At 53.3% G+C, this 57,310-nt stretch carries 63 protein-coding genes (2 of these 63 cut by a window edge); 58 read left to right on the top strand and 5 right to left on the bottom strand.

Going from position 1 to position 57,310, the window contains the following annotated elements; genetic code table 11:
• From EVJ21_RS02105 to EVJ21_RS02095, 3 genes are all read left to right on the top strand, one after another.
• Positions 1–463: the 3' portion of an ABC transporter permease gene (locus EVJ21_RS02105; RefSeq protein WP_131465249.1), read on the top strand. The gene continues 602 nt to the left of window position 1, outside the view; 463 of the gene's 1,065 nt are visible here — the last part of the coding sequence; its start codon lies off the left edge, out of view; its stop codon occupies positions 461–463.
• A complete protein-coding gene (locus tag EVJ21_RS02100) occupies positions 460–1,419 on the top strand; it encodes an ABC transporter permease (protein ID WP_071399634.1) in 960 nt (319 codons plus the stop codon). The genes EVJ21_RS02105 and EVJ21_RS02100 overlap by 4 nt, the downstream gene beginning before the upstream one ends.
• A gap of 83 nt (positions 1,420–1,502) precedes the next feature.
• Positions 1,503–2,312, top strand: a complete 810-nt coding sequence (locus tag EVJ21_RS02095) for a thermonuclease family protein (protein WP_131489827.1) — start codon at positions 1,503–1,505, stop codon at positions 2,310–2,312.
• A gap of 38 nt (positions 2,313–2,350) precedes the next feature.
• Here the strand turns inward: EVJ21_RS02095 and EVJ21_RS02090 are convergent, their stop codons facing one another.
• Positions 2,351–2,599, bottom strand: coding sequence for a ferredoxin (locus tag EVJ21_RS02090; RefSeq protein WP_016510114.1), 249 nt, complete (start codon positions 2,597–2,599; stop codon positions 2,351–2,353).
• 144 nt (positions 2,600–2,743) lie between these two features.
• On the opposite strand from EVJ21_RS02090, the gene EVJ21_RS02085 reads away from it, so the two are divergent.
• The 7 genes from EVJ21_RS02085 to EVJ21_RS02055 all read left to right on the top strand — a co-directional run bounded on the left by EVJ21_RS02085 (position 2,744) and on the right by EVJ21_RS02055 (position 9,522).
• Entirely contained in the window at positions 2,744–3,766 is a 1,023-nt protein-coding gene (locus EVJ21_RS02085; RefSeq protein ID WP_236633390.1) for a YpbB family protein, read from the top strand.
• Entirely contained in the window at positions 3,750–5,177 is a 1,428-nt protein-coding gene (locus EVJ21_RS02080; RefSeq protein WP_131440210.1) for a RecQ family ATP-dependent DNA helicase, read from the top strand. Before EVJ21_RS02085 ends, EVJ21_RS02080 begins: the two co-directional genes overlap by 17 nt.
• Before the next feature lie 41 nt (positions 5,178–5,218).
• Positions 5,219–5,422, top strand: coding sequence for a hypothetical protein (locus EVJ21_RS02075; protein ID WP_070327448.1), 204 nt, complete (start codon positions 5,219–5,221; stop codon positions 5,420–5,422).
• Positions 5,423–5,592: 170 nt separating this feature from the next.
• A complete protein-coding gene (locus tag EVJ21_RS02070) occupies positions 5,593–6,450 on the top strand; it encodes a MerR family transcriptional regulator (RefSeq protein WP_070327447.1) in 858 nt (285 codons plus the stop codon).
• A 60-nt stretch (positions 6,451–6,510) separates the two neighbouring features.
• Positions 6,511–7,092, top strand: coding sequence for an adaptor protein MecA (locus tag EVJ21_RS02065; RefSeq protein ID WP_131489826.1), 582 nt, complete (start codon positions 6,511–6,513; stop codon positions 7,090–7,092).
• Between the two features lie 96 nt (positions 7,093–7,188).
• Complete coding sequence (locus tag EVJ21_RS02060) at positions 7,189–8,106, top strand: D-alanine--D-alanine ligase (RefSeq protein ID WP_070327445.1); 918 nt, start codon at positions 7,189–7,191, stop codon at positions 8,104–8,106.
• 147 nt (positions 8,107–8,253) lie between these two features.
• Complete coding sequence (locus EVJ21_RS02055) at positions 8,254–9,522, top strand: Glu/Leu/Phe/Val family dehydrogenase (RefSeq protein WP_070327444.1); 1,269 nt, start codon at positions 8,254–8,256, stop codon at positions 9,520–9,522.
• Between the two features lie 76 nt (positions 9,523–9,598).
• Here EVJ21_RS02055 and EVJ21_RS02050 read toward each other — a convergent pair whose 3' ends face one another.
• Together EVJ21_RS02050 and EVJ21_RS02045 are read right to left on the bottom strand one after the other, a co-directional pair.
• Entirely contained in the window at positions 9,599–10,609 is a 1,011-nt protein-coding gene (locus tag EVJ21_RS02050; protein WP_131489825.1) for a YpdA family putative bacillithiol disulfide reductase, read from the bottom strand.
• Between the two features lie 28 nt (positions 10,610–10,637).
• Positions 10,638–11,609, bottom strand: a complete 972-nt coding sequence (locus tag EVJ21_RS02045) for an asparaginase (protein WP_070327442.1) — start codon at positions 11,607–11,609, stop codon at positions 10,638–10,640.
• 108 nt (positions 11,610–11,717) lie between these two features.
• Between EVJ21_RS02045 and prsW the strand changes: the two genes are divergently transcribed.
• From prsW to EVJ21_RS01910, 27 genes are all read left to right on the top strand, one after another.
• Positions 11,718–12,374: a glutamic-type intramembrane protease PrsW gene (gene prsW / locus EVJ21_RS02040; protein WP_071399648.1), complete on the top strand. Its 657-nt coding sequence runs from the start codon at positions 11,718–11,720 to the stop codon at positions 12,372–12,374.
• Between the two features lie 19 nt (positions 12,375–12,393).
• A complete protein-coding gene (locus EVJ21_RS02035; protein WP_070327440.1) occupies positions 12,394–13,059 on the top strand; it encodes a flagellar brake protein in 666 nt (221 codons plus the stop codon).
• A gap of 74 nt (positions 13,060–13,133) precedes the next feature.
• Positions 13,134–13,811, top strand: a complete 678-nt coding sequence (cmk, locus tag EVJ21_RS02030) for a (d)CMP kinase (RefSeq protein ID WP_070327439.1) — start codon at positions 13,134–13,136, stop codon at positions 13,809–13,811.
• On the top strand, positions 13,808–14,431 hold the full coding sequence (locus EVJ21_RS02025) for a lysophospholipid acyltransferase family protein (RefSeq protein WP_131443335.1): 624 nt from the start codon (positions 13,808–13,810) through the stop codon (positions 14,429–14,431). The genes cmk and EVJ21_RS02025 overlap by 4 nt, the downstream gene beginning before the upstream one ends.
• A 141-nt stretch (positions 14,432–14,572) precedes the next feature.
• Positions 14,573–15,721: a 30S ribosomal protein S1 gene (gene rpsA, locus EVJ21_RS02020; RefSeq protein ID WP_070327437.1), complete on the top strand. Its 1,149-nt coding sequence runs from the start codon at positions 14,573–14,575 to the stop codon at positions 15,719–15,721.
• Between the two features lie 129 nt (positions 15,722–15,850).
• Positions 15,851–17,161: a ribosome biogenesis GTPase Der gene (der, locus tag EVJ21_RS02015; protein ID WP_035386714.1), complete on the top strand. Its 1,311-nt coding sequence runs from the start codon at positions 15,851–15,853 to the stop codon at positions 17,159–17,161.
• A 17-nt stretch (positions 17,162–17,178) separates the two neighbouring features.
• Positions 17,179–18,207, top strand: coding sequence for an NAD(P)H-dependent glycerol-3-phosphate dehydrogenase (locus tag EVJ21_RS02010; RefSeq protein ID WP_131465240.1), 1,029 nt, complete (start codon positions 17,179–17,181; stop codon positions 18,205–18,207).
• Positions 18,208–18,302: 95 nt separating this feature from the next.
• Positions 18,303–18,503 (top strand): DUF2768 domain-containing protein, encoded by a 201-nt coding sequence (locus EVJ21_RS02005; RefSeq protein WP_070327435.1) that lies wholly within the window; start codon positions 18,303–18,305, stop codon positions 18,501–18,503.
• A 12-nt stretch (positions 18,504–18,515) separates the two neighbouring features.
• Positions 18,516–19,217, top strand: a complete 702-nt coding sequence (locus tag EVJ21_RS02000; protein WP_131465367.1) for a hypothetical protein — start codon at positions 18,516–18,518, stop codon at positions 19,215–19,217.
• Positions 19,218–19,324: 107 nt separating this feature from the next.
• Complete coding sequence (locus tag EVJ21_RS01995; RefSeq protein ID WP_198010937.1) at positions 19,325–19,600, top strand: HU family DNA-binding protein; 276 nt, start codon at positions 19,325–19,327, stop codon at positions 19,598–19,600.
• A 127-nt stretch (positions 19,601–19,727) separates the two neighbouring features.
• Entirely contained in the window at positions 19,728–20,300 is a 573-nt protein-coding gene (locus EVJ21_RS01990) for a heptaprenyl diphosphate synthase component 1 (RefSeq protein WP_071399652.1), read from the top strand.
• Positions 20,301–20,320: 20 nt separating this feature from the next.
• Entirely contained in the window at positions 20,321–21,022 is a 702-nt protein-coding gene (locus tag EVJ21_RS01985; protein WP_035386712.1) for a demethylmenaquinone methyltransferase, read from the top strand.
• A gap of 3 nt (positions 21,023–21,025) precedes the next feature.
• A complete protein-coding gene (locus EVJ21_RS01980) occupies positions 21,026–21,988 on the top strand; it encodes a polyprenyl synthetase family protein (protein ID WP_131440194.1) in 963 nt (320 codons plus the stop codon).
• 91 nt (positions 21,989–22,079) lie between these two features.
• Complete coding sequence (ndk, locus tag EVJ21_RS01975; RefSeq protein ID WP_131489824.1) at positions 22,080–22,496, top strand: nucleoside-diphosphate kinase; 417 nt, start codon at positions 22,080–22,082, stop codon at positions 22,494–22,496.
• Between the two features lie 117 nt (positions 22,497–22,613).
• The gene (locus tag EVJ21_RS01970) at positions 22,614–23,393 is read left to right on the top strand and encodes a CheR family methyltransferase (RefSeq protein ID WP_070327943.1); all 780 of its coding nucleotides are present in this window, start codon (positions 22,614–22,616) and stop codon (positions 23,391–23,393) included.
• Positions 23,394–23,403: 10 nt separating this feature from the next.
• Positions 23,404–24,567, top strand: a complete 1,164-nt coding sequence (gene aroC / locus EVJ21_RS01965) for a chorismate synthase (protein ID WP_131465238.1) — start codon at positions 23,404–23,406, stop codon at positions 24,565–24,567.
• Positions 24,561–25,610, top strand: a complete 1,050-nt coding sequence (locus tag EVJ21_RS01960) for a 3-dehydroquinate synthase (RefSeq protein WP_131489823.1) — start codon at positions 24,561–24,563, stop codon at positions 25,608–25,610. Before aroC ends, EVJ21_RS01960 begins: the two co-directional genes overlap by 7 nt.
• A complete protein-coding gene (gene aroA, locus EVJ21_RS01955; RefSeq protein WP_131489822.1) occupies positions 25,610–26,860 on the top strand; it encodes a 3-phosphoshikimate 1-carboxyvinyltransferase in 1,251 nt (416 codons plus the stop codon). Before EVJ21_RS01960 ends, aroA begins: the two co-directional genes overlap by 1 nt.
• 35 nt (positions 26,861–26,895) lie before the next feature.
• Positions 26,896–28,167, top strand: coding sequence for a tetratricopeptide repeat protein (locus EVJ21_RS01950; RefSeq protein ID WP_070327427.1), 1,272 nt, complete (start codon positions 26,896–26,898; stop codon positions 28,165–28,167).
• 24 nt (positions 28,168–28,191) lie between these two features.
• Positions 28,192–28,725 (top strand): ReoY family proteolytic degradation factor, encoded by a 534-nt coding sequence (locus EVJ21_RS01945; protein ID WP_016509965.1) that lies wholly within the window; start codon positions 28,192–28,194, stop codon positions 28,723–28,725.
• 166 nt (positions 28,726–28,891) lie between these two features.
• The gene (locus EVJ21_RS01940; RefSeq protein ID WP_236633388.1) at positions 28,892–29,332 is read left to right on the top strand and encodes a DUF2487 family protein; all 441 of its coding nucleotides are present in this window, start codon (positions 28,892–28,894) and stop codon (positions 29,330–29,332) included.
• Between the two features lie 110 nt (positions 29,333–29,442).
• Positions 29,443–29,946 (top strand): QcrA and Rieske domain-containing protein, encoded by a 504-nt coding sequence (locus EVJ21_RS01935; RefSeq protein WP_131465232.1) that lies wholly within the window; start codon positions 29,443–29,445, stop codon positions 29,944–29,946.
• Between the two features lie 16 nt (positions 29,947–29,962).
• A complete protein-coding gene (gene qcrB, locus EVJ21_RS01930) occupies positions 29,963–30,634 on the top strand; it encodes a menaquinol-cytochrome c reductase cytochrome b subunit (RefSeq protein WP_016509980.1) in 672 nt (223 codons plus the stop codon).
• Between the two features lie 33 nt (positions 30,635–30,667).
• Positions 30,668–31,462, top strand: a complete 795-nt coding sequence (locus tag EVJ21_RS01925; protein WP_070327424.1) for a menaquinol-cytochrome c reductase cytochrome b/c subunit — start codon at positions 30,668–30,670, stop codon at positions 31,460–31,462.
• Positions 31,463–31,550: 88 nt separating this feature from the next.
• Positions 31,551–32,168: a DUF1405 domain-containing protein gene (locus EVJ21_RS01920; RefSeq protein WP_131489821.1), complete on the top strand. Its 618-nt coding sequence runs from the start codon at positions 31,551–31,553 to the stop codon at positions 32,166–32,168.
• A 38-nt stretch (positions 32,169–32,206) separates the two neighbouring features.
• Positions 32,207–32,890, top strand: a complete 684-nt coding sequence (locus EVJ21_RS01915; protein ID WP_070327422.1) for a zinc metallopeptidase — start codon at positions 32,207–32,209, stop codon at positions 32,888–32,890.
• A 50-nt stretch (positions 32,891–32,940) separates the two neighbouring features.
• Positions 32,941–33,405: a GreA/GreB family elongation factor gene (locus EVJ21_RS01910; RefSeq protein WP_131489820.1), complete on the top strand. Its 465-nt coding sequence runs from the start codon at positions 32,941–32,943 to the stop codon at positions 33,403–33,405.
• A gap of 60 nt (positions 33,406–33,465) precedes the next feature.
• Here EVJ21_RS01910 and EVJ21_RS01905 read toward each other — a convergent pair whose 3' ends face one another.
• Positions 33,466–34,341, bottom strand: coding sequence for a YitT family protein (locus EVJ21_RS01905; protein ID WP_016509982.1), 876 nt, complete (start codon positions 34,339–34,341; stop codon positions 33,466–33,468).
• 113 nt (positions 34,342–34,454) lie between these two features.
• Here EVJ21_RS01905 and bshB1 point away from each other — a divergent pair, with 113 nt between their 5' ends.
• From bshB1 to nth, 14 genes are all read left to right on the top strand, one after another.
• Positions 34,455–35,138: a bacillithiol biosynthesis deacetylase BshB1 gene (gene bshB1 / locus EVJ21_RS01900; RefSeq protein WP_131465226.1), complete on the top strand. Its 684-nt coding sequence runs from the start codon at positions 34,455–34,457 to the stop codon at positions 35,136–35,138.
• The gene (bshA, locus tag EVJ21_RS01895) at positions 35,135–36,256 is read left to right on the top strand and encodes an N-acetyl-alpha-D-glucosaminyl L-malate synthase BshA (protein ID WP_131489819.1); all 1,122 of its coding nucleotides are present in this window, start codon (positions 35,135–35,137) and stop codon (positions 36,254–36,256) included. Before bshB1 ends, bshA begins: the two co-directional genes overlap by 4 nt.
• Positions 36,253–37,392 (top strand): CCA tRNA nucleotidyltransferase, encoded by a 1,140-nt coding sequence (locus tag EVJ21_RS01890; protein ID WP_070327418.1) that lies wholly within the window; start codon positions 36,253–36,255, stop codon positions 37,390–37,392. Before bshA ends, EVJ21_RS01890 begins: the two co-directional genes overlap by 4 nt.
• Positions 37,365–38,327: a biotin--[acetyl-CoA-carboxylase] ligase gene (locus EVJ21_RS01885; protein WP_131456111.1), complete on the top strand. Its 963-nt coding sequence runs from the start codon at positions 37,365–37,367 to the stop codon at positions 38,325–38,327. The genes EVJ21_RS01890 and EVJ21_RS01885 overlap by 28 nt, the downstream gene beginning before the upstream one ends.
• Before the next feature lie 214 nt (positions 38,328–38,541).
• Positions 38,542–39,378, top strand: a complete 837-nt coding sequence (gene panB, locus EVJ21_RS01880; protein ID WP_070327416.1) for a 3-methyl-2-oxobutanoate hydroxymethyltransferase — start codon at positions 38,542–38,544, stop codon at positions 39,376–39,378.
• Complete coding sequence (gene panC, locus EVJ21_RS01875) at positions 39,375–40,205, top strand: pantoate--beta-alanine ligase (protein ID WP_131489818.1); 831 nt, start codon at positions 39,375–39,377, stop codon at positions 40,203–40,205. The genes panB and panC overlap by 4 nt, the downstream gene beginning before the upstream one ends.
• Before the next feature lie 5 nt (positions 40,206–40,210).
• Positions 40,211–40,594 (top strand): aspartate 1-decarboxylase, encoded by a 384-nt coding sequence (gene panD / locus EVJ21_RS01870; protein ID WP_070327414.1) that lies wholly within the window; start codon positions 40,211–40,213, stop codon positions 40,592–40,594.
• 116 nt (positions 40,595–40,710) lie between these two features.
• Positions 40,711–43,521, top strand: a complete 2,811-nt coding sequence (gene dinG / locus EVJ21_RS01865) for an ATP-dependent DNA helicase DinG (RefSeq protein WP_131489984.1) — start codon at positions 40,711–40,713, stop codon at positions 43,519–43,521.
• Positions 43,522–43,585: 64 nt separating this feature from the next.
• A complete protein-coding gene (locus EVJ21_RS01860) occupies positions 43,586–43,771 on the top strand; it encodes a YpmA family protein (protein WP_016509977.1) in 186 nt (61 codons plus the stop codon).
• Between the two features lie 29 nt (positions 43,772–43,800).
• On the top strand, positions 43,801–44,247 hold the full coding sequence (locus EVJ21_RS01855; protein WP_236633731.1) for a hypothetical protein: 447 nt from the start codon (positions 43,801–43,803) through the stop codon (positions 44,245–44,247).
• Between the two features lie 22 nt (positions 44,248–44,269).
• Positions 44,270–45,457 carry a pyridoxal phosphate-dependent aminotransferase gene (locus EVJ21_RS01850; RefSeq protein ID WP_070327411.1) on the top strand — a complete coding sequence of 396 codons (1,188 nt, stop codon included), beginning with the start codon at positions 44,270–44,272 and terminating at the stop codon, positions 45,455–45,457.
• Between the two features lie 20 nt (positions 45,458–45,477).
• The gene (gene asnS / locus EVJ21_RS01845) at positions 45,478–46,779 is read left to right on the top strand and encodes an asparagine--tRNA ligase (RefSeq protein WP_070327410.1); all 1,302 of its coding nucleotides are present in this window, start codon (positions 45,478–45,480) and stop codon (positions 46,777–46,779) included.
• A 61-nt stretch (positions 46,780–46,840) separates the two neighbouring features.
• Positions 46,841–47,428: a DnaD domain-containing protein gene (locus EVJ21_RS01840; protein WP_070327409.1), complete on the top strand. Its 588-nt coding sequence runs from the start codon at positions 46,841–46,843 to the stop codon at positions 47,426–47,428.
• Entirely contained in the window at positions 47,428–48,090 is a 663-nt protein-coding gene (gene nth, locus EVJ21_RS01835; RefSeq protein ID WP_071399673.1) for an endonuclease III, read from the top strand. Before EVJ21_RS01840 ends, nth begins: the two co-directional genes overlap by 1 nt.
• A gap of 34 nt (positions 48,091–48,124) precedes the next feature.
• Here the strand turns inward: nth and EVJ21_RS01830 are convergent, their stop codons facing one another.
• A complete protein-coding gene (locus EVJ21_RS01830) occupies positions 48,125–48,976 on the bottom strand; it encodes a DUF3800 domain-containing protein (RefSeq protein ID WP_083273962.1) in 852 nt (283 codons plus the stop codon).
• Between the two features lie 351 nt (positions 48,977–49,327).
• Here EVJ21_RS01830 and recU point away from each other — a divergent pair, with 351 nt between their 5' ends.
• The 7 genes from recU to gpsB form a co-directional block, all read left to right on the top strand.
• On the top strand, positions 49,328–49,924 hold the full coding sequence (gene recU / locus EVJ21_RS01825) for a Holliday junction resolvase RecU (protein WP_083273961.1): 597 nt from the start codon (positions 49,328–49,330) through the stop codon (positions 49,922–49,924).
• Between the two features lie 20 nt (positions 49,925–49,944).
• A complete protein-coding gene (locus EVJ21_RS01820; protein WP_131489817.1) occupies positions 49,945–52,551 on the top strand; it encodes a transglycosylase domain-containing protein in 2,607 nt (868 codons plus the stop codon).
• A gap of 89 nt (positions 52,552–52,640) precedes the next feature.
• Complete coding sequence (locus EVJ21_RS01815) at positions 52,641–53,201, top strand: hypothetical protein (RefSeq protein ID WP_233589592.1); 561 nt, start codon at positions 52,641–52,643, stop codon at positions 53,199–53,201.
• An 18-nt stretch (positions 53,202–53,219) separates the two neighbouring features.
• Positions 53,220–55,469, top strand: coding sequence for a DEAD/DEAH box helicase (locus tag EVJ21_RS01810; RefSeq protein ID WP_070327406.1), 2,250 nt, complete (start codon positions 53,220–53,222; stop codon positions 55,467–55,469).
• Positions 55,466–56,623, top strand: coding sequence for a ribonuclease H-like domain-containing protein (locus EVJ21_RS01805; protein ID WP_131489816.1), 1,158 nt, complete (start codon positions 55,466–55,468; stop codon positions 56,621–56,623). Before EVJ21_RS01810 ends, EVJ21_RS01805 begins: the two co-directional genes overlap by 4 nt.
• Positions 56,620–57,165 (top strand): SLOG family protein, encoded by a 546-nt coding sequence (locus tag EVJ21_RS01800; protein ID WP_016509942.1) that lies wholly within the window; start codon positions 56,620–56,622, stop codon positions 57,163–57,165. The genes EVJ21_RS01805 and EVJ21_RS01800 overlap by 4 nt, the downstream gene beginning before the upstream one ends.
• A 5-nt stretch (positions 57,166–57,170) precedes the next feature.
• Positions 57,171–57,310: the beginning of a cell division regulator GpsB gene (gpsB, locus tag EVJ21_RS01795; protein WP_051121542.1), read on the top strand. Its footprint extends 157 nt past the window's final position; only the first 140 of its 297 coding nucleotides appear in the window; the start codon lies at positions 57,171–57,173; its stop codon lies beyond the right edge, outside the window.

Here is a 57,310-nt window from a genome sequence, read left to right as displayed (position 1 = left end):
GATCGTCTATTACTACATCTTACAACGGACGACGCTCGGGTATGAGCTTCGTGCCGTCGGATTTAACAAACACGCCTCGCAGTATGCGGGGATGAGCGTTAACCGGAACATCATTCTCTCGTTCGTCATCTCTGGAATGTTCGCCGGACTTGCCGGCGCGATGGAAGGTCTCGGGACGTTCAACGGAATGACGCTTAGCGCGTCGTTCACCGGCGTCGGATTCGACGGGATCGCTGTCGCCCTGCTCGGTGCGAACACGGCGGTCGGTGTCTTCCTGGCAGCAATTTTGTTCGCAGGTCTCAACATCGGCGGACTTGCGATGCAACTCGGGGCCAACATCCCGTCTGAACTCGTCAAAGTCATCATTGCCGCCATCGTCATCTTCGTGGCGTCAGGATACGCCTTGAACTATGTGATTGAAAAACTTAAAGGAAACCGTAAGAAAGGAGTGGAGAAAAAATGAGCTTCTTAGAAGTACTCTACATCGTCGTTCCGGTTGCGTTAGCCTATGCGACTCCACTCATCATCGCGGCGCTCGGCGGCATTTTCAGTGAACGTTCGGGTGTCGTCAACATCGCTCTAGAAGGCATCATGGTCATCGGTGCGGCGACGGGAATCATCGTCACGCTCACATTGACCGATATGGGATTTGGCGGGCTCAGCCCGTGGCTCTCACTGTTGATCGCCATGGTCGTCGGCGCGCTGTTCTCGCTATTCTTGGCCGTTCCTGCCATCCTCTGGCGGGCTGACCAAACCGTTCTCGGTGTCGCGATCAACATGCTCGCTGTCGGGCTCGCCATCTTCGTCGTTCGGGTTCTTTACAACAAAGGCCAGACCGATTTCATCGAGTATCGGATCGCCAAAGAGAACGTGCCGATTCTGTCGGACATCCCGGTGCTCCGCATGTTCTTTATCAACGTCCAATACACGTCGTTCATCGCGATCATCCTCGCGTTCGTCGTCTGGTTCGTCATCTTCAAGACGCCGTTCGGTCTTCGCCTTCGTTCAGTCGGTGAACATCCGATGGCGGCGGACACGATGGGAATCAACGTCACGAAGATGCGCTTCATGGGCGTCATGCTCTCAGGTGCGTTCGGTGGTTTGGCTGGTGCGGTCTATGCCGTCACGGTTACGACCAACTTCAGTGGGACGACGATCGTCGGACAAGGCTTCCTCGCCATTGCCGCGATGATCTTCGGGAAATGGAACCCGCTCGGTGCCCTAGGCGCTGGTTTATTCTTCGGGTTCGCCCAAGCGCTGTCGATCATCGGCAGTAACTTGCCGGTCATCAATAACGTACCGCAAGTATTGCTTTTGATCGCGCCGTACGCGTTGACGATCCTCGCCCTAGCAGGTGTCGTCGGACGAGCGGACGCTCCGAAATCAGTTGGTATCCCGTATATTAAAGGGAAGCGCTGACGAGGGAAAGGACATATGTCTCGTTTTGCCAAGGTTGTTTGACGCTTAAGTCAAACAACCTTTTTTGTTATACTGGTGTAGAGGTGAGACAATTGAAACAATGGTGGCAACTACTGCTCGTTCTCGTGCTGAGCGTTTCGTTAGCAGGTTGCTCGGTCGATAACTGGTTCGCCGAGCAAGTCGAGCCGCCGGAATCGCTCGTCGAACTCGAGGCGGATTACCCGGTAGCGGACGTCGGGACAAAAGTCAAAGCACCGATCGGCAAGACGGAGACGGTCACGTTAGACCGCGTCATCGATGGCGATACGCTTAAAGTCGAGTTTGAGAGCGGTGCGACCGAGTCGATTCGACTCCTGCTCGTCGACACGCCTGAGACGAGTCATCCGACGTTGCCGGTCCAACCGTTCGGTGAGGACGCGAAGGCGTTCGTCGCGCGTTGGTTACCGGAAGGTGAGACGATCGTCCTCGAGTACGACGTCGGGCGGTACGACCGCTATCAGCGGACGCTCGCTTACGTATGGTATGATGATGCGATGCTCAATGAAGAGCTGCTGCGTCGCGGTCTCGCACGTGTCGCATACGTTTACGCCCCGAACACCCAGCACGTCGATGCGTTCCGCGATGTCGAACGCGCGGCCCGGCGCGAGCTGCTCGGGATTTGGAGCATCGAGGACTACGTGACCGGCAACGGTTTCGACCATGAAGCGGCGCGACCGGCGAAACCTCGATCGGAGCCGAGCGAAGCGTGTGACATTAAAGGGAACATTAATCGGGAAGGCGAGAAAATTTATCACGTGCCGGGCGGTGCGAGCTATGAACGCACGAACCCGGAGGAAATGTTCTGTACGGAAGGAGAGGCCGAGGCGGCAGGGTTTAGAAGAGCGGCCCGTTAAAAAAAGACATGTGTGTCAACTTGACACACATGTCTCTCTTATTCGTATTTGAGTGCGTCGCCATCGAACGATTCGTCAGCGACTTTGATTGAGTCGGTCGGACATCCTTCGAACGCGTCCATCAAATCTTCCGACAGTTCGTCAGGTACTTCGACTGTGCCTGTGTTGTCGTCCATCAAGTTGAAGGCGAGACCTTCGTCATCATAGTCGAAGATGTCGGGAGCAGCTGCTCCACAAGCACCACATGCGATACATGTATCTTTGTCAACGATAGTAAATTTTGCCATTTGTAACCCTCCAAACGTTTCGTCTCTCTGCATAGAAATGACTTTCTACTGACTATGAGTAATTGTAGTCTACATACCCTAATATTTCAATGAGGAAACGAATAACGTTTTGGAGAGATAGTAATAATGAGAGAGGGTGGAAGGATGGTTCATTTAGCCGACGGAGTGTTGCTCCTATCGATTCAACGCTTAAAAGGGGAGCGCAGCGAACGCAGCCTGTTTCACGTTTTAAACGGAAAACGTTCGGCGACGACGCTCCAAGATGCTTTTTTTTATGACCTTGAACCGATTTTCGGACTGTTCCCTTATACGAAATATGATTATGAGAAGCTGTTAGTCTCGTTTGAGAAAAGAGGCTGGCTCAATCGGGCGACGTTCACGTTAACCGAAGCCGGAAGTATGCTCGCTAGTCCGGACGCGGTCAGCCAGTTGTTTGACCGGCTCGGTGGCGAGTACCGGGACTATACGACGATGACATGGAAACGTCTCAGTTTATTTATCCAGACGTTCATGTCACTCGAACACGAGCGCACGTTTTATCCGGTCCAAGCCGATCGGATGGCCGAGCGGTGGGTCAAGCAAATCGTGCGAACGGAACGAGAGTGGAAAGAACTGATCGCCTCGTTTCATCAAGAACTCGAAACAGCGCTTGAGACGGTCGGTGATCCATATGCGACGGCAGTCGTCTATCGCTTCACCGGAGCGTTCGAGACGGGATACACGTATGAACAGATCGCGACGCTCCTTGACGTCGATGCTCGGACGGCACGGCTTTACTTCTTGGCCGGATGGAACGCGCTGTTACGGACTGTGCCGCGAGACGCCAAAATACTAGGGTTTGCCCACGGGTTGTCGGATGAGCGGATGACGTTATCGGCGCGCGAATCGTTCGATTTGTTTTCGGCCGGCCGCACGTTCGCGCAAGTACAATCGATCAGGCGCCTGCGCACGAGCACAATCGAAGACCACGTCGTCGAGATGGCGATGTATTTGGACGACTTCCCGCTCGATCAATTCGTGCCAGCCGACGCGATTGCCCAAGTCGAACGGTTACGGGAAGAAGACAGCTGGGCGCTAAAGCCGATCTTCGAGAAAACCGACAATCTCAGTTACTTCCAAATTCGGTTAGTGTTCGCGAGATTGAAACGAGGTGAGACATTTGTATGAAAAAACGTTGAAGCGTGTGTTCGGTCACGAGACGTTTCGTCCCGGACAGCGTGACGTCATCGAAGCGGTCGCCGAAGGGCAGGACGTGTTGGCGATCATGCCGACGGGTGCCGGGAAATCATTGACGTTCCAACTCCCGTCGTATTTAAAGAACGAAGGCTTGACGATTATCGTCTCGCCGCTCTTGTCGTTGATCGAAGACCAAATGCTCCATATCCGGGAGCGCGGCGAGCGTGGCGTGGCGAGGCTGACGTCGATGGAGACGTTAGAAGAGAAACAAGACATACTGAATCATTTGAAGCGCTATCGGTTCTTATACCTATCTCCCGAACAGCTTGCCGTGCCGCACGTGACCCGGGCACTCGCAAGGACTCCGATTCAAATGCTCGTCATCGATGAAGCGCACTGTATCTCGCAATGGGGTCACGAGTTCAGGCCGGAATACGCACGGCTCGGGGAGCTCCGTAAACAACTCGGAAGCCCGCAATGCATGGCCGTCACGGCGACGGCCCCGGAAAACGTGAAACGGGACATTATTGAAAAATTAGCTTTATTCTCGCCGTCCCAGTTCGTCCATTCGGCCAATCGACCTGAGATCCGTCTCATCGTCGAACGGCTCGAGACGGAACGAAAGATGCCGCGACTGATCGAACTCGTTCGAGAAGTGCCGACACCGGCCGTCATCTATACGGCGACACGACGGGAAGCTGAAGCGCTCGCGCTTCAACTCGATGACGCCTTGTTTTATCACGGCGGGATGTCGACCGAGGATCGGCGCCTCGTTCAATCGCAGTTTTTACGCGACGAAGTCGCGATCATGGTATGTACGAGTGCGTTCGGGATGGGCGTCAACAAAGATAACGTGCGCTCTGTCATCCATTTCCAACTGCCGGCGACGCTCGAGGCGTATATGCAAGAGATCGGCCGGGCCGGCCGGGACGGCGAACCGGCGTTTGCCGTCTTACTGTATGCCGAAGGGGATGAACGGATCCAACAGTTTTTAATCGATCAACAGTACCCGAAAGATAAAGACATCCGCATAGCTTATCTAGAACGGGACAACGGCACGAGCTTGTCGCAATTACCGCGGCTGTTGAAGATGAACGAGGAAGATCCGGTATGGGGCTTGCTAAACCAAATGCTCGCCGAACGCACGCTTGCCGATGCGGTCGATTGGGTAAAAGAGAGAAAGCGGGCCCGGTACCGCCAGCTCGGTCAAATGATCGACTACGCGCTTATCAAGAAGTGCCGGCGCGACTACTTGCTGAATTACTTTTCAGAGCAACCGGTCAAACAAGCCGATTGCTGTGACGTCTGTGGTGAGATTTCATTCCCGCCGTCGGTTCAAGTTGTGTCTAAAAATGTGACAGATTGGAAACATCGGTTGGCGCGCATCTTTTCCTTTGATTGATATCATAGTAAAATGATAAAAAAGGTAAAGGAGGGCACACGTTGCGACATCGAAACCAAGCAGATTCTCTTCGTGAAAAAGTCGTGGACACGTTGCCGTCTCGGTCGGAACGGCAAGAGCACGAGCGGAAAGAAAAATTGAATGATAATTGGTTGAAACGACCGCTGGCTATGATGCTGACTTTGACGATGTTTGCGATTATCCTCGCATTTTTATATATAGGACGTCATACATTATTTTTCTGATGATACGGTGGAGACGCCGTATTTTTTTATTTTGTTTCAACATCCTTGAGATGTTTACTTGAATTGGAAAAGTCACACCTGTTTCTCACAAATTTGCACAATAAAACAGGTAAAGCTGAAATGATGGGTCTATACTTAAAGAGAAGAACCTGTAGGAGAGGAGGGCTGCTATGCCGAAGTACTCCATCAAGACGGTCGCGTCACTGACCGGTGTGAATCCGACGACGATTCGGGCTTGGGAGCGTCGTTATCAGTTTATCGAGCCGAGTCGGACCGATTCGGGTCACCGGTTGTATTCCGACCAAGACGTCGAAAAAATCAAATGGGTCGTTGAAAAACAACGGGAAGGGTTGACCGTCTCGCAAGCGATTCAGCAACTTCACGAGGCACCGAAGCCGAAGCCCGCTCGTCTCTACGACGAAGAATTGAAGGATGGATTAATGGACGCGCTGCTCAAATTTGATGAACGGAAAGCGCACGATTTGATGAACCGTGCCTTCAACACGTTCAGTTTTGAAAAAGTGACGAAAGATATCATTAGCCCGTTGCTGATGGATATCGGCACACGCTGGGAAAATGGGAAGGTCACGATCGCGCACGAACACTTTGCGACGTCCTTTTTTCGAGCCCGCTTGTCGACGTTGTCTCTTCAAATGCCGATGAATCCATTTTTGCCCCGGATCATTTGCGTCTGCGCCCCGGGTGAGATGCATGAAATCGGCCTTTTGTTCGTGACACTCTATTTAAGACAATACGGCTTTGACGTCATTTTCCTCGGATCGGGGTTCCCGAAAGAGGATTTGAGCATGGCGCTCCATGATATCGACGCGAAATGTTTAATCTTTTCATGTACGTTGACTGAGCACATTGCCAATCTTCAAGAAGCGATGCGTTACATTCAAGCGGAGCATCCAGACCTCGTCATCGGTGCGGGTGGATACGCCGTCAGTCAACAAGCGTCGCAATTTGAAGGAGCGTTTCTAGGAGATACGCCCGAAGCTTGGAACGAGTGGTTGTCAACCATTTGACAGGTCGACAAAACGGGAGTAGCTTATTAAGTAGAATGATTTTTCTTTGGAGGTTTTCGTTTGAGATTTGAAAAACAGACAAAAGAACATTTGAGGGTATACTTGACTGCGAGCGACTTATCGATTCGAGGGATCGCCATCGATACGATTGTCGGAGAGAGCGGTCAAGAACTATGGCGGGAATTGCTTGAAACGGCCGAGGCCGAATATGGGTTCATGCCGCAAGGTGCTGTCGACTTGAATGTGACGATGTTTCCACGCGATGGACTCGTCATCGATGTTCAAAAAGTCGATACGGTCGTCGTGGAATCGGATCAAGAACAAGTCGAGATTCGCTTGACGATCGATGTGATCCACCATTTGATTTATCAGTTTGACGATATTGAAGACGTGATCAATGCGTCGATTTGTGCGTTTCCGCATATGCAAGATACCGACCAAGGTGGGGCACTCTATCATTATGACGGCCGCTACTACTTACATTTTGTAGAAGTTCTCAAACCGCAAGTCGAGGAACGGCTCGCCGCCATCCTGTCTGAATATGGCAAGACGACGACCGTCAGCCCGTATCTCATGATGGAGTACGGGAAGACCATCCAAACTGAACAAGCAGTGAAACAGCTGTACGATACGTTCGCGTAAGTACGGCTTTTTTACTATTCTGTTTCTATTGTTTTCAGCTGACACATGGTATGATAAAACTTGAATTTTTGAGAAGTTAGCTGAAGGAGAGATATGATGAAAGTCGCTGTTTTATATGGTGGAGTATCGGGTGAGCGTGAAGTGTCGCTTACGAGTGGTAAAGGTATGATCGAAGCGTTAGAGGCACGGGGTCATGAAGTCGTGGCCATCGATTTTCACCCGGATCGGGCTGAAGAGTTATTGACGCTTCAAGCAGACGTCGTCGTCAGTGCCCTGCACGGCAAGTATGGAGAAGACGGTCGCGTCCAGTCGCTCCTCGAGATGGCGCAGCTCCCTTATACAGGGTCGGGCGTCTTGGCTTCGGCTCTCGCGATGGACAAGGCACGCGCGAAAATCATTTTCGCCGCTTCAGGTATTCGTGTCGCCCGTGACGTCCTCGTCCAAGCAGGGGATGACCTCGATTTGAAAGTGGCCGAATGGGGCGGCGAGTTTCCTTGCGTCGTCAAACCGGCGCAAGAAGGCTCTTCGAACGGACTGACGATCGCGACCGACGAGTCGATGCTACGCGCGGGCATCGCCAAGGCGTTCCAATGTGATACGGCCGTGTTGGTCGAACAGTACATCAAAGGTCGTGAGCTGACCGTTCCGGTGCTCGGAAACCGTGGGAACGAGCACGCCCTCCCGGTCATCGAGATCATCCCGAAGAATGAATTTTACGACTACGAGTCTAAGTATTCGGAAGGCGGGTCGATTCACGTCTGTCCGGCGGAGTTGCCGGAGGCGTTGACGAAAGAAGTGCAGGCGGCCGCGATTGAGGCGCACCGTGCCCTCGGCTGCAGCGGCTATTCACGTTCTGACTTCTTAGTGTCGGAGCAAGGATTGGCCTACATCCTCGAGACGAACACGCTCCCGGGGATGACGCCGCTCAGTCTGTTCCCGGACAGTGCGAACGTCGCCGGTATTTCTTACGGTGAATTGCTAGAGCGTTTCATCGCGCTCGCCTTAGAAAAATAAGAAGGGATTCCCCTTCTCCGCTTTTTAGAAAACGCTTTCATTATTTTTGTAAAACCCTTTCAAAATGCTTGCTTATCGGCTATACTTTTAAACGAATACGAGGTTGATTCTTGGGGGAGAATTGACAATTTAGGGGAGGAAACCTTCATGATTACGGATCAAGAAAAAGGTCATCAAAAACGAAAAAACATCCTTGAATCGACACAGGAAGTTGTCCACGAGGCGCTCGAGAAACTCGGTTATCCAGAAGAGATGTACGAGCTGTTGAAAGAGCCGCTTCGGATGTTGACCGTGCGTATCCCTGTCCGCATGGACGACGGTTCGACGAAGATCTTCACTGGCTATCGGGCGCAACATAACGATGCTGTCGGCCCGACGAAAGGTGGGATTCGCTTCCACCCGAGCGTGACGGAAGTAGAAGTCAAGGCGCTGTCGATATGGATGAGCCTGAAGGCCGGTATCGTCGACCTTCCTTACGGTGGCGGTAAAGGGGGCATCGTTTGCGATCCGCGTGAGATGAGTTTCCGTGAAATCGAACGGTTGAGCCGCGGCTACGTTCGAGCGATCAGCCAAATCGTAGGTCCGACCAAAGATATCCCGGCGCCTGATGTGTTTACGAACTCGCAGATCATGGCATGGATGATGGATGAGTACAGCCGTATCGATGAATTCAACTCACCGGGCTTCATCACCGGTAAGCCGCTCGTACTCGGTGGTTCACACGGTCGCGAGACGGCGACGGCAAAAGGTGTCGCCATCATGATCCGGGAGGCGTCGCTTCGCCGGGGGATCGAGTTGAAAGGTGCGCGCGTCGTCGTCCAAGGATTTGGTAACGCCGGCAGCTTCTTATCGAAGTTCATGCACGACGTGGGAGCGAAAGTCATCGCTGTCAGTGACGCGTATGGCGCGATCTATGATGAGAACGGACTCGACATCCCATACTTGCTCGATCGACGCGACTCGTTCGGGACGATCTCGACACTGTTCAAAAACACGATTTCGAACAAAGAGATGCTCGAACTCGACTGTGACATTTTAGTCCCGGCCGCGATCGAGAACCAGATCACTGAAGATAACGCCGATAACATCAAAGCGTCGATCATCGTCGAGGCGGCGAACGGACCGACGACGAACGAAGCGACGCGTATTTTGACGGAACGCGGCATCTTGCTCGTCCCTGACGTCCTCGCTTCAAGCGGTGGCGTGACAGTCTCTTACTTCGAATGGGTCCAAAACAATCAAGGTTATTACTGGACGGAAGAAGAAGTCGAAACGAAGCTTGAAAAAGTGCTCGTCCATTCGTTCAATACGGTATACAACACGTCATCAGCCCGGAAAGTCGACATGCGTCTCGCTGCCTATATGGTCGGTGTCCGTAAAATGGCGGAGGCCTCGCGCTTCCGTGGCTGGGTGTGATAGCGACTTGCCGATGAACATCGCAAAATGAGGAAGGACCCGCAGCCGGGTCCTTCCTCATTTTAGTTGAACAAGTTTATGACGATGTCACACCGATACGCTCCCGAAGCGCTTCGGCGATCGCTTGGCCGTGAAAACGGCCGTTTTCGATGAAGATTTTGTTGGCATCGTTCCCGGCCGCGACGACGCCGGCGATGAACAGGTTATCGACGTTCGTCTCATACGTCGCCTCGTCAAACTGCGGGATGCCGGTCTCGTCGTCGACGAGCACACCGGCTGCCGAGAACAGCCCGTGGTCAGGCAAGTAACCGGTCATGGCGAGGACGTGGTCCGTTGCGACCCGTTTCTCGTCGCCGTGTTGTCGATAGACGACATGGTCCTGTTCGATGCGAATGATCTCGGCCTCGAGCTCAAGACGTACTTTTTCATGACGAACGAGGGAGTCGAAAGCGGGTAGTACCCATGGTTTGACCGATGGGCTATAGCCGTCACCGCGGTAGAGCACCGTGACGTATGCCCCGGCTTTCTCGAGTTCGATGGCCGCATCGACCGCCGAGTTCTTTCCACCGATGACGGTGACGTGTTGCCGATAAAACGGATGTGCTTCTTTGAAATAATGGGTCACGTGCGGGAGTTCTTCTCCCGGGACGTCTAACTTGCGGGGCCGTCCGTAATACCCGGTCGCGAGAACGACGAAGTCGGCAAGGCGTTCTGTGACGCCGTGGCGGTCGTGACGGGACCGGACGATGAATTTGTCGGCACGACGGTCGACCGATTCGACCGTCTCGAACGGTTTGACGACAAGCCCGGTCCGGCTCACGACTTCACGATAATAGACGAGCGCGTCTTGGCGATGTGGTTTTAAGTCTTTACAGATGAACGGGATATCCCCGATTTCAAGCAAAGTGGCTGATGAGAAAAACGTCTGATGGGTCGGATAGCGGTAAATCGCATCGACGATGTTGCCTCGTTCGATGATCGTGCACGAGATACCGACCCGTTCTAATTCGATTGCCGCCGACAGGCCGCACGGGCCGGCGCCGACAATGATCGCGTGTTTGTCCAATGAAATCACCTCATCCCTCATTGTATGGAACGAAAGCTGAGATGGCAAGTCACTGCTGGAAGCTGAAGCTGTGTTCCATGACCGGTTGCGATGAGCCTGATTCGAGCTCGACGAGAAGACGGAGCCGTGCTTTTTGCGAATTGAGACCGTTCGAGAAGATGATGCCCATCTCTTTCAGTTGTTTACCGCCGCCCTCATACCCGTACACGTCTTGAACGATACCGTTAAAACAGCGGCTGACGATGACGACCGGGATGTGGTCGACGAGTCGTTCGAGTGCCGGGACGATCGACGGTGGAACGTTTCCTTGACCGAGCACTTCGAGGACGAGCCCGTCGTAGCCGAGGTCGAGCACGGCTTCTAGCAAGTCAGGTTCCATGCCGGCGACAACTTTCAACACGGCGACCCGTTTCGTGATCGCTGGAATCATCTTCGGCTGTCTCGTTGTCGGTTGGCTGTAGATGAGGACGTGGTCCTTCGTCACCATCCCGACGTTTCCGAAGTGGACCGATTTGAACGTGTCGACGGAAGAGGTGTGCGTCTTCGTGACGTTGAACGCCGAGTGGATCTCGCCGTTGAAGACGACGAGCACCCCTTTGCCCCGTGCGGCTTCGCTCCTTGCGACCCGGAGCGCCGTGATGAGATTGAACTCGCCGTCCGACCCGATCTCGTTCGACGAGCGCATCGCCCCTGTCAAGACGATCGGCACGGGGGCACCGAGCGTGATCTGCAGGAAGTACGCCGTCTCCTCGAGCGTGTCGGTCCCGTGGGTGATGACGACGCCGTCATACGTGTCTTGCGTCAACTGCTGTGCGATGAACTGGGCGAGCTCGAGCATCTTCTCGGGCGTCATATGAGGAGACGGAATGTTTGAGAAGTGCTTCGTTGTAATTTTTGCGATGTCGGTCGCTTTCGGCAACGTCGCGTCAATCGGATTGACCTCACTTGGTGAGACGTGGCCCGAACCGGTCTGCGACATCGCGATCGTGCCGCCGGTATGGATGAGTAATAGATGATTCATAGTCGACCTCCAACTTTTTTTGTCCTTTTCTTCCATTTTCTAGGCGTTAGCTACTTTTTCTTTCGGCTTATTCAGTGTATGCTTAACGATAGAAAGGAGAGATGCATCATGATTGCAATCGCCTTGTCTGCGGTTGCGCCAGGATTCGCCCTTCTTTCCTACTTCTATTTACGGCATGAGTTGGAAGCGGAACCGCTCGGCTATGTGATTCGTTCGTTTGTCGCCGGTGCCATTCTTGTCTTTCCGATCATGTTCGTCCAATATGCGTTTGTGGAAGAAGGGGTCCTTGTCGGCCCGTTTTGGCAAGCGTTCGTCGCCACCGCTCTATTAGAAGAATTTTTTAAATGGTTCATGATCTATTATACAATATACATACATAAAGTTTTTGACGATTACTACGACGGGATTCTCTATGCGGTCGCCTGTTCACTCGGCTTTGCCACGTTGGAGAATTTTCTATACTTGTGGGTTTATGACTCGCTCGAGATTGCGATTTGGCGAGCCGTCTTACCGGTGAGCGGCCATGCGCTCTTCGCCGTGGCGATGGGCTTTTGTCTCGGTCGGGCCAAACACTCCGCGCATGAACGGTTTTGGCTGTTCACCGCTGTCATGTCGGCAACGTTGCTACACGGAATGTTTGACTATATCTTACTCGTTGAATCGACGAACAAGATGCCGGCCGTGCTCTATATCGTCATTCTATGGATGGTCGCGCTCTTGCTCGTCCGCACTGCAAATCGATCAAATCGTCGTCAATACAAATAGATAAAAGGGGAACGGGTTCATGTTAAAAGTTGGTCAAGAGTTACGAGTTGAAGTTGAAGGGAGAAACGAAGGGAAGACGAAAATCGCTGCCATTAACGGCGGTGTCGTCTGGATCGAATCTCCGAGCGAGATTGCGACGCTAAAGACGTTTTTTTTGCATGAGGATGAACCGATGCGTTTGTACTTTTTCAAAGGCGAAGATCAACTGTACGCTTTCGATTCAGTCGTCACGAAACGGATCAGTGACGCCCAGCTGACGCTTCGCTATGCGTTTAACTTGCCGGATGAGAAAAAAATCAAGCGCGTCCAACGTCGCGAGTACTTGCGCGTGCCGGAGATGATCAACGTGACGGTGCTCGCGGCAGACGGCGAAGCGTTTCCGTCATTCGAGACGACGTCACTAGACGTGTCGGCCGGCGGGATGCGTGTCGTGGCGAACCGTTCGCCGGTCGACGTCGATGAGTCGGTCATCGTCGTATTCCGGATCGAGGACGAGCGAGGGACGCCTCAGACGTTCCGCGTCAAGAGCCGTCTCGTCCGGGTTCAAGAGCAGGCCGTAAAGCACGAACTGTCACTTTGTTTTGAGGATTTGACGCCTCGTGATCAGGAGACGATTTTACGTTATTGTTTCCGGGCCCAGCTCGAAGCCAGAAAACGGACCGGCTCCGTATTTTCTTCACGTTAAAAAACTGGTATGATGTTCTCGGAACAAACGACCGAGAGGAGGTGGGTATCGGAATGAGCCGATACCCAATTTTTATGACTAAACCGCTACAAATCGCATTAGATGGGCCGGCAGGAGCCGGCAAGAGCACGATCGCTAAAACGCTCGCTAAAAAATTAGGTTACGTGTACATCGATACCGGGGCAATCTACCGGGCTGTCACATATCGCGCGCTCGAGCAACACGTCGGATTAGAAGACGGCCCCGCCCTCGCTGAGATGATCGGCAAGATGGAGTTACGTCTCGTCCCGAGCGAGAGCGGGCAACGCGTGTTTGACGGTGACGAGGAAGTGACCGAAGTCATTCGGACGAGTGAAGTGACGAACAACGTCAGCTTTGTCGCAAGACAGCCCGAGGTCCGGGACGCACTTATGGATTTACAACGGGACTTGGCTCGGGACGGCGGCATCGTCATGGACGGTCGTGACATCGGGACGCACGTATTGCCTGAGGCGGACTTGAAAGTGTTCATGACCGCGACCGTCGAGGAACGTGCCCGTCGTCGCCACGAGGAGAACGTGTCAAAGGGTCTCCCGAGCGATTTCGAACAATTGAAACAAGAGATCGCCTTGCGTGATAAACGGGACTCGGAGCGCGTCGTCGCTCCACTCCGTCAAGCGGATGACGCCCACTTCCTCGACACGACCCATTTGTCGATCGATGGTGTCGTCACGGCTGTTGAACAGCTCATGGAACAGGTGGTCGGACGATGAAGCCGCTCAACAACGGCCCGTTCGGGATGTATCGGTTAACGGTCGGCGTCGTTCGAATCATGCGTCTGCTCAGCTTCCGCGTCGAGTATGTCGGTCGTGAGAATGTACCTGAGGACGGCTCGATCATCGTCTGTTCGAACCACCAGTCGAACTGGGACCCGGTCTTGTTGGCCAGTGCCATGCCGAAGCAACGGCCAATTCGTTTTTTTGCAAAAAAAGAGCTGTTCGATGTCCCGGTTTTAAAACGGATTTTGACACGCTCCGGGCAAATCCCGGTGTCACGCGGGGAAGGGGACCGTCAAGCGCTACGTACTGTTCTTCAGAAGTTGAAAGAGGACGAGGTCATCTCGATCTTTCCGGAAGGGACCCGTTCGAAAGACGGATCGCTCGGTAAGGCGCAGGCGGGTGTCGGTTTTTTCGCCCTCCGTTCAAACGCTGCCGTCCTTCCGATCGCGATCATCGGTAAATACAAGTTCCGTTCGAAGTTGAAGGTCGTCATCGGCGAGCCGATCGACTTCTCGCAACTGAAAGCGGACAAAGCGAGTGCCCAAGACGCCGCCGATTTGATCATGGCGACAATCGCCGAACTGTACATGACCCATTCACAGAACGTTCGCTAATTTCAGGTTTAATCTGTTGCAATCAGAGGAACAAACCTGATAACACCTTGACAAATCTGTCGAATTATAAGAAGTTTATACTAGGTGTTAAGCGCCTTAGGGCGCTCCTTTTTGTACTCATCGTGAGGGGGTAGTGTTGGAATGGTCGAAGAAATGAAAGATATGCCTGATTTTGAAATTAATCGAGGTCAAATCGTGACCGGTATCGTCGTCAAAATCGAGGACAAGCAAGCGTTAATTGATATCGGTTACAAAACCGAGGCGATTTTGCCAATCAGCGAAGTATCAAGCATGCATTTAGACGATTTAAACGAATCACTCCATGTCAACGACGAAATCCGTGTCAAAGTGAAAAAGGTCACGGATGAAGAGGTTGTCGTATCGAAGAAAGACGTAGATGCCGAGGCAGCTTGGGATCAAATCGTTGAAAAATTCGAATCGGGCGAAGTATTTGAAGTCATGGTGAAAGATAAGGTCAAAGGCGGTCTTGTTGTCGATATCGGCATCCGCGGCTTTATCCCGGCTTCACTCGTAGAAAACCACTTCGTCGAAGATTTCTCATCATACTTGCATAAGCCGATTACGGTTAAAGTCGTCGAGATGGACCGCGAAAAAAATCGCGTCATCTTGTCGCATAAAGCGGTGGCAGAGGCAGAGATGAGTGCGAAGAAGGCGGAAACGCTTGAATCGCTCGAGGTCGGTCAAATTATCGAAGGAACCGTCCAACGTCTGACTGACTTTGGTGCGTTCGTCGATATCGGCGGCGTCGACGGTCTCGTCCATATTTCTGAGATGGCTCATAGTCGTGTTGAAAAACCGAGTGATGTCGTCACAGAAGGTGACAAAGTGAAAGTGAAAGTACTTGGTCTTGACCTCGACAATGAAAAAGTGAAATTGTCGATCAAAGAGACGCAACCGGGACCGTGGGAATCGGTTGAAGGCAAGATTCAACCTGGGGACGTGATCGCGGGGAAAGTCAAACGTATCGTCACGTTTGGTGCGTTCGTCGAAGTCGCGCCGCAAGTCGAAGGGTTGCTCCACATTTCTCAGATTGCGAACCGACACATCGCGACGCCATCTGAAGTCTTGTCTGAAGGACAAGAAGTGAAAGTGAAAGTGCTCGACGTCCATCTCGATGAGAAGAAAATCTCATTGTCGATGCGTGCACTCGAATCAGAAGACGGTTCACGCGATGATGAAGAGCAGTCGCTGCTTGACGAATATAGCGATCAAGGCGGATTCTCTGTATCTGAACTGACAGGTGAGAACGCCTCGGACGATTCTAAATAAGACGGTCGTTCAAGCGGGAGTCATACTCCCGCTTCTTTTTGTATGGTCACTAATATTCGACTGTGCTATAATTATACAGTTGCAAATAAGAACGATAATTTTTTGAATGAAAGTTAAAGAGGTGTTTATATGGGAATTCCAGCAGTGGCCATCGTAGGCCGCCCGAATATTGGGAAATCCACGATTTTCAACCGGATCATCGGTGATCGCGTATCGATCGTCGATGACAAACCGGGAGTTACACGCGACCGTATTTACGGTACGGGTGAGTGGTTGAACCGAAAGTTTCATTTGATCGACACAGGCGGGATCGAGGTCGGCGATGAGCCGCTTCTCGTTCAGATGCGTCATCAAGCCGAACTCGCGATCGATGAGGCGGACGTCATCGTCTTCATGGTAAACGGTCGTGAAGGGATCACGGCAGCGGATGAAGAAGTCGCGAACTTGTTGTTCCGTTCGAACAAGCCGATCGTGCTTGCCGTCAACAAAGTCGATAACTTCGAGATGCGTGAACTCATGTATGAGTTCTACTCGCTCGGGTTTGGCGACCCGTTCCCGATCTCGGGAACACACGGACTCGGTCTTGGTGATCTGTTAGATCGTGTCCTCGAACTCGCGCCGGACAAAGACGATTACGAATACAACGAAGATGTCATTCAGTTCTCGCTCATCGGACGCCCGAACGTCGGGAAATCGAGTTTGACGAACGCGATTCTCGGTGAAGAACGTGTTATCGTCTCGGCGATCGCCGGAACGACGCGCGATGCGATCGATACACCGTTCACTCGTGATGGACAAGAGTACGTCATCATCGATACGGCCGGTATGCGTAAGCGCGGCAAAGTGTACGAATCGACAGAACGTTATAGTGTCATGCGTGCCCAAAAGGCGATTGAACGCTCGAACGTCGTCCTCGTCGTCATCGACGGTGAAGAAGGCATCATCGAGCAAGACAAACGCGTCGCAGGACTTGCCCACGAAGCAGGGAAAGCGATCGTGCTCGTCGTCAATAAATGGGACGCTGTCGAGAAAGACGACAAGACGATGAAGAAGATGGAAGAGAAGATCCGCAAGGAATTCCTATTCCTCGACTACGCGCCAATCGTATTCTTATCGGCACTCACGTCGAAGCGGTTGCAAACGCTTCTTCCTGTCATCAATCAAGTTGCCGAATCACACCGTCAGCGTATTTCGACGAGCGTGTTGAACGATGTCATCGTCGACGCGGTCGCGATGAACCCGACACCAACGGACAAAGGACAACGACTCAAGATCAACTATGCGACGCAAGTGGCGATCGAGCCACCGACGTTCGTGTTGTTCGTCAACGATCCCGAGTTGCTTCACTTCTCGTACAAACGTTATCTAGATAACCAGATTCGCCGCGCGTTTGACTTTACTGGTACACCGATTCACATCGTGGCTCGTCAGAAAAACTAGTAATGGGGGTGCCTCACATGGCAAAAGTAGCTGTCATTGGTGCAGGAAGCTGGGGAACGGCATTATCGCTCGTCCTCGCTGACAATGGACACGACGTCGTGCTCTACGGACGTGAGGAAGATCACGTCCATGAGATCAACACGTCGCATACGAATTCGACTTACTTGAAAGATGTGCCGCTTCCGGCGTCGATCCGGGCAACGACCGATTTGAAAGAGGCGGTTCTAGATTGCTCGATCATTTTCCTCGTCGTCCCGAGCTCGGCGATTCGTCCGGTTTCCCGTGAAGTGAACGATCTGCTCACGGAACCGGTCACGATCGTTCATGCCGCAAAAGGGATCGAACCGAAGACGCATAAGCGGTTGTCTGAGATCATCGCTGAAGAGATCGATCCGTCAAAACGTCGAGCCATCGGTGTATTGACGGGTCCGACCCACGCCGAGGAAGTGGCCGTCCGCAAACCGACGACGATCACCATCGCGTGTGAGGATTTATTTGTCGCTGATGAGATTCAAGAACTGCTCACAAACGATCAGTTCCGAGTCTATTTGAACTCTGACGTCATCGGAGCGGAATACGGGGGCGCGCTTAAAAACATTATCGCCCTTGCCGCCGGGATGACCGACGGGCTCGGATACGGCGACAATGCGAAAGCTGCCCTCATGACGCGCGGCATCGTCGAGATCGCTCGGCTCGGTGTCAAACTCGGCGCCAACCCGGCCTCGTTCTCGGGCTTGACCGGGATCGGTGATTTGATCGTAACCGCGACGTCACAGCACAGCCGAAACTGGCGAGCTGGTAACGCCATCGGACGTGGGGAGAAGCTTGAAGACGTACTCGATCAGATGGGTATGGTCGTCGAAGGTGTGCGTGCCTGTGAAGCAGCGCATACACTTGCCCGCGAAGCCGGCGTCGACATGCCGATCACGGAAGCGCTCTACAACGTGCTGTTCGAAGGAAAAAGTCCGCATGATGAAGTGAAAAAGTTGATGAGACGCCCGCAAAAACATGAAATGGAAGAAGTTTTCCATTTCGAGGGCGAATAACAGCAAAGGAACTGACGTTTTCGTTCAGTTCCTTTGTTTTTTTTGCTACACTAAATTACGGAGTAAGATTTATAGAGAAAGTCGAGGGGATAGACGTGACACCGTCACTCATCAAGATGTGGATTTCATTTGCGGGGATTGGGGCGTTTGCCGTCGCTGCGCTCATGGTGGCAGTCAGCCACACGAAACTTTCAGGCTGGTTTGCGGTGCTCATTCGAGTCGTCGCATTCGTGATTTTTCTATTCGGAACGATCATTATGATTTATGTGGTCGCTTCTGGACCGACAGGAGGGTAAACCGTGAAACGAATGTTTTTAGCCGTCAGTTTGGCGACGGCGACGCTGCTCGCCGGATGTATGTTCCCGGAAACAAATCGGGTCGACAACGTGCCTTATGAGGACCAGTTGCAATCGGTCCAGACGGCGGTCGACTCGTTCAAAGAGACGACCGGTGTCTTACCGATCAAAACAAAGCCGGCCGAGACGCCGCTGATGGAACGTTACCCGATCGAGTTTAGCCGCCTCGTTCCTGGTTATTTGGCAGATCCGCCGGCAAACAGTTTCGAAGGGGGCGGCTTGTTCTTATACGTCCTTGTCGACGCCGAGACAGAGCCGACGGTCAAACTGATTGACTTGAGGGTGACCGAGCGCCTCCAACAACTGCAGACGAATATCAATTCGTTCCGAGTCAAAGAAGGGAAATATCCGTTCAAAGGATCGCTCGGAAAAAATCAGTTTACGATCGATTACGACCTCGTTTTCGTCTCTGAAGAACCGTTCATCCCGAGCCCATACACGGAAAACGAGTTGCCGATCTATGTGGATGGGACTGGTCAATTGTTCGTCGATTACCGGGCTGACATCGAAGCCGTGCTCGAGAACACGGATGCCGAGCCGAAAGTAGGAGAGGATATTCGTTATTTGCTCTACGATGACGCACCGTTCGCCCCGGCTTATTCGCAAGGGTATACGATTAATGACCAAGGTGAGGTCGAGTTTTTAAACAATTGAGTCGAGCAAGGTGTCCGCTTATGACCTTTTCGCTTAAAAAATGTTGTCATATCAACGTTTGTACGATATGATTAATCCCGTAAACTCTCTGTGAGAGGAGGTGAATCGTGATGAACAAAACTGAATTGATCAACGCAGTTGTCGAGAAAGCAGATGTGTCTAAAAAAGACGCAACGAAAATCGTAGAAGCAACGTTTGAATCAATCACTGAAGCACTCCAAAGCGGTGAGAAAATTCAATTGATCGGTTTTGGTACTTTTGAAGTTCGTGAACGTGCTGCCCGTAAAGGTCGCAACCCACGTACGAAAGAAGATATCGAAATCCCTGCAAGCAAAGTTCCTGCCTTCAAAGCAGGTAAAGCGCTTAAAGATGCGGTCAAATAATGAGCAATACATAAGTCGCCGAGAGGCGGCTTTTTTTGTAGTTGAAAGCAAGTTCACATGGCGTGAATGTGACAAAAATGTGCTATACTATGTCAGAATGACAACGAAGAGGACGAGGGGGGATAGCATGGAACAGTTGACAAACGAAAGCGTTGTCACCGACCTTGCTCGTCAAATCGAACAACGTATGACTCATCCGTATTTGACGAGACACGAGATTGTACCCGCAGTCGACATGCCTTTACTTCGTTGGATGATCGACATGATTGAACTCGAATCGCATCAACATCGACAGCTCGTGCTCGCGACTTATTTTGCCCATCAAGCACTCGAGCTGCACGATCAAGTGAAGGAGTGCCCGAACGGGTCCCTTGAACGGCAACTTAAAGTGCTCGCCGGAGATTACGCCTCGGCTCAATTTTATAAAATATTGGCGATGTTTCCAGCGGACTATAGCAACCGTTTCGGTCGAACCGTGCAGCTTGTGAACGGCGCGAAGTGCACACTCGCCTTGGGGACGGACGTCGCTGTTGTGACGTGGATGGAAGCGAACTTCGGATTAATCAAAACGTTTTCCGAACTGCTAGGTCAATCTTATTTGACATCGTACGGGAAAGAAATCATCGAACAGAAGGCAACAGAACTGCGCCAAGAAAAAAGAGAACAGCTATCGACACTACTCGCGCATGCTGTCGCTTAGAACGGAAAGGGTGTTACGTGTTGCAACCGAAAGAGAAAGAGCAAAAAGTATATGAAGTATTTCAAACAATCTCGCCAAGCTACGATACGATGAACTCGATCATCAGTTTCCGTCTGCATAAATGGTGGCGCAGAGCGACAATGCGGCGCATGCAAGTGTTCCCCGGCGCAAAATGTTTGGACGTTTGCTGCGGGACGGCCGATTGGACGATTCAACTCGCCGAGGCGGCCGGAAACACCGGGGTCGTCAAAGGACTCGATTTTTCTGAAAATATGCTCGCTGTCGGACACGAGAAAGTGGCTGATTATCCGATGATCGAACTCATTCACGGGAACGCGATGGAGTTGCCGTTCGGAGATCATTCATTCGACTATGTGACGATCGGATTTGGCCTTCGGAACGTACCGGATTATATGACGGTCCTCCGGGAGATGCACCGCGTCTTAAAACCGGGCGGGACAGTGGTCTGTCTCGAGACGAGCCAACCGACGGCACCACTATTCAGCGGGCTCTATAAATTTTACTTTGGATCAGTCATGCCGCTATTCGGCAAAGTGTTTGCCGGGTCGTATGATCAATACAAGTGGCTGCAAGAATCGACGGATCAGTTCCCTGACCGGTTGACGTTAAAGCGCATGTTTGAAGAAGCCGGGTTCGAGCAAGTCGAAGTCAAGGCGTTTTCCGGTGGTGCGTGCGCCATGCACCTAGGAAAGAAGTGGTGAACGATGTCTTTAAAGCGACTTTATCGCCACATGAACCGAGAAATCGAACAGATTGATCGGTTTTTGTCGACGCGGGTCCACACGGAACATCCGGTGATCGAAGCCGCATCGAAACAATTGCTAGATGCCGGGGGGAAGCGGATCCGTCCGGCGTTCGTATTGCTCAGTGCCGGATTTGGGACTGGGAATGATATTCGTCTGACGAAAGTTGCGGCGAGCCTCGAGCTGATTCATATGGCGTCACTCGTTCACGATGATGTGATCGATGACGCGACACTGCGCCGCGGAAAACCGACCGTGATGGAACGATATGACGAGAGCGTCGCCATGTATACCGGTAATACGTTGTTCGGGGAAGCGATTCGGCTCGTGTCCGAAGTCGATTCCCCGGAAGTGATGCAAATCATGGCGGAGACGATGGAACTGATCTGTATCGGCGAGATCAATCAAATTCAAGACCAATATGACTGGGCGCAATCCCCGAAGCGGTACTTGGACCGGATCGCCCGGAAGACGGCACTCTTGATCGAGACGAGTTGCGCGGCCGGGGCCGTCGTCTCCGGGGCGTCACCTGACGTCGTCAAACAACTTCGGTTGTTCGGCTACGATATCGGGATGGCGTTTCAGATGACGGATGATTTGCTCGATTTCACGGCGAAGAGTTTTCAACTCGGTAAGCCCGTCGGTGAAGATTTGAAGCATGGGCATAAAACATTGCCGCTCTTCTATTCATCAGAAGATCCTGTGTTTTATGAGCGGTTGCAGCAAGTCACGAACGCCTCGAACGATGAGATGACCCGGACGCTCGTCCGCGAAGTGCAACGGAACGGTACGCTTGAACGAAGTCAACGCACGATCGACCGTTACGTGAACCGGGCGATTCAGCGACTCGATTCACTGCCGGATATTCAAGACAAACGGTCGTTGATTGAGATTGCCGAATATATCGGCAAACGAAAATGGTAGTTCACACCTTGTAAACCCTTTCAAAAATGAAGATGACCGTGTAAACTGATAAAGTACATGGTACACATATTGATTTAGGGGGACTAGGGGTATGGAAAAGACATTTTTAATGGTAAAACCTGACGGGGTGAAGCGTGGTTTGATTGGGGAAATCATCACACGTTTCGAGAACAAAGGGTACACGTTGAACCGTCTCGAAATGCTGACGCCGTCAGTTGAGGTTGCAAAATCGCACTATGCGGAACATAAGGAAAAACCGTTCTTTGGAGAACTCGTCGCATTCTTGACGTCAGGTCCGGTCGTCGCGATGGAGTGGGAAGGCGAGAACGTCGTCGCCGTGTCTCGGTTGATGATTGGCAAGACGAACCCACTCGACGCGCAGCCGGGAACGATTCGTGGCGACTTGGCCTCGACAATGTCACAAAACGTCATCCATGGTTCAGACAGCGTGGAAAGTGCCGAGAGAGAATTATCGCTCTGGTTCGCCACTGAAACATCACACGTTTGATGACGATAAAAGGGACGGGGGCCTCCTGTCCCTTTTTCTATTTGCATTAAAGCGCTTTCGTATGTTCGGACACGACATGATCTAGGATAAGAGAAAGAATTGAGGTTAGAACTGGTGATAAATGATTATGCGATCTTCGTAAAAAAGTTTTATTTAAAGTCTGGAATCGACTTGAATTTATACAAAGAGGCACAAATGAAAAGACGAATGGTCGCGCTCCGCGAGAAGAAGGGCTACGCCACATTTATCGAGTATTTTAAAGCGATGGAGTCAGACCGAGGTTTGTACGACGAATTTTTAGACCGGATGACGATCAACGTCAGTGAGTTTTATCGAAACCCGGTCCGCTGGCAACAGCTCGAGACGGACGTGTTGCCTGAGCTCATTCGTAGAAGCCAAGGGAAACTCCGGGTCTGGAGCGCGGCTTGTTCGACGGGAGAAGAACCGTATTCACTTGCGATGTTATTGTCGAAGCATTTGTCACCCGCCCAGTTCACGATCACAGCGACTGACCTAGATGACTTGGTGATCGAAAAAGCGAAACAAGGCAAGTATCATGAACGGGCGCTCGTCGATTTGCCGCCTGAGTTTCGAGATCGTTATTTCACCCGTCGAGATGACGACTATTTTGTCTCGGACGAGATTAAAAAACTCGTGACGTTCAAAAAGCACAACTTGCTCGCTGACGTCTACGAACGTAACTTTGACTTGATCGTCTGTAGAAACGTTTTGATTTACTTTACGGAAGAGGCGAAAGAGAAAGTGTACAAGTCGTTCCACCGCTCGCTTCGTCCGGGCGGGGTCCTCTTCGTCGGAGGGACTGAACAAATCTTCCAGCCGAAGCGTTACGGATACAAGATGAAACAAAGTTTCTTCTACGAAAAATTTGAGGAGTGAGGTGGCGCATATGCGTTATTTGACAGCGGGAGAGTCACACGGACCGGGATTGACCGTCATCATCGAAGGAGTCCCGGCCGGCTTAAGCGTCGACGTCGAGGCAATCAACGGCGAGTTGGCGAAACGTCAGTCGGGCTATGGCCGTGGACGCCGAATGCAAATTGAATCAGACAAAATCGAGGTGAGGGCTGGGGTTCGTCATGGGATGACGACCGGAGCCCCTGTTTCGTTTTGGATTGAAAACAAAGACCATGCGCATTGGCGGAACGTCATGCAGGCAGAGCCGGTCGACGACGAGTTTGAAATCAAGCGCCGGGTCGTTCGGCCTCGTCCGGGACATGCTGACCTTGTCGGCGGTCTTAAGTATGACCACCGAGACCTTCGGGACGTGCTCGAACGTTCGAGTGCACGCGAGACGGCGGCCCGCGTCGCTGTCGGTGCGCTCAGCAAACAGTTGCTCGACGCAGTCGGCATGTCGCTCGTCAGCTATGTGAAAGTGATCGGCGGCATCGAGTCCGCGCCGAAGCACTACGCAGCACTCGAAGAACTACGGACCGTCATCGAGGCGTCACCCGTACGCACGACTGACGAAACGTCCGGTGAAGCGATGATGCGTTTGATTGATGAAGCGAAAGCGGCCGGAGATTCACTTGGCGGCGTCGTCTGCACCGAAGTGCATGGCGTCATCCCAGGGTTGGGTTCTTACGTTCAATATGATCGCAAGCTCGATGCGGCCATCGCTCGCGCCGTCATGAGCGTCAACGCCATCAAAGGGGTTGCCTTTGGCGATGGATTTGACATGGCGTACCGTCCAGGATCGGAAGTGATGGACCCGATCGCCTATGACGAGTCCGGGTATACGAGACTGAGCAACCATCTAGGCGGTTTTGAAGGAGGGATGACGACCGGGATGCCGATCGTCTGCAGTGCCGTGATGAAGCCGATTCCGACGCTCTACAAACCGTTGCAATCGGTCGATATCGATACGAAACAGCCGTTCCTCGCTCAAATCGAACGAAGTGACGCTTGTGCTGTCCCGGCTGCGTCACTTGTCGTCGAGGCGGTCGTCGCGTTCGAACTCGCGCGTGAGTTGTGTGAGACGTTCGGACACGACACCGTCAAACGAATTCAGTCGCGGGTCGAGTCGTATCGTGAGGAAATCCGGTCGTGGTGACGATTCATGTTGACGCATCAGTCCCTTATGACGTGTCGATTGAACACAGCGACGCCTGGTTGGACCGCGTGGATTATTTCCCGGCTTGCTCGACGGTATGGGTCATTACAGACCGGACGGTGGATGCGCTACACGGTAAGGTGTTCAAACAACGTCTAGCCGGCATCCATCCGCAGATCGTTTGGTCGGTCGTCACGCCGGGTGACGGCTCGAAATCACTCGAGACCGTTGAAAAACTCGTGACAGATGGGTTGACCGCACGTTGTGACCGCGACACGCTCGTCGTCGCTTTTGGCGGGGGCATGATCGGGGACTTGGCCGGTTTTCTTGCGAGTGTGTATATGCGAGGGGTCCGTTACATCCAAGTACCGACGACGGTGCTCGCCCATGATTCAGCGATCGGTGGCAAAGTCGCCGTCAACCACCCGCTGTCTAAAAATGCGATCGGTGCGTTTTATCAACCGATCGGTGTGCATTATAACGTGTCCCGTCTCGAGACGCTGAGCAATCGTGACGTCTTGAGCGGGCTCGGTGAGTTGATTAAACATGCTTACTTGTCACGTTACGTCCTCGCTGCTTCATTCGAGGACGAACTGTTTCAGGCGTTGTCAGTTGGTACGCTAGACTGGGAAATGTGGCTTGCGCGCGGGATTGAAGTGAAACGTGTCGTCGTCGAGGCAGACGAACGGGAACACGGTGTCCGGGCGTGGCTCAATTTTGGTCATACGTTCGGGCACGCTTTAGAGTCGGTCGAACGGTATCGACTGTCACACGGGGAGGCGGTGCTGTACGGCATGGTATACGCCTTTCTCGTCGGAGGAGACACGGATCGGGCCAGTAAGCTCGCCGCTTGGATGCGGGCGCGCCGCGTCAGCCCGGTTGAATGGAAACCGTTCGAGACGTATTTGACGGTGATGGGGCTCGATAAGAAAAATCGGGATGGACAAGTCCGTTTCGTGTTGCTCGGTGAAGCGGCTACCGTTGAGGCGGTGCCGTCCGAGCGGCTTGCTGAAGCATACATACAGTTGAAAGGGTGGTTCTGATGGGGTTGAATGGATTGATTCGCGTACCGAGTGATAAGTCGATCACGCACCGCGCGATCTTATTCGGTGCGATAGCGAGCGGGGAGACGGTCGTCATGAATCCGCTCCTTGGGGCAGATTGCCGTTCGACGATCGATGCGGTCCGTAGTCTCGGGGCAAGCGTCGAAGAACTCGACGAGCGGCTCCGGATCGAAGGTGTCGCGTCAGTCGTTCCGGCCACGCTTGACTGCGGGAATTCGGGGACGACGATGCGCCTGCTCTCGGGTCTCGTCTCCGGATATTCGGGTGAGTTCACGCTCGTCGGAGACGACTCGCTCTCGAAACGGCCGATGCGTCGCATCACCGAACCGCTTCGACAGATGGGGGCCGACATCGACGGCGAATTCGCCCCTGTTCGGATCAAGGGGCGGCGCTTGAGCGGGATCGATTACACGTTACCGGTCGCGAGCGCGCAAGTGAAGTCGGCTATCCTATTGGCCGGTCTTCGCGCTGACGGGACGACGATTGTCCGGGAACCGATGCTGTCACGCGACCATACGGAACGGATGCTGCCGCTGTTTGGTGGACGAGTCGAGATCACGAACGAAGATGGCGTGCGGACGATCCGGCTATCGTCAAGTCACCTCGACGGGGCGACAGTCGACGTGCCAGCCGACCCGTCGTCGGCTGCTTTCTTCTGGGCCGGGGCCGCCATCGTCCCAAACAGCCGCGTGACGACGACCGACGTCTGTTTGAACGAGACGAGAATCGGCTTTTTACGAACACTTGAGCGTATGGGAGCGAACGTCGAGATCACTCGGCTGCGACCACTCGGGGAAGAGACGGTCGGAGATGTGACGGTGACGACGAGCGAACTTCAAGGGGTGACGCTCGAAGGCGAGGCCATCCCACGACAAATCGATGAACTCCCACTCTTCGCTCTCGTCGCGTCGCAGGCGTCGAGCCCGTCAGTCGTAAAGGATGCGGGTGAACTGCGTGTGAAAGAGACCGATCGGATCAAGACGGTCGCGAGCGAGCTCGCGGCGCTCGGTGTCGATATCCGCGAGACCGAAGACGGGTTCAGCGTTTTCCCGAGCCGGCTTCAGGCTGGTCATGTGTCCTCGCATGCGGACCATCGTCTATCGATGATGCTACAAGTGGCAGCTTTACTGATCGACGAACCCGTCGTCATCGACGGGATCGAAGCCTCTGAAATCAGTTACCCTCATTTTCGTGACGATTTACAACGGCTCGGTCGTGAGATAGAATAACGGCAATACCTGAAAGTGGTAGGAGGAAATTAATTATGTTAGACGAATCAGTATTAAACCATATAATCGAGATGCTCGAAAAAGGTGAGACCGAGCACGCCTTGGCGCACCTTGAAGCGCTTGAGACAGAAGGTTCGGACGAAGATCGGTTGGCGATTGCCGACCTATATCTCGAACTGGGCCTCGCCGACCGGGCTGTGAATTTACTAGCAGCACTGTATGTCGACTACGCGGGCAACCCGCACGTGGCGCTGTCGCTCGCTGAAGCGTATCTCGACAGCGACCGGGAAGAAGAAGCGATCGCCGTCCTTGAAACGATCGATGCGAGCGACAAAGAGGCGCACATGAGAAGTCTCGTCTTATTAGCTGATTTGTATCAATCGCAAGGACTTGACGAAGTCGCGGTCAAGAAATTGATGGAAGCGTTACAGGCGAATCCGGACGAGCCGCTGCTCGTCTATGGGCTGGCCGAACTATACGCCTCGATCGGTTCGTTTGAACAGGCGGTACCGCTCTATGCTCGCTTACCGCACTTGCGATTACCCGAAGAACTCGATTATCAAGCCGATTACGCTGAAGCACTGACGATGATCGGCTCGTTTGAAGAAGCGCTCGATGAATTCGAGAAGACAGAGAACCGCAATCTGAACACCGTGTTCGGACATGCGATGACGGCCCACCGCATCGGACGTGATGAGGTCGCCATCAAACAGTTCGAAGAGCTCCGCTTGATGGACCCTGACTTTACATCGCTTTACTTGCCGTATACGGAAGCACTCGAGGAACTCGGTCGCATCGATGAAGCGCTCGAAGTGATCGATCAAGGGATCGACCGTGACGACTATAACGATGAGCTGCGCACTGTCAAAGCGAAGCTGTTCTTGAAGCAAGGGCGCACAGACGAAGCGGTCAATGAACTCCGCGAAGCGCTCGCCTTGAACCCGGAATCGCTTCAAGCGACCGAACTGCTGTTGTCAATCTTGTTCGAAGCGGGAGACATGGAAGCCGTGCTCGAGACGATCGATGCGCTCGAGGAGCACTCGACGTCGACGCTCATGACGTGGTACAAGGCGAAAGCCGCCTATGAACTCGAGGACTATGAGCAGGCCGTCAATCTATACACATCGATCGAACAAGTTTATAAAGAGGACGTGTCATTTTCGACTGAATGGGCTACACTATTGGTAGAAGAAGGACAGCGTGACAAGGCGCAGCGTGTGCTCGAGCAAACGCTTGCGCTCACCGTGGATATGATCGACCGCCAAATTCTCGAAGAGCGGATCGACTTGTTGACGGATCGCGATTAATCAATATAAAGGAGATGGGGTCATATGGTCGAGCGGAAAAAGAATTTTTTAAAGCGATTCCTCGCTCATCATACGCTTCGTAAGCGAGAGGCCAAATGGATCATTGATTATTGGCTTAGACATCCTGAAAAACTTGGGAACGTTCATTTCGTGACGAACGCCTCGGTTTCACCGCGCAGCCTCGTCATGACGGCGTACGGCTTCGAAGGGGAACCGTTCCGTTACCGACGAGGTGACCTCATCACGGTCAATCCGGAAAAGGCGTACCATGACATTCGGCTCCACGACGGGACGATTTATGTCGAACTAAACTTTCAAGGGATGATGATTGATGAGAGTTGGATCGACATCGTCGAGCTCAATCCGTTTGAGCCTGTCGCCGAGATTAAAGACGAAGTGACGAACTCGGCCCAGACGGTCATTCGAGCATCGGTCGCCCAGTTCGAGGAAGAGCGTCTGCTCGTCGAGATCGACGAGGCGCTTGATCGCCGGGACGAGAAGCTGTTTCGTAATTTGACGAGCAAACTTCATCAAGTGAGAGCATCGAAATTATTTTAGGAAAAACAAGCGCTTCCGTTATGGAAAGCGCTTGTTTTTTGGTATATTAATGACGTAGGAATACACAATAATTTCACATTTCGTTCATAACTTTCGAGAGGAAGCGAATGTAGGTACGCTACAATGGACATGATGATGTATGTCTTCTAAAGAGAGGAGGAGGAAGATGAGGTTCGATGGCATGGATGCGTTGAAATCGCTGACCGAACGCCAATACGTCGATACGCTCATCGTCCCACTCGTCGAACTGGCGTTTGATGAGGAGATGGTGCGTAAAGCCGAAAGCTACGAGGTCGTCCAAGCGGTGGCGCTTGAAACCGAACGACAGCTGTCTGGACGGACGATGCTGAATCCGACGCTTAGCTATCTCGATGTCGAGGCCGGGTACGAATTTGCATGCGCAGTCATGACAAAAGCAACGACGGCCGGGTTTGCCCACGTGTTGTTCATCTCTTCAGACGTTCGCTTCAAAGCGTTCGAGTTACCGGTCATATTCGTTCCGCCGCTTGCCTTGAAAGGCATGTCGGGGGAGCAGTCGCACACGATGGTCCAAAATTTTGCGACGCAAGTCATTACAGAGCTTTCGGGCCGTTGGATGGCGACATGAAGCGGTTGACGTAGAGGTTTTATTGATATACTATTTTGGTGAGTGAGAAATTTTTGTGAAGAATGCATAAAGAATTATGGGGTTATGCACACGAATGAGGGGGGAACCAAATGGCTCAAAATGGGTCAAAAGTCACGCGCCGTCAGTTCTTAACGTATACGTTAACTGGTGTAGGTGGCTTTATGGCGGCAACATTGATCAGTCCGATGGTCAACTTTGCGATCGATCCGGTCTTGAAAAAATCGGGTGCGGGCGACAAAGTGAAGGTCATGAGTCTTGACGACATCACGACTGAGCCGCAACGTGTCGACTTTAAAAAACAAACGCAAGACGCTTGGTATGAATTTGAAGAAACACTTTCAGCATGGGTGTTCAAAGACGAGAACGGTGAAGTAATCGCACTCTCTCCTATCTGTACGCATCTTGGCTGTCAAGTAGGTTATGGTGGAGATCCGACAAGACCGTCAGAATTTTTCTGTCCGTGTCACTTCGGGCGTTACGAAAAAGACGGAACGAACATTCCGGGTACACCTCCGACATCACCGCTGGCACGCTATGAAAAAGAAGAAAAAGACGGCTTCCTATACTTGGGCAGTCCAGTCGCACAGTTGTGAGAGGGGGAAATAGTCGATGTTACAAAAAATTTATGATTGGGTCGATGAACGCGTCGACATCACGCCGTTATGGCGCGACATCGCTGACCATGAAGTACCGGAACACGTCAACCCTGCCCATCACTTTTCAGCATTTGTTTATTGCTTCGGCGGTCTGACATTTTTCACGGTCGTGATTCAAATTCTGTCAGGGATGTTCTTGACGATGTACTACGTTCCAGATATCATCAATGCCCACGCATCGGTGTATTACTTACAGAACGAAATCGCACACGGACAAATCGTTCGTGGGATGCACCATTGGGGCGCATCGGTCGCGATCGTCATGTTGTTCTTACACACGCTCCGTGTGTTCTTCACCGGATCGTATAAGAAACCACGCGAACTCAACTGGGTCGTCGGAGTCCTCTTGTTCTTCGTCGTCTTGGCGCTCGGTCTTACAGGTTACTTGTTACCTTGGGATATGAAAGCGTTGTTCGCAACGAAAGTTACGCTTCAAATTGCCGAAAGTGTTCCTGTCATTGGTGGAATCGCCAAGACCCTTCTCGCCGGTGGTGAGATCGTCGGGGCACGGACGCTCACGAACTTCTTCGCCATTCACGTCTTCTTCTTACCGGCGGCCTTGTTCGGACTCCTCGGAGCCCACTTCCTGATGATTCGTAAACAAGGAATATCTGGACCGCTATAAGCCGATTCGAAGACAAAAAGGAGGAGAAACGATATGCATCGCGGTAAAGGGATGAAATTTGTAACCGACTCTCGAGTAGGAATCGGGAATCGGAAACAAAATATTGCAAAAGACTATTCTGAATATCCAGGACGCACAGAAGCGTTCTGGCCGAACTTCTTGCTTAAAGAGTGGATGGTCGGTTCGGTCTTCTTGATCGGATTCATCGCCTTGACGATCGTCGAGGCAGCACCGCTCCAAAACATCGCCGATCCAACGAACACGTCATACATTCCGTTACCGGACTGGTATTTCTTGTTCTTGTATCAATTGCTCAAGTATCAATTCGCGGCGGGGGACTGGATCCTTCTTGGAACGGTCATCTTGCCTGGGGTCGCGTTCACGGCGCTCTTGATCGCACCGTGGCTCGACCAAGGAATCGAGCGCAGGCCGGCCAAACGACCGGTCGCGATCAGCTTCATGCTGCTCGGGATTCTCTCGATCATGTACTTGACGTGGGAATCTGTTCAAACGACGCATTGGGATCAAGTTCATGAGCAAGGAATCTTAGTCGTACCGGGTGAAGGTCCGGAAATCGACACAGCCGCACCTGGCTATGAGATTTATGCAGCCCAGTCTTGTGTTAACTGTCACGGTCAAAACCTCGAGGGCGGGGCGGCAGCTCCAGGACTCATCGGAACGGCCTACACGGCTGAAGAGATCGCGGAGATCGCGGTCAACGGTGTCGGCACGATGCCGGCCGGTCAGTGGGACGGTTCGGATGAAGACCTCCAAGCCATGTCCGAGTTCCTCGCCTCATACGGTGAAGGCGGCGAAAATAACCAGTAAGCAATCGAGTGTAGTCCCCTATGGGCTACACTCTTTTACTTATCGGTCACGCAAGCTACAATAAAGAAAAAAAGGACGGAATGATTTCATGAACTATACGATGTGGCTTCCCTTTCTAAAACATAAAGCCGTTTTAACATTCCTCTTCATCGTCAATCTGCTCGGCACGATTTACGGATACGTCTGGTATGAACCACAGCTTCGCGACACGCCGCTCATCTATTGGCCGTTCGTACCGGACAGCCCGACGGCGTCACTATTTTTCACAATCGTCCTGGCGCTGTGGCTGCTCAAGAAAAGCTCACCGCTCATCGAGACACTCGCCTTCATCACACTCGTCAAATACGGGGTCTGGGCCGTCGTCATGAACGTCATGTTCCTCATGAAGCTAGGAGACGACGCGGATACGTTCATCGTGCTCATGGCCGTCATGCTCATGCTGTCTCACGGTGCGATGGCGGTCCAGGCGTTTCTATACGCCCCGTTCATGCGTTGGACCGTGTCGTCGTTCGTCTTGACGCTCATCTGGGTCATCCATAACGACGTCGTCGACTACGTGCTCGGACAATGGCCGCGTTATCCGTCGCTCGCCGAGCATATTATGTGGATCGGCTACGGGTCGTTCTGGTTGACGGGAATATGTTTTTTTGTGGGATACCGACTCATCCTGCGCGCTTCGCTTGATAATAAGTTCATAAGAATGTAAAATCGAGATATCAAATATACGCAGAGGTGATATAGAAAATGTCATTAGGTGGCTATATTTTCTATCTCGCGCTGATCATGCTCATCCCGTTATGGGCCCAGATGCGAGTGAAAAGTACGTACAAAAAGTTTTTACAACAACCACTTCAAAGCGGTGTCACCGGCGCTCAAGTCGCTGACTTCATCATGAAACAAAACGGTGTGCACGATGTCCGCATCGAGATGGTCGACGGTTTGATGAGTGACCATTACGACCCGACGCATAAAGTCGTCCGCTTGTCGCGCGAAGTGTATCAAGGATCAACGATCTCGTCGGCAGCGATCGCGGCCCATGAGATCGGTCACGTCGTCCAAGACGCGACGGACTATAAGATGATGCGTGTCCGCCATCGGCTCGTGCCGGTCGTGAACATCACGTCAAACTTGTCGTTCCCGCTGCTCATAGGAGGTTTCCTCTTAGGTGCGATGGGACTTGCCCAGCTCGGTGTCGTCATGATGCTCGGGGCGGTCTTGTTCCAACTCGTCACGCTCCCGGTCGAATTTGACGCCTCGAAACGCGCCATGGCCGAACTGACGAGCCACGGGATCGTGACCGCGACGGAAGAGTCAGGTGCCCGTAAAGTGTTGAACGCGGCTGCTTGGACTTATGTCGCAGCGACACTTGTCGCGGTTGCCGAACTGATCCGTCTCGCACTGATCGTCTTTATGCCACGCGATGAATAGAATCGATCCCGTCGACTGACGGGATTTTTTTGTGTGAGGAGGGGAATTGTATGGCAAAACCACAGTTGACGAAGTCAGGCCGTCTTCGTCTCATCGAACAGCTCGAGTCGCTCCGCGGAAGCGGTCGGAGCGAGGCGCTCGAACGAGTGAAGACGGCGCGCAAATTTTGTGACTTTAGAGAAGACGTGACGTACTTTGAGGCGATCCGGGAACAGGAGCGCATCGAGGCGAAAATTGTTGAACTCGAGCGCGTGCTTGCCGACGCGATGATCGAGGATGATGCGCCAACGGATCGCGTCGGTTTCGGAGTGGAGGTATGGATCCGGGAACTGCCGGACGGTGAGGACGAGACGTATCGGATCGTCGGTGAGCTCGAGGCTGATTTGGCGAACGGGACGATCTCGGTCTCGTCCCCGCTCGGAAGCGGCTTGATCGGAAAACGAGTCGGGGAGACCGCTAGTATCGATTCGCCGGGCGGTGCCCTTTACTTTGAAATTAAACGGATCGAACGATAGAGAGGGCGTCCGCATAAAAAAGACGAACACATCTCCAAATTAGGGATGTGTTCGTCTTTTTTATTTGAGCGGTACGCGATTCTCGTCGAACGTGAACCCTTCGCCGCCGACTTCGTATACGTGATGGAACGTGACGAAAGCGTGCGGGTCAATCTGTTTGACGATCGTCTTGAGGCGGTTGACCTCGTTGCGTCCGACGACGACGTAAATCACTTCGAGCTCTTTATTCGAATAGCCGCCTTTCGCGAGCAGACGGGTCGTCCCGCGGTTCATCGTCGCGTGGATGCCGTCGGCGATGGCGGTCCGGTGGTCGCTGATGATCATCGCGGCCTTACCGGCATATGTGCCTTCCTGCATCGAATCGATGACGCGGGCGCCGATATAGACGGCAAGGAGCGTATACATCGCCTCGCGGATGTCGAGATACGTCAAACTGAGGACGATGACGAAAAAGTCGAACACGAGGAACGTCTTGCCGATCGACCAACCGACGTAACGTTGGACGAGGCGAGCGATAATATCGATGCCCCCGGTCGTCCCGCCGTTGTTGAAAATGATGCCGAGACCGACGCCGATGAACAGACCGGCAAATAAACTCGCGAGCACCATGTCATCGGTCAAATCGATGACGAGGTTCGAGTACTTGGCGATCAGCCCATACCAGAGCGAAAAGCTGAACGTCCCGACGAGCGTATAGATGAACGTCGTCCGCCCGAGCAGCTTGTAGCTGACGAAGAAGAGCGGCAGATTGAGCGCCAAGTTCGTGATCGATGGCGACCAACCGAACAAGCCGCGCAGAATCAACGTGATCCCGGTGAAACCGCCTTCGGCCAAGTTGTTTTGGACGTTAAAATGAAACACGCCGAATGCAAAAATGAATGAACCGATGAGAATAAAGAATATATTGCGAAACCGAATCGGTAATTGTACCGTCATGTGGTTCACCTCCCATCCATAAGCGTACTCGAAAAACCTGTGGATTGCCTACCCTGAACATATGACATTCGACAGTGAGTCCGATATACTTTTCACAGAAGAGGTGATTTTTTATGAAAATAGTAGCAATCGGGGCCCATCCGGACGATATCGAAATCGGCATCGCCGGCATGACGGCCCAGTGGACGGGTGATCGCATCCCAGTCCTGTACGTCGATTTGACGCGGGCCGAACTGTCGTCGAACGGCGATGTCGTCACGCGGGCACAGGAAGCGGCAACAGCCGATAGAATTCTCGGCGTCCGTCGCATCAATCTCGGTTTCCCTGACCGTGGCCTGCTCGGGACAGCCGACCAAATTGAAACGCTCGTCCGCTTGATCCGGACCGAGCGACCGACGCATCTGCTCTATCCGTACGGCGTCGACCGCCATCCCGACCACGGGGCGTGCGCCCGTCTCGTCGAAGAGGCGCTGTTCAACGCCGGGATTCGCAAATATATGTCCGACGTCCCGGCTTACCGTCCGGACAGCGTCTATCAATACATGATCAACGCCCACGTGCGACCGGACGTCTGCATCGACATCACGGCGACGCTCGATAAAAAAGTGGACGCGTTGACGTCATACGCAAGTCAATTCACACCAGTTGACGGCGTCGACACACCATTGACCGATGCGTACGTCGACCGCGTCGTCGCGCGCGACCGTCACTTCGGTAGCTTGATCGGCACGGACTACGCCGAAGGGCTCATGACCGTCAAACCATACGTCGTCACGCAGGCGGGTGAGCTCGCATGAAGCTACGTATCGGAGTCCTCTGTTATCCGTCGGTCGGAGGTTCAGGCATCCTCGCGACCGAGCTCGGGATGAAACTCGCCGACCGGGGGCACGACGTCCATTTCATCACGTCGAGCATCCCGTTCCGGTTGAATGCGTATCATCCGAACATCACGTTCCACCAAGTCGAGATCAACCAGTACTCGGTGTTCCGCTATCCTCCGTACGATATCACGCTCGCCTCGAAGATCGCGAGCGTCATCCGTGCGTTCGGCCTCGACGTCATCCACGCGCACTATGCGGTGCCCCATGCGGTTTGTGCCGCGCTCGGACGCGAGATGGCCGAGAGTAAGACGCCGATCGTCTCGACGCTCCACGGCACCGATATTACGGTGCTCGGGGAAGATGAAGAGTTGAAACCGGCGATCCTGTACGGTTTACGTCAGTCGGACGCGATCACGGCCGTGTCCGACAGTTTGAAGCGCGAGACGCTTGAGCGGATCGATGCAGGCCTTGAGATCGATGTCATCCATAACTTTATCGACGAATCGGTTTATCAGCCGCAAGCCGAGCCGTCGCTCCGTGAACGTTACGGCTTGTCAGCAGCCGACCGCGTCGTCATCCATATCTCGAACTTCCGACAAGTGAAGCGGATCGACCTCGTGCTCGAGGCGTTCCAGCGGATGAGCGTCCCGGGCAAGAAGTTGCTCCTCGTCGGTGACGGACCGCTCATGGGGGCGATGCGTCGACTCGTGAGCGAGATGGCGCTCGAAGACAGTGTCATCTTCGCCGGGAAACAAGAGCAAGTCGCGGCGTTGTTGTCGATCAGCGACGTCCATCTTCTGTTGTCGGACAAAGAGGCGTTCGGTCTCGTCGCTCTCGAGGCGTTAGCGACAGGCGTCCCATCGGTCGTCAGCGATGCCGGGGGCTTGCCGGAAGTGATCACGGACGGAGTGGACGGTTTTGTCGTCGCGCGCGGCGACGTCACAGCGGCCACGACCGCGCTCGAAGCGATCTTGCTCGACGATGCGCTCCATGCGAAACTGCGTGCCGGCGGTCTCGTGAAAGCGAGACAGTTCGCGTCTAAAGACATCGTCACGCAATATGAACGACTATACGAACAGGTGGTGCGCCGATGACAGAATGGGAGTATGCGAAACAAATCATAAAAAAAATCAACGACCACGGGGGCGAGGCGTACATCGTCGGCGGTGCCGTTCGTGACTACGTGCGCGGCACGCTTCCCGACGACATCGATATCGCGACGTCGTTGTTCCCGGAAGACGTCATGAAACTGTTCCCGAAATCGGTCCCGACCGGAATCGATCACGGGACGGTCACGGTCATCCTCGATCATCATCCGTTCGAGGTGACGACGTTCCGTTCGGAAGGGACGTATTCGGACTCGCGACGCCCCGACCACGTCTCGCTCGGCGTCACGCTCGAAGAGGACATGTTGCGCCGCGACTTCACGATGAACGCGATGGCGTTCCATGACGGCAACGTCGTCGACTTGTTCGGCGGCCGGCTTGACCTCGAGGCGCGGATTATCCGGACCGTCGGGAGCCCGTACGAACGGTTCGGGGAAGACGCGCTCCGGATCATGCGTGCGTTTCGGTTCATGTCCCAGCTCGACTTCACGCTCGCTGATGATGTGCGGAACGCGGCGAGGACGCTCGGCCACAAATTGCAAGACATCGCGATGGAACGCATCGCCATCGAGTTCGAGAAGTTGATGACGGGACCTGCTTACCGCCGAGCGCTGACCGACCTTGTCGAGCTCGGCATCCATCAGTACTTACCGGACGTGTCCAAACAGCTCGTCCATCGTGTTATCGCTGACAGACGGGCACCAATCAACGCGGTCGGAGGCTGGGCGCTATTCGTCTATCACGCCGGAGACATCCGTTGGCTCTCGCCATGGAAGCGTTCGAACGCCTTGAAGCGGGAAGCGGGCGTATTGGCCAACCTGTTCGACTCCGGGCTCGATACGTTCACCGTATATGAGACGTCTCAAGCGACGCTCGAGACGTATTTGCGGATGACCGGGAGCACGGAATCGTCCGACGCCTTGAAACGTGTGCTCCCGATCCAGTCACGGCGGGAGCTCCGGTTCGACGGTCGCGATGCGCTTCAGGTCGGGGCGAGCGGCGCACGGATCAAGCACTTGCTCGCCGACCTCGAACGGCGCGTCGTCCTCGGCGAGTTAGCTAACGAGGAACAAACGTTACGAGAGGAGGCGGTCATGTGGCTTCAACGAGAGGAAAGGTCTTAAACTTGCTCCAAGACGGGGCGGTGTGGAGCGGACAGGAATTGGCCCGCCAATTAAATATTTCACGTACCGCTATTTGGAAACATATCGAGACGTTAAAACAAGACGGTTACGACATCGAAACGATCCCGCGTAAAGGGTATCAACTGTTCGGACGGACGGACCGGCTCGATGAACCGGCGTTCGTCTCGTTCCGGCACGGCCGGTTCGGGCAACACGTCTACGCCTACGACCAAGTCGACACGACGCAGCGCATCGCCCACGAACTCGCCCAAAAAGGGGCGCTTGAGGGGACGCTCGTCATCAGCGAAGAACAGACGGCAGGGCGCGGCCAACTCGGGCGTAGTTGGCACAACCCGAGCCACGTCAATATCGCGGCTAGTATCATCCTTCGTCCGGCGCTGCCGATTCGGGAAGCGTCGAAGCTGACGCTCATGGCGGCGAGCGCTTTCGCCCGGTCGCTAAGGCAACAAGGCGTCCCGGCATTTATCAAATGGCCGAACGACCTTCTCGTGAACGGGAAGAAGATCGGCGGGATTTTGACCGAGATGCAAACTGAAGGCGACCGCATCCAAGCCGTCATCCTCGGCTTCGGATTGAACGTCAATACGGAGTCGATCCCGACTGACCTGGTTCACCGGGCGACGTCGATCAAATTGGAGACGGGCGTCGCGTTACGACGCAGTGAAGTGCTCGCCGATCTATTGGCCGAGCTCGAGACCGAATATGACGCGTTGCTCGAATCCGGGTTCGGCCCGGTCCGCGACAACTGGCTAGAGCACGCCGCTTATTTGAATGAAGAAGTGACGTTGACCGCCTCGGGGGAGTCTAAACGCGGTATCATGCGCGGCATCTCAGAACAGGGGGCGCTCCTGCTCGAGCGTCATGGTGCCATCGAAGCCATCTATTCCGCTGAAATCGCAGTCTGGAATGATTGATGGAAACGTATTCGTGGTCTATAATGAACGTGTCGGACGCTATCGCAAGAAGTGTACCGGAATTGCAGACCGTCGTTTTAGTTAATTGTCTGCCTTGATCATTTTGACAGGGACAGAAGGACACTCAACCTTGAGTTCGTTTTCGTGCGCCTTCTTGCCAATCGTGTAAGAAGGCGTTTTTCCTTTCCTGTCTCCACATTTAGGAGGAGAACATATGCATACGATGACTTCATTATTGAAAAAGATGAAGCAAGAAGAGAAGTTGGTCATGTTGACCGCTTACGATTATCCGTCGGCGAAACTGGCCGAAGCGGCGGGAGTGGACATCATTCTTGTCGGAGACTCACTAGGAATGGTCGTGCTCGGTTACGACTCGACGATCCCGGTGACGATTCATGATATGGTCCACCATGCCAAAGCGGTGCGCCGCGGGGCGAAGGACACGTTCGTCGTCGTCGATATGCCGTTCGCGACGTATCACGGTGATTTCGACCGAACGCTTCAAGCGGCGGCGACATTGTTCCAAGACGGACACGCCGACGCCATCAAACTTGAAGGGGCGGGCGAAGTGCTCGAGACGATCGAACGATTGACGAAAGTCGGCATGCCGTGTGTCGCCCATCTCGGGCTCACGCCACAATCGGTCGGCGTGCTCGAAGGCTATAAAGTCCAAGGGAAGTCGCTTGAGGATGCCGAGCAACTGATCAACGACAGCCTCGAGGCCGAACGGGTCGGGGCGAAAATGCTCGTTCTCGAGTGTGTGCCGCATCAACTCGCTAAAAAAATCGCCGAAGCGCTTCACATCCCGGTCATCGGGATTGGTGCCGGTGCCGACGTCGATGGGCAGGTGCTCGTCTATCACGACGTCTTGAAGTATGGCGTCGACCGTCTCCCGAAATTTGTCGAGGCGTACGCCGACGTGAACGCGGTCGCGACGAGTGCCATCGGCTCTTACGTCCAAGCGACGAAAGACGGCTCGTTCCCGCTCGAACGCCACACGTTCACGATGGACGAGACGCTGCTCGACACGTTGTACGGTGGCAAAGCATGAGGATCGTCACCGATCCGATGTCGTTACGTGAAACTCTGTCCGACGGGTTGACCGTCGGCTTTGTGCCGACGATGGGTTACCTGCATGAAGGACACTTGAGTCTCGTCGAGGCGGCCAAACGCGAGAATGATCGCGTCGTCATGAGCATCTTCGTCAATCCGACCCAATTTGGGCCGAATGAAGACCTCGATCGTTATCCGAGAGATTTTGAACGGGACGAACAGTTGGCGCGAGAAGCGGGGGTAGACGTACTATTTTATCCGGATACCGCGACGATGTATCCGCTCGATATGGCGCGCGTGACGGTGCGTACCGGAGCCGACGTCTTATGCGGCGCCAGCCGGCCCGGTCATTTTGACGGTGTATTGACGGTCGTCTCAAAACTGTTCAACTTGGTGCGGCCGACGCGTGCTTACTTCGGCTTGAAGGACGCCCAACAAGTCGCACTGATCGAGGGATACGTCCGGGACTATTTCGTGCCGGTCGAGATTATCCGCTGTCCGATCATTCGTGAGGACTCGGGACTCGCCAAGTCGTCGCGTAACGTCTACTTGTCTGAAACGGAACGGATTGACGCGAGCGACATCAATCGAGCACTCATCGAGGCGCGTGACGCGTTGACTGAAGGGGTCGCGATCACGTCGGTACAAGAACGACTCGTCGAACGGCTGTCGGCAATCCCGAACAGTACGATCGACTATGTCGAACTAGTCGACTATCCGACGCTTTCGCACGTGACAGACTCGTCGACAGAACTGTTGATTGCAGTGGCGGTGCAGTTTGAACGCGCCCGCTTGATTGATAATACGATTTGGAAGAGAGGGTGAATCAAATGATTCGAACATTTATGCACGCCAAGCTACACAAGGCGACCGTGACCGAGGCGAATTTACACTACGTCGGCTCGATTACGATCGATGAGGATTTGATGGACGCGGTCGGGATTATGGAAAATGAGCACGTCCACATCACGAACAACCATAACGGCGCCCGCATTGAGACATACGTCATCAAGGGTGAGCGCGGTTCAGGCGTTATCTGCCTAAACGGGGCAGCGGCCCGCCATTTCCAAGTCGGCGATGTCGTCATCATCATGGCCTACGGTCAGATGACGGCTGAAGAGGCGAGATCGCATCGTCCGAAAGTTGCGGTGTTGAACGATCGCAACGAAGTCGATCAACTGTTGTACGAAGAAATCGCACATACGATTCTATGAACAGAGCGGGGATGCCCTTAGAGGCAACCCCGTTTTTTCGTGCATCGTTCTATGGTAAGATGAGACAGACAGAAAGAGACAGAAAGCACGAGCGTGCCGAAGATGGGATGGATGTTATGGACACTTATGTGATAGTGGATTTAGAGACGACCGGTCATTCCGTCAAATCCGGCGATGAACTGATTGAATTCGCGGCGGTGGTCGTACAAGGTAGTGAAGTGATTGAGCGCTACAGTACGTTGATTCGACCGAGTCGTCCAATCCCTCCTTTTATCACGCAGTTGACGACGATAACAGATCAGGATGTGGCGTCTGCTCCGACGTTTGAAGACGTTATCCCTGATATTTGGAAGATGTTAGATGGGCGAGTGTTCGTTGCCCACAACGTTTCGTTTGATTTGAATTTTTTAAATGAGAGTTTAGAACTGGCAGGATATTTACCTTTCCAAGGGCGGGCCATCGATACGGTCGAACTCGCGCGCATCTTGTATCCGACACTTGAAAGCCACGCGCTCGAGTCACTCGCCGACACGTTCGACTTGGTGCACACGGACGCGCACCGCGCCCTCAGCGACGCTGAGGCGACCGCGGAGTTGTTTATTCAACAACTCGATCGTCTGCGGACGCTACCGGTCGTGACGCTAAAACAGTTGCGCCGTCTGTCCGAGTCGTGGACGAGCAACATCGAGCCGTTGCTCGATGATCTCATCGTCGAGATTGGTATTCGACCAGATGACGAGACGACGTACGATATCCACCGGAAAATCGCACTCCGTCGCCTGACTGATTCGTTTGAGCCGGCGGTCGAGCGCGAACCGTTCGAACCGTTTCTTCATCGGACGATCGAAGAGACGCTTCCGTCACTGTTCGACCAATTCGAACCGAGACAAAGTCAATTCGAGATGATGCGGCACGTCTATAAGGCGCTCGACGATGAGGCGACGCTTCTCATCGAGGCCGGGACCGGCACAGGCAAGACGTTAGCCTACTTGATCCCGAGCGCGCATCACGCCCTTGAGACGAAACGCCCGGTCGTCGTCAGCACGCATACGATCCAATTACAAGAACAGCTGCTCAACCGGGACTTGCCGATCTTAAAAGCCATCTTCCCGGAAATCGAGTTCACGCTTTTGAAAGGAAGACGCAACTATATCGATCTCCGGAAGTTTGAGATGGTGCTCGAGGAGACGAATGACGGGATGCTCTCGGCGATGTGCAAGGCGATGGTGCTCGTCTGGTTGACCGAGACGGAGACAGGGGACTTGGAAGAGTTGTCACTCCCTGGAGCTGCGACACAAGGACCGGCTTCGTTCAAACGGCTCATTCAAGCCGACGCGGCAACGGACTTCGGCCGCTTCGATCCTTGGTATAGCCGTGACTTCTTCACGCGGGCCGTCCTGCGTTCGAAAGAGGCGGACATTATCGTCACGAATCACGCGTTGCTCTTCTCGGATCTGCAGCATCAGGCCGGGATTCTCCCGACCGACACGCCGCTCATCTTGGACGAGGCGCACCAAGTCGAAGAGGTCGCCTCGCATCATTTCGGCGTCACGTTCGACGCGATCCAGTTCGATCGCTTATTCAAATGGTTCGGCTACGGGGCCGACGGAAAGTTCCATTCCCGGCTGCTGCAACTTGCCGACTTGACGTCCGTGTCCGAAGAGACGGAAGCGTTCAGTAAAGAGACCGACCAGGCGTTAGCCCAAATCGATGTCGAACTAGACGACCTGTTGACGGCGCTCCAGTCGCTCGGCAAGAAAAAAGATCAACGGCAAACCGTTCGCTTCGAACGGGAAGGTGACGTGTTCCGACCGATCCGTGAAGTGGCGAAGCGGCTTGAGAACCGTTTACGGACGCTTCGGATGTCGCTCCGGCAGATGCTTCGTCTTCTCGATGAGCATAAAGAGCATATGACGTTCAAGCAACGCGCCGTGATCGGTGACTTGAAGGCGTTCATCGGTGACGTGCGGGAGATTGAGAGCGTGCTGTATGAAACGATGCTCACCCGCGACGACGACGCTGTCAGTTGGGTCGAGTTGAACTTGGCCAACCGCAAATTGACCTCGGTCTATACGCAACCTGTCGAAATCGGGCCGTTGCTCCATGAGCGCTTGTTTACGAAACGGCCGACGATTTTGACGTCGGCGACGATGACCGTGTCCGGTCGCTTCGGCTTTATCGAGCGCAGGCTCGGTCTCGACGGGCAGGACGTGAGACGGGTCGTCCTCGCTTCGCCGTTTGACTTCAAGAAACAGGCGAAATTGTTCGTCCCGTCAGACATCCCGTTGATCAACGAAGTGCCGTTACCGCATTTCGTCGATCAAATCGCCGCTTCGATTGCCCGGATTGCCAACGTGACGAAAGGACGCATGCTCGTCTTGTTCACGTCGAACGAGCTGTTACGTTTGACGCACGAGGCGGTGAGACATCAGCTAGACGACGCGTATACGTTGCTTGCCCAAGGCGTCAGCGGCGGCTCGCGTAGCCGTTTGACGAAGCAGTTCAAACGAATCGATCAGTCGATTTTGTTCGGGACGGCCAGCTTCTGGGAAGGGGTCGATATCCCGGGCGAAGCGCTCACCTGCCTCGTCATCGTGCGTCTCCCGTTCGCCCCACCCGACCAACCGGTCATTCAGGCGCGGTCCGAAAAAATTGAAGCGACCGGGAAGTCGTCGTTTTTCGAACTGTCACTTCCGCAAGCGGTCATCCGCTTCAAACAAGGCGTCGGTCGCCTCATTCGCTCGAAAGAGGATTACGGCGCTATCTTCGTCTTCGACCGCCGTGTCGAGACGACGCGTTACGGGAAACAGTTTCTCAATAGTCTACCGGCTGTCGACCGGATCGAAGGATCGCTCGAGACGTCACTGGCCGAGCTCGAACTGTTTTTAGATGAGAAAGAAGAGACGACTCTAGGAAATCAGAGATAACGCTAGGCAGCGTGAAATTATCGCTTTATAATGATGGGTATAGTGTTTTGAAGGAGGAGTAAACATGAATTCGAATATTGAGACGCTCGCGACCGTTCGGATCGAGCCGACGGCAGACGTGTACAAAATCGTCGACCTATTGAATCGTACACTGAAGAGCCAAGATTTGATGTTCGGTCTTGCACTAGAGAAAAAAGTGAATGATCCGAAGAAAGAAGAGATGGTGTTCACCATCTATCGGACAGAATGACGCGGAAGACAAAAGTAGTGGTTGCTCTTATGACGGCACTCATCGGTGTCGTCATCGTGTTTAGTGGGATTTATTGGTTCACGGTCGGTCATACGGAACGGACAAAACAAAACATGATCGCGGAAGCGCGCGATCGTCTTGAGGCCGAACAGCCGACGGTCCGGATCGAACGGGCTGAGCTCTTTAACGGGACGGAACCGTACGTCGTCTTCGAGGAGACGGACCGCGTCCTGTTCGTGCCGGTCGACAGTAAGCAACCGATCGAGACGCGTGAGATCGAGTCGGTCGACTTAGATAAAGTCTGTGCCGATTCGCTCGAGGAGACCGGTGGTACGCTCGTCAGTTGTAAGTACGGGTTTGACGAGCGGGCGCTCATCGAAGTCGTGACGAAATCAGGGGCGACGTATACGTATTCCTATTACACGCTTCAAACCGGAGACTTTATAAGACGGGTCCAACTGGCGGATTCGAACTGAACGAGATTAGAGGAGGATATCGATGGAACATCTATTGGCAAGACGTGTAAAACAGTTAACACCTTCGACGACGCTCGCGATCACGGCGAAAGCGAAAGCATTGAAAGCTTCGGGACAAGACGTCATCGGACTCGGGGCCGGTGAGCCGGACTTCAATACGCCTGAACGAATTATTGAGGCCGCATGCAAGGCTGCACGTGACGGCGATACGAAGTATACGCCTTCAGGCGGAACGGTCGCTTTAAAAGATGCCATCATCGAGAAGACGAAACGCGACAGCGACCTCACGTTCGAGCGTAACGAGGTCATGGTCGCCTCAGGGGCGAAACATGCGTTATACGCCTTGTTCCAAGCGATTCTCGACGAAGGTGATGAAGTCATCATCCCGGTCCCGTATTGGGTGAGTTATCCGGAACAAGTGAAACTTGCCGACGGTGTCCCGGTCTATGTGGAGACGACCGAGGCGACGACGTTCAAACTGACGCCAGAATCACTTGAAGCCGCCATCACAGACCGGACGAAAGCGGTCATCTTGAACAGCCCGTCCAACCCGACCGGTATGATCTATACGGAGTCAGAGTTGGTCGCGCTCGCCGAAGTCGTCAAGCGCCACGACCTGCTCGTCGTCAGTGACGAGATCTATGAGAAGCTCATCTATGGCGATAGCGAGTTCGTCTCGATCGCCACGCTTCCTGACATGCGTGAGCGGACGATCATCATCAACGGGGTCTCGAAGTCACATGCGATGACCGGGTGGCGCATCGGGTACGCGATTGGAGACAAGACGATCATCGAAGCGATGACGAACCTCGCATCGCACTCGACGTCGAATCCGACGTCGATCGCCCAAGCGGCGGCCGTCGAGGCGTACAACGGCTCGCAAGATGATGTCGAGATGATGCGGGTCTCATTTGAAGAGCGCCTTGAGATCGTCTATGAGCGATTGATCAACATACCAGGCATCACGTGCCTGAAACCGCAAGGGGCATTCTACTTATACGCCAACGCCAAACAAGCCGCGTCGATGAGCGGCTACGACTCGGTCGACGCATGGTGCGAAGCAGTGCTCGGTGAAGCATTCGTCGCGCTCGTGCCGGGATCGGGCTTTGGGCAGGATGATTACGTCCGCTTGTCTTATGCAACAGAACTGAAGCGAGTACTAGAAGCGCTCGATCGAGTGGAAAACTTTATCAAGAGTAGCGCTCGATAAGCGAAAGGATGGATATGAACATGACAACTATTTCAATTAGCCAATTTAAAGATTATGAAGGACAATCGGTCCGGGTCGGTGCCTGGATCGCCAACAAACGTTCGAGTGGTAAAATCGCCTTCCTTCAACTCCGGGACGGGAGCGGGTTCGCCCAAGCCGTCGTCGTCAAAGCAGAAGTCGCGGAAGAACTGTTCGCCCTCGCAAAAGGCGTGACGCAAGAGACGTCAGTCTGGGTGACGGGTAACGTCAAATCGGATGGCGGCCGGACGCCGCTCGGCTTCGAACTCGAAGTGACAGCGATGGAAGTCATCTCGGAATCGATCGACTATCCGATCACGCCGAAAGAACACGGGACGGAGTTCTTGATGGACAACCGTCACCTCTGGCTCCGGTCGCGTCGCCAGCACGCGATCATGAAAGTCCGGAACGAATTGATCCGGGCCACATACGAGTTCTATAACCAAGAAGGATTCGTCAAGATCGATCCGCCGATCATCACGTCGAGCGCGCCGGAAGGAACGACGGAGTTGTTCGAGACGGACTACTTCGGTCAGCCAGCCTACTTGTCGCAAACAGGTCAGTTATATATGGAAGCCGCAGCGATGGCGCTCGGAAAAGTGTTCTCGTTCGGTCCGACGTTCCGCGCTGAAAAATCGAAGACACGTCGCCACTTGATCGAGTTTTGGATGATCGAGCCGGAGATGGCATTCTTCGACCATGATATGAGTCTTGATCTGCAAGAGCGTTACGTATCGTACATCGCGAAGTCAGCGCTTGACCATTGCCGGAACGAGCTTGAGTTGCTCGGACGCGACTTGGAGAAACTTGAAAAAGTTCAAGCGCCGTTCCCACGTATTCGTTATACGGACGCGATCAAGTTCTTGAAAGAAGAAGGCTTCGATGACATCGAGTACGGGGATGACTTCGGGGCGCCGCACGAGACGGCGATCGCCAACGCGCATGATTTGCCGGTGTTCATCACCCATTGGCCGAAAGAAATCAAGCCGTTCTACATGAAAGTCGACCCAGAGAACCCTGAACTCGTCCTTTGTGCCGATTTGATCGCACCTGAAGGTTACGGCGAGATCATCGGCGGTTCGCAGCGTGAAGACGACTACGACCGCTTGAAAGAAGAGATCGTCAAAGAAGGACTGGATGAGACCGATGCGTATGACTGGTATCTTGAGTTGCGTAAGTACGGCTCGGTCCCACACTCGGGCTTCGGGCTCGGTCTTGAGCGGACCGTCGCTTGGATCAGCGGAATCGAACACATCCGTGAAGCGATTCCGTTCCCACGTCTATTGAACCGAATTCACCCATAATCGCCAATCGGGGATGACTAATTGTCTTCCCCGATTGATTTGTCTAGAAAGGATGTGCGACATGGATGCACATAATCTGATCAAGCTGTTTGAACAAAGTCCGGTCGTCGTTCCGAGGAAGCTGTTCACCGATGCACGTCGTCTCAATCTCAACCCGGTCGAGTTTTGTCTCGTCGTCCACTTGTTGGAGTTGACGGGAGAAGGCATCGAGATGCCGCTTCCGAGCGAGCTCGGCGACCGGATGAACGTTCCCGAGAGCGAGGCACGCTCTGTTCTGCTCGGGCTGCTGCAAAAAGAGCTCGTCGCCATCGATGCGTCGGCGGAAGTGGAGCGTTACAGTCTGCTCCCTCTTTTCCAAGCACTCGAAGAAGACGGCGCCCCTGAAAAAAATACGCAGTCGCTAAACGAGAACCTTATCCATACGTTCGAGCGGGAGTTCGGGACGATCACGCCGTTTGAGATCGAGCAAATCGTCGGCTGGTTGACCGAAGACGGTTTCAGTGAAGAACTCATCTTGGCCGCGCTCCGCGAGGCGAAACTACGTAACGTCCGCAACTTCAAGTACATGGATAAAATCTTGAGCGTCTGGCAAGACCATAAAGTCGAGTCACTTGAAGACTTGGTCGAGTATCAACGGAGGAAAAAGTGATGTTGACGAGAGCTCAATTGAACGAAATCTCGGAGACGATGCGGCAAATGTTCCCGGACGCCCATTGTGAGCTGACCCACCGCAACCCGTTCGAACTCGTCGTCGCCGTGGCGCTGTCCGCGCAGGCGACGGACGCGCTCGTCAACCAAGTGACGCCTGGACTGTTCGAGGCGTTCCCGACGGTCGAGGCGATGGCTGCGGCTGACGTAGCGGAAATCGAGTCGCTCATTAAACGAATCGGTCTGTTTCGAAACAAGGCCAAAAACGTCAAAGCGCTATCGATGCGAATTCTTGATCTGCACGGAGGGATCGTCCCGGACGACCGGGAGTCACTCGAGGCGCTGCCTGGAGTCGGGCGCAAGACGGCGAACGTCGTGTTGTCGGTCGCCTTTCATGAACCGGCGTTCGCGGTCGATACCCACGTCGAGCGTGTGTCCAAACGGCTCGGCATCTGCCGTTGGAAAGACAACGTCCGTCAAGTCGAAGACACGCTCATGAAGAAGTTTCCCCGTGAAGAATGGTCGCAGCTCCACCACCAGTTTATCTTTTTCGGACGGTATCACTGCAAGGCACAACGGCCCGGCTGCGAGACGTGCCCGCTCTTGCATATGTGCCGCGAAGGCAAGAAGCGGATGAAGTCGCAACAAGCGACGAATTCATAAAAAAATCGCCTCGTAGATGGCTACGAGGCGATTTTTAATGGTTCCAGGGATGGTCGCTCCATTCGCGACGTTTTTTCGTGATTGGGACTTTTTTGAAGCCCCAGTTGCGGAAATCTTGGTCTGGACTGTCTTTACGAATGTAAATCTTGTCCTTAATGGCTTTGAAGATTCGGTTTTCATCCCCATAATGGACGAACCGTGGTTTCACTTCGATCACGCCGCGGCGCACGCGCGAGAGCGGCAGGCAGACGAGGTCAGCGATTTCAAGACCAGATTGATAGATCGTGCTTTGTTTCTCTGAGAAGATGAACCCTTTGATTTTTTGTCGGCTCTTCTCGACGTCGAGATGGACCGTCCCGGAGTTAAAGATATCGAAAAATGCTTTTTGAATGAGCAGGTTCTGATAATCGTCGCGCGACTCGAGAACGACACGGGCGCTGACAGCTTCCGTCTCTTCCAAAAATGCATAAAACGATTTCATCAAATGGGCGAAAGCGACGACATAAGGGTCTTTCGGCGTCGAGTAGAAATCGTGGAGCTTCTGTTTATCGACCTCGACACTGACGATCGTGCAATTGATATCGCGCAAGAAGTCTGGGAGTTTGTTCCAAAAATCACGGAGCATATCAATTGTGATCCCATCGTCTTTTCCATATGGATGCTCGGCCTTTAAAATTTCTTTTAAATGCAGTGGGATATTTTCCGTTTTGAAGACATCTCGTTTGAACGCTTGTAAGCGTCGCTTCAATTCGCACGGCATTCCGGCCTCATCGGCGTCAATCGCATACTTGTATTCCATCAATACCCCGGTCAAGTTGAACTGGGTGTTGCCTTTTGGTGTACCTGTCTCATCGACGAACATGACATACTTCTTTTGTGTCTCCATCTTACTCCTCCAACAGAGCTTAGGGATGTAGATTCTAAGCCGCCTAGTTTATTTCCAGTCCTCGCGAAGCGCTCTCGATCGCTTACTTTTTTAAAGTCTCGTCAATCAGCGTTTAGCCTGTTCACATTTCGGTTAATAAGTAGAGGACTTATTGTAGAAAAGTATTCAGTGACACGGTAACAAGGTCGTGTCAATTTGAATACACAATGTACTACACACTAGTTTAACATACGGGAGTTTGGTACGATATGGATTGCGGAAAATCCACGGAGGAGTCGAGCGACATAACTCGACAATCAGACTTCAGACGGAAGGAACGAGTGGATCAACCTGTTAAACTAGTAATTAGGGGTGACGACATTGTTCCATTATCCAAACGGGAAGAAACCGAGAGCGGCCGAGATGCCGGCAAAGTCCAGTCCGCCAACGTATGCGAATCGAGGCATGAATTTAGAGACGCTTCTGAACGATACGAACGAGTTTTATCGACTCCACGGAAAAGCGGTCATCCATAAAAAACCGACCCCGCTCCAAATCGTCAAAGTCGATTACCCGAAACGGAGCGCGGCCAAAGTGACCGAAGCGTATTTTAAGCAAGCCTCGACGACCGACTACAACGGGGTCTATCGCGGGAAATACATTGATTTTGAAGCGAAAGAGACGAACAATAAAACGTCGTTCCCGCTCGGAAACTTTCATGACCATCAAATCAATCACATGCGCGAGTGTGAGCGTCACGGAGGGATTTGTTTTGTCATCATCCGGTTTAGCCGCTATAATACGCAATATGTGTTATCAACGGAGCAATTATTACACTGGTGGGAACAGCGAGAGACGGGACGAAAGTCGATCCCACTCGCATACATTGAACAAGAGGCAATCGAAGTTCCAACACGAGCCCTTCCAGCCATCGATTATTTGACGGCGATTGAAGCGTGGCTCGATTGAATAGAAGGAGTGAAGCGTGAATGGAACGAAGTCGGATGGCGCGTCGACAAGATACGACGAAAAAGCCAAAGCAACAAACGAAAAAACCAAAACAACAAACAAAGAAACCGATGTGGAGACGCATCCTACTTATTATAGGATTGTTGTTGATCGTCGGAGTGGTCGTCGGAGGAGCTTATACAGCCTACGCGATTGCGACCGCACCGCCGCTCGATGAGGAGAAATTAGTCGATACGTACCCGATTCAGCTATTGTCGGCTGAAGGTGAACCGCTTGAAGAGAGCGGCCAGATCCGTGAGTACGTGTCAATCGATGATATTTCAGAAGTGATGCAGCAAGCGGTCATCTCGATCGAGGACCGTCGCTTCTATGAGCATAACGGGATTGACTTGCGCCGCATCGGCGGTGCCGTGCTCGCGAACGTGACCGACGGTTTCGGGTCTGAAGGTGGTTCAACGATCACGCAACAGCTCGTCAAACAGTCGTTCTTGTCGACCGACAAGAAATTAAAACGTAAATTACAAGAGCAGTGGCTCGCCGTGAAACTCGAGCGCGAGTACACGAAAGAACAGATTCTCGAGATGTACTTGAACAAGAACTACTACGGTTCAGGGGCGTGGGGTGTGCAAGCGGCCTCGAAGACGTACTTCAATAAGCCGGTGTCAGAAGTGAACTATCAAGAAGCGGCTATCTTAGCGGGACTCCCGCAACGACCGAGCGCTTATGATCCGATTGCTGGCGACCAAGAACTCACGCGTTACCGTCAAGAACAAGTGCTGTCGGCAATGAAGCGGGACGGTCATATCACAGAACAACAGTATAACGAGGCGCTCGACGTCGAGATTGCCGACGTCATCTCGCCGGGTGCGCAGACAGAAGAAGAGTCGTACACCCGTTCGATTTACGCCCGTGTCCAAGCCGAACTCGAAGAAGACTACGGCTTAGAACAGTCTGATATTTACGGGACAGGTTTGAAAGTATATACGTCGATCAATAAAGAGCTGCACGCGAAATTCAATAAAGATATTAAGACAGATAACGTGAACATTCCAAACGGTGAGTTCCCGAAAGATCTCCGCATGGGAGCGACCGTGTTGAACACGAAGACGGGTGAAATCGTCGCCGTCATCGACAGCCAACAGGCGGAACAAGGTGACAAGAACTACCGTGACTACTCGCGCGAGAAACGCCAAATCGGTTCGACGGCGAAGCCGTTCTTCGATTACGGTCCAGGGATTGAGAACGCGCAATGGTCGACCGGGAAGATCTTGATGGATGCGCCGTTTGATGAAGGCGAATTCAATCCAGGGAACTATTACACGGGGTATCGCGGCGCCAACACGATGCGCTACTACTTGACGGTTTCCGGGAACACGCCGGCCGTCCGTGCTTTCCAAGAAGTACAGGACGAGTTCGGTCCGGAAGCGATCGAATCGTTCGTCGAGAACGTCGGCATCGAACCGGCGCGTTCGGGTGATGAGTTGTTGCCCGCGAACAGTCTCGGTGTAGCAGAAGCGAGCACGACGCAAATGGCGGCCGCTTACGCGACGCTTGGTGCGAACGGGATGTATATGAAGCCGCACTTGATTCAAAAGATCGAGTTCAACGACGGATCGACGATCAACTCGCCGATCAAAGCGAAGCAGGCGATGGAAGACTATACCGCGTATATGTTGACCGATATGCTCCGTGACGTCGTCAGTGGTTCGAACGGGACTTACAAGCCAGGCGCGTTCCCGTGGGACGTCGCCGGCAAGACCGGGACGACGAACGATAAAGATAAAAATCCAAACGACAAGTGGTTCACGGGTTATACGACCGACTACTCGATTTCGGTTTGGACCGGGAAAGTACCCGGAGCTGATAAGGATGCGCTTGCTGAGGACCACGCTCAGTACTACTTCGAGTATATGATGCAAGAAGTGACGAATGCGACGGGAAGTCCAGACCGCTTCCAGCAACCGGATTCTGTCTTGTCGCTCGGCAATGAACTCTACGTCAAAGGGACGAAACCGAAAGATTTGGAACCGAAAAATCTTCCGGCACCGACCGGCGCGTCAATCAATTACGACATTCCGGCTGACAGCGGGACGTTGACGTGGTCATATAATCGTCAAGCGGTCGAAGCGGACGGCTATCAAGGTCTATCGTTCACCGTGACGGAGAAACGTCCGGACGGCAGCGAACGTGTCGTCGGAACGACGGAAGACACGAGCATTGCTATTTCGGGCCTCCAGAACGGGACGACGACGTTCACGATCGTCGCGACTGCTTCGAACCAGCTCGTAGGGGAGCAACAGTCGAGCCCGGCCCAAACGCAATACACGGTCGAACGCAGTCAAGAACCGGCTGAAGAAGAGGAAGAACCGGCAACGGAAGAGACGCCTCCAGAAGAAGAGCCGGCTGAAGAAACACCACCGAATGAGACTGACAACAATAACGGTAATGGTAACAGCGAAAACGGAAATGGAAATGGGAACAATGAAGGTGAAGAAGGAGAGACGACTGAAGAGCCGGCGACGGAGGAGACCCCTCCGGAAGAAGAATCTTCGACCGAGCTCGAATCACAGTCTAACTCAGACACGTCTGAATCAAACCAAGACCGTGAAAATGACAATCGCGAATAAATTGACTTACTTTAAACAGGGCGACATCAACGCCCTGTTTTTCTGTGTGGTTTGTTATAATGAAAAGAAAGCGAATAGGATGGTGACATATGGTTCAACTCTCTCTTAAGCGAAAGATGAAAGTGTTGTTTGTAATCGATCGACTGCAAGACGATGATCTTGGCCTGCCCCTTCACGGCGTCAACGGACTGAAGATGGGACGTATTCTGTTAGAAGAATCAATCCCGTTCGGACGATTAATCGATGATTCGGCCGTGGCAGAGGCGATCGGCCATCCTTATTTGAAACGGATCGGCGTCGAGACGATGTTTCTCGGCGATGAATCTTTTTATCCAGAACTTCTTCGCGGTAAGCGCCAAGCGCTGACGACGCACGAGGATTATCATAAAGCGGTGCAACGTTACACGAAACATTTGCAAGCAGTCCATTCGAAATGCACGAAGTTACATACCATCGTCTTGTTCGGCCGTTCGACGCACCTGTTATACAATGATGCGATGGAGCGGCTTGAAGAAGAAAATGAGCATGTCGCCGAGGCGTTCAAAGCGATGGAGGTGCTACACTTGCCTGCGGTTCATCGTCTCTTGCGTGACGAACGAATCAGTCAAGTGAAGACGATCGTGGAGCGACTTGCACCTTCAAAATCATGAAATAAGTTGGTGAGCACTATGCGGAAAAAACGTTCCGTCGAAGAGATGATTAAGACATTAAAGACCGACCCGAGTTTTTCCGCCAATGTCACACACTGGCATACGGTCGAGGCACAACCTGCAAGATACGCGGCCATCCCGTCGAGCGTCCCAGACGATCTTGTCCGGGTGTTAAACAGTCGCGGCATCGAGCAATTGTACACGCATCAGGCCGAAGCGGTCGAACAGACGTCACGTGGGAACTCGACTGTCATCGTGACGCCGACAGCTTCTGGTAAAACGCTCTGCTATAATTTGCCCGTGCTGTCTAGAATGATTGAGAAACCGACGGCACGAGCCCTCTATCTGTATCCGACGAAAGCGCTCGCGCAAGACCAGAACAGCGATTTGATGGAGATGGTCGAGGCGCTCGAAGGCGACCTCCGATGCTTCACGTATGATGGGGACACGTCGCCGGCAGCGCGGACGAAAGTACGGGACGCCGGCAACATCGTTATCACGAACCCGGATATGCTTCACTCAGGAATTTTGCCGCATCACACGAAATGGATCCGGTTGTTTGAAAACCTCGAATATATCGTTGTCGATGAACTGCATACGTATCGCGGCGTATTCGGGAGCCATGTCGCCAACGTCTTTCGGCGGCTCAAACGAATCTGTGCTTACTATGGAAGTTATCCGAAATGGATCATGACGTCCGCGACAATCGCGAACCCGGTCGAGCTGGCCGAGCTGTTGACCGAGGAAGAAGTGACGCTCGTCAACAATAATGGAGCTCCGCAAGGGAGAAAACACCTTATTTTCTATAACCCTCCGGTCGTCAATGAAGCGCTCGGGATTCGTCGGAGTGCCACGCTCGAAACGAAGCGGATCGCATCAAAACTTGTCGAGGCCGATATTCAAACGATCGTCTTCGCTCGGTCACGGGTCCGTGTCGAGGTGCTATTGACGTATTTGCAAGAATTGACGAGACGTGAACTTGGACCGAAGTCGATCGTCGGTTATCGGGGCGGTTATCTTCCGTCAGAGCGGCGTGAGATTGAACGCAGGCTCCGGAACGGTGAAATCAAAGCCGTCGTTTCGACGAACGCGCTCGAACTCGGTGTTGACATCGGTCAACTCGAGGCGTGCGTATTGAACGGATATCCCGGCACCGTCGCCTCGCTCTGGCAGCAAGCAGGAAGAGCCGGCCGTCGCCAGTCGGAATCACTCGTCATCTTCGTCGCCTCGTCGTCATCACTCGACCAACTCGTCGTCGAGCAACCAGACCTGATTTTAGAGCGTTCGCCTGAGGCGGCCCGTCTTGACCCGAACAACTTGATCATTTTAGTCGATCATATGAAGTGCGCCGCCTTCGAGCTCCCGTTCCAAAAAGGGGAGCGCTTCGGTACGGTCGAGACCGAGGATATCCTTGATTTCTTGACGGACGCGCAAATCTTGCATGAGCGTGCCAATAAATACTATTGGATGACGGACGCCTTCCCGGCCCACGACATCTCGCTGCGGACGAGCGATCAAGAGAACGTCGTCATCGTCGACCAGACGGCGAAACATCAAGTCATCGGCGAGATGGACACGTTCAGTGCGATGACGCTGCTTCACGACGAGGCGATCTATTTGCATGGGGCCGAGCAATATCAAGTCGAGAAACTCGATTTTGAAGAGAAGAAAGCGTACGTGCGGCGCGTCGATGTCGATTACTACACAGATGCGAACTTGGCCGTGGAGTTAAAAGTGCTAGAAGAAAACAAGACGAGCGGTGCCAAGACGTTCGGTGAAGTGTCAGTCATCGCGATGGCGACGCTGTTCAAGAAAATCAAGTTCGGGACGCACGAGAATATCGGATCTGGTCCGATCCACTTGCCGGAACGGGAGCTGCATACGACGTCGACGTGGTTCACGCTCGATGACCGGTTCGCTTACTCGGAAGCCGATATGGAAGATCAGCTCGAGGCCGTCAGCGACTTGTTGCGCCGGCTCGCCCCGCTCTACTTGATGTGCGACACGCTCGACTTGTTCACGACGATTCAAATGAAAGCGACCCATACGAATAAACCGACCGTCTACTTGTACGACCGCTATCCGGGCGGTATCGGCTTGAGCGAAGCGCTCTTCCGAGACGCCGCTGAAATTTTAGACGCAGCAATCCGCACGGTCGAGGATTGTCCGTGTGTGAGCGGATGCCCACGTTGCGTCGGGATGATCGGCTACGGTGACTTTAAAGACCAAGTTGTTAATCAGTTGACCGCATTGAAAGGAACGATATGAAAGCGAAGCTATCACGACTCATCAAAACAAATGAACCGAAACAAGCGACGGTCACACCAGATGACGCGGAGCAAGCCAAGTGGATTGCGCGAGGTGGCGAGATCTTGACGTTTGAAAGCGAGTGGTGCGTGCGCTTGAAAGAGATTTATCCGCTTGAAGCGACGTATCACGACTTTACGTTCGACGCGGCGAAACGTGCCCTCGGGACGGCAGACCATCCGTTCTTCACGGTCGACGTGCCGTATGACCAAGTGTTGTTCATGGATACGGAGACGACCGGGCTCCGTGGTGCCGGGACGTCCATCTTTTTGATCGGGTTCGCCCGCTTCAAGCCAGACCATCTCGAGATGATTCAGTACGTATTGCCGCACCCGGCGTTTGAGACCGCGTTCTACTATCACTTTCTCAATGACATCGGCGACGAGGTCCGGTTCGTGACGTACAATGGAAAATCGTTCGATTGGCCGCAAATCAAGACGCGTCATACGTTCGTCCGGACGAAAGTGAAGGCGTTGCCCGCCGTCGGTCATGTCGATCTGTTGCATGCGTCAAGGCGTCTGTTGAAGCCGACACTCGAGTCGGTCTCGTTAAAAGCGGTCGAGGCCCATTTTGGACATGCCCGAACGGACGATCTGCCAGGTTTTCTCGCCCCGATGCATTACTTTCAATACGTCAAAGAGCGGGACCCTGATATTTTACAACCGGTCATCGAGCACCATCACGCCGATTGCTTGAGCCTCGTGTCGCTTTATAAGCGGCTCTGTCACCTCGTCGAAGCAGACGAGCCGACATTTGGAGAAGAGCGGGCCCATTGGTTGAACGATCTAGGGAGTACGGACGAGGCACTCAAACAGTATGAACGGATCGAGCAACCGACAAAACGAGCGAAAATGCGTCAAGCGCTGCTGTTAAAGCGGACCGGCCGCATCGTCGAAGCGCTTCCTCTTTTCAAAGAAGTCGGGACGACCGAGGCGTTGGTCGAGCTAGCCAAGTATGCAGAACATCAGCAAAAAGATATCGTGTCAGCCATTCGATATACCGAGCAGGCGATTGCGATCGTGGAACAGCAAAAGACGGTCTTGAAACAGACCGTCCAAAAACAGCAACACGCGCTCAACCATCGTCTAGCTCGGTTAGAAAGGAAGAGGTTATGAAAGTTGTTGCGATTACCGGGTATCGGCCCCATGAGCTTGGGATCTTTAAAGCCGACCATCCCGGCATCGAGATCATCCAAGAAGCGTACCGCCGAAAGATCACTGAAGCAATCGAACTCGGGGCCGAATGGTTCATCTTCAGTGGAACGAACGGTTGTGAATTGTGGGCAGGACAAGTATTGTTAGAGTTAAGAGAAACACATCCGATTAAAATCGCGGTGTTTCCGCCATTTTTAGAGATGGAAGAACGGTATAAGCCGTATGAACAAGAGTTGTTCAGCCAGTTGCGGCTCGAAGCCGATTTTTTTGAACCGCTCACGCAACGTCCTTATGAAGACCCGAGTCAGTTGCGCGCAAAAACGGCGTTCTTTTTAGACAAGGCAGCAGGATTAATTACGTTGTATGACGAAGAGACGGGAGGAAGCCCCCGTTTCCTCGTTGAAGGGGCTAAACGAAAACACCAGATGGAACTATTCATGATCACACAAGACGACCTGCGTGTGATCGAGGAAGAAAAACAGTGGGAACAACAGTGGGAGTGAAGACTATGCAAACCGAATTAACAGCCGAAGCAATCTATAAACAAGAATTCAAGACGGCCCTCCGCGGCTACTCGCAAGAAGAAGTCGATCAATTTTTAGACGTCGTCATCCGGGACTATGAGAAGATGGCGAAAGAGATCGAACG

The sequence above is a fragment of the Exiguobacterium sp. SH0S2 genome (genome assembly GCF_004337185.1).
Taxonomy (GTDB): Bacteria; Bacillota; Bacilli; order Exiguobacteriales; family Exiguobacteriaceae; genus Exiguobacterium; species Exiguobacterium aurantiacum_A.
Note: the sequence above shows the minus strand (reverse complement) of the source record. Positions and strands in the feature narration are given on the sequence as shown.

Coding starts and splice junctions, on each gene's coding strand:
- EVJ21_RS02100 (WP_071399634.1), top strand. CDS start 460: ATGAGCTTCTTAGAAGTACTCTACATCGTCGTTCCGGTTGCGTTAGCC.
- EVJ21_RS02090 (WP_016510114.1), bottom strand. CDS start 2,599: ATGGCAAAATTTACTATCGTTGACAAAGATACATGTATCGCATGTGGT.
- EVJ21_RS02085 (WP_236633390.1), top strand. CDS start 2,744: ATGGTTCATTTAGCCGACGGAGTGTTGCTCCTATCGATTCAACGCTTA.
- EVJ21_RS02070 (WP_070327447.1), top strand. CDS start 5,593: ATGCCGAAGTACTCCATCAAGACGGTCGCGTCACTGACCGGTGTGAAT.
- EVJ21_RS02060 (WP_070327445.1), top strand. CDS start 7,189: ATGAAAGTCGCTGTTTTATATGGTGGAGTATCGGGTGAGCGTGAAGTG.
- EVJ21_RS02055 (WP_070327444.1), top strand. CDS start 8,254: ATGATTACGGATCAAGAAAAAGGTCATCAAAAACGAAAAAACATCCTT.
- EVJ21_RS02050 (WP_131489825.1), bottom strand. CDS start 10,609: ATGAGGGATGAGGTGATTTCATTGGACAAACACGCGATCATTGTCGGC.
- EVJ21_RS02045 (WP_070327442.1), bottom strand. CDS start 11,609: ATGAATCATCTATTACTCATCCATACCGGCGGCACGATCGCGATGTCG.
- prsW (WP_071399648.1), top strand. CDS start 11,718: ATGATTGCAATCGCCTTGTCTGCGGTTGCGCCAGGATTCGCCCTTCTT.
- EVJ21_RS02035 (WP_070327440.1), top strand. CDS start 12,394: ATGTTAAAAGTTGGTCAAGAGTTACGAGTTGAAGTTGAAGGGAGAAAC.
- cmk (WP_070327439.1), top strand. CDS start 13,134: ATGACTAAACCGCTACAAATCGCATTAGATGGGCCGGCAGGAGCCGGC.
- EVJ21_RS02025 (WP_131443335.1), top strand. CDS start 13,808: ATGAAGCCGCTCAACAACGGCCCGTTCGGGATGTATCGGTTAACGGTC.
- rpsA (WP_070327437.1), top strand. CDS start 14,573: ATGGTCGAAGAAATGAAAGATATGCCTGATTTTGAAATTAATCGAGGT.
- der (WP_035386714.1), top strand. CDS start 15,851: ATGGGAATTCCAGCAGTGGCCATCGTAGGCCGCCCGAATATTGGGAAA.
- EVJ21_RS02010 (WP_131465240.1), top strand. CDS start 17,179: ATGGCAAAAGTAGCTGTCATTGGTGCAGGAAGCTGGGGAACGGCATTA.
- EVJ21_RS02000 (WP_131465367.1), top strand. CDS start 18,516: ATGTTTTTAGCCGTCAGTTTGGCGACGGCGACGCTGCTCGCCGGATGT.
- EVJ21_RS01990 (WP_071399652.1), top strand. CDS start 19,728: ATGGAACAGTTGACAAACGAAAGCGTTGTCACCGACCTTGCTCGTCAA.
- EVJ21_RS01980 (WP_131440194.1), top strand. CDS start 21,026: ATGTCTTTAAAGCGACTTTATCGCCACATGAACCGAGAAATCGAACAG.
- ndk (WP_131489824.1), top strand. CDS start 22,080: ATGGAAAAGACATTTTTAATGGTAAAACCTGACGGGGTGAAGCGTGGT.
- aroC (WP_131465238.1), top strand. CDS start 23,404: ATGCGTTATTTGACAGCGGGAGAGTCACACGGACCGGGATTGACCGTC.
- aroA (WP_131489822.1), top strand. CDS start 25,610: ATGGGGTTGAATGGATTGATTCGCGTACCGAGTGATAAGTCGATCACG.
- EVJ21_RS01950 (WP_070327427.1), top strand. CDS start 26,896: ATGTTAGACGAATCAGTATTAAACCATATAATCGAGATGCTCGAAAAA.
- EVJ21_RS01945 (WP_016509965.1), top strand. CDS start 28,192: ATGGTCGAGCGGAAAAAGAATTTTTTAAAGCGATTCCTCGCTCATCAT.
- EVJ21_RS01940 (WP_236633388.1), top strand. CDS start 28,892: ATGAGGTTCGATGGCATGGATGCGTTGAAATCGCTGACCGAACGCCAA.
- EVJ21_RS01935 (WP_131465232.1), top strand. CDS start 29,443: ATGGCTCAAAATGGGTCAAAAGTCACGCGCCGTCAGTTCTTAACGTAT.
- qcrB (WP_016509980.1), top strand. CDS start 29,963: ATGTTACAAAAAATTTATGATTGGGTCGATGAACGCGTCGACATCACG.
- EVJ21_RS01925 (WP_070327424.1), top strand. CDS start 30,668: ATGCATCGCGGTAAAGGGATGAAATTTGTAACCGACTCTCGAGTAGGA.
- EVJ21_RS01920 (WP_131489821.1), top strand. CDS start 31,551: ATGAACTATACGATGTGGCTTCCCTTTCTAAAACATAAAGCCGTTTTA.
- EVJ21_RS01915 (WP_070327422.1), top strand. CDS start 32,207: ATGTCATTAGGTGGCTATATTTTCTATCTCGCGCTGATCATGCTCATC.
- EVJ21_RS01910 (WP_131489820.1), top strand. CDS start 32,941: ATGGCAAAACCACAGTTGACGAAGTCAGGCCGTCTTCGTCTCATCGAA.
- EVJ21_RS01905 (WP_016509982.1), bottom strand. CDS start 34,341: ATGACGGTACAATTACCGATTCGGTTTCGCAATATATTCTTTATTCTC.
- bshB1 (WP_131465226.1), top strand. CDS start 34,455: ATGAAAATAGTAGCAATCGGGGCCCATCCGGACGATATCGAAATCGGC.
- bshA (WP_131489819.1), top strand. CDS start 35,135: ATGAAGCTACGTATCGGAGTCCTCTGTTATCCGTCGGTCGGAGGTTCA.
- EVJ21_RS01890 (WP_070327418.1), top strand. CDS start 36,253: ATGACAGAATGGGAGTATGCGAAACAAATCATAAAAAAAATCAACGAC.
- panB (WP_070327416.1), top strand. CDS start 38,542: ATGCATACGATGACTTCATTATTGAAAAAGATGAAGCAAGAAGAGAAG.
- panC (WP_131489818.1), top strand. CDS start 39,375: ATGAGGATCGTCACCGATCCGATGTCGTTACGTGAAACTCTGTCCGAC.
- panD (WP_070327414.1), top strand. CDS start 40,211: ATGATTCGAACATTTATGCACGCCAAGCTACACAAGGCGACCGTGACC.
- dinG (WP_131489984.1), top strand. CDS start 40,711: ATGGACACTTATGTGATAGTGGATTTAGAGACGACCGGTCATTCCGTC.
- EVJ21_RS01860 (WP_016509977.1), top strand. CDS start 43,586: ATGAATTCGAATATTGAGACGCTCGCGACCGTTCGGATCGAGCCGACG.
- EVJ21_RS01855 (WP_236633731.1), top strand. CDS start 43,801: ATGACGGCACTCATCGGTGTCGTCATCGTGTTTAGTGGGATTTATTGG.
- EVJ21_RS01850 (WP_070327411.1), top strand. CDS start 44,270: ATGGAACATCTATTGGCAAGACGTGTAAAACAGTTAACACCTTCGACG.
- asnS (WP_070327410.1), top strand. CDS start 45,478: ATGACAACTATTTCAATTAGCCAATTTAAAGATTATGAAGGACAATCG.
- EVJ21_RS01840 (WP_070327409.1), top strand. CDS start 46,841: ATGGATGCACATAATCTGATCAAGCTGTTTGAACAAAGTCCGGTCGTC.
- nth (WP_071399673.1), top strand. CDS start 47,428: ATGTTGACGAGAGCTCAATTGAACGAAATCTCGGAGACGATGCGGCAA.
- EVJ21_RS01830 (WP_083273962.1), bottom strand. CDS start 48,976: ATGGAGACACAAAAGAAGTATGTCATGTTCGTCGATGAGACAGGTACA.
- EVJ21_RS01820 (WP_131489817.1), top strand. CDS start 49,945: ATGGAACGAAGTCGGATGGCGCGTCGACAAGATACGACGAAAAAGCCA.
- EVJ21_RS01815 (WP_233589592.1), top strand. CDS start 52,641: ATGGTTCAACTCTCTCTTAAGCGAAAGATGAAAGTGTTGTTTGTAATC.
- EVJ21_RS01810 (WP_070327406.1), top strand. CDS start 53,220: ATGCGGAAAAAACGTTCCGTCGAAGAGATGATTAAGACATTAAAGACC.
- EVJ21_RS01805 (WP_131489816.1), top strand. CDS start 55,466: ATGAAAGCGAAGCTATCACGACTCATCAAAACAAATGAACCGAAACAA.
- EVJ21_RS01800 (WP_016509942.1), top strand. CDS start 56,620: ATGAAAGTTGTTGCGATTACCGGGTATCGGCCCCATGAGCTTGGGATC.